The organism is Paenibacillus sp. GM2FR (assembly GCF_002803325.1).
GTDB lineage: Bacteria > Bacillota > Bacilli > Paenibacillales > Paenibacillaceae > Paenibacillus_AQ > Paenibacillus_AQ lautus.
Window position 1 is genome coordinate 691,232 of sequence record NZ_MKZM01000008.1, and the last position, 56,685, is coordinate 747,916.

Annotated in this window: 67 protein-coding genes, 1 riboswitch and 1 other annotated feature (2 of these 69 only partly in view); of the genes, 64 read left to right on the forward strand and 3 right to left on the reverse strand. The window is 49.6% G+C overall.

All coding sequences use genetic code 11. The annotated features are described in order from the left end of the window. The 16 genes from PAEVO_RS03315 to PAEVO_RS03390 form a co-directional block, all read left to right on the forward strand. On the forward strand, positions 1–170 hold the final stretch of the coding sequence (locus PAEVO_RS03315; RefSeq protein WP_100536265.1) for an NUDIX domain-containing protein. Its footprint begins 412 nt before the window's first position; 170 of the gene's 582 nt are visible here — the last part of the coding sequence; the start codon falls outside the window, past its left edge; it ends in the stop codon at positions 168–170. Between the two features lies 1 nt (position 171). Next, positions 172–1,389, forward strand: a complete 1,218-nt coding sequence (locus PAEVO_RS03320) for an endonuclease Q family protein (RefSeq protein WP_100536266.1) — start codon at positions 172–174, stop codon at positions 1,387–1,389. An 86-nt stretch (positions 1,390–1,475) separates the two neighbouring features. Beyond that, entirely contained in the window at positions 1,476–2,099 is a 624-nt protein-coding gene (gene spoIIM / locus PAEVO_RS03325) for a stage II sporulation protein M (protein ID WP_100536267.1), read from the forward strand. A gap of 109 nt (positions 2,100–2,208) precedes the next feature. Then, positions 2,209–2,673, forward strand: coding sequence for a ferric iron uptake transcriptional regulator (fur, locus tag PAEVO_RS03330; RefSeq protein ID WP_006209405.1), 465 nt, complete (start codon positions 2,209–2,211; stop codon positions 2,671–2,673). A 316-nt stretch (positions 2,674–2,989) separates the two neighbouring features. Further along, positions 2,990–3,253, forward strand: a complete 264-nt coding sequence (locus tag PAEVO_RS03335; RefSeq protein ID WP_243390617.1) for a YqzK family protein — start codon at positions 2,990–2,992, stop codon at positions 3,251–3,253. Positions 3,254–3,295: 42 nt separating this feature from the next. Next, a complete protein-coding gene (locus PAEVO_RS03340; protein WP_100536269.1) occupies positions 3,296–4,180 on the forward strand; it encodes a site-specific tyrosine recombinase in 885 nt (294 codons plus the stop codon). Positions 4,181–4,235: 55 nt separating this feature from the next. Beyond that, positions 4,236–5,060 carry a purine-nucleoside phosphorylase gene (locus PAEVO_RS03345; protein ID WP_100536270.1) on the forward strand — a complete coding sequence of 275 codons (825 nt, stop codon included), beginning with the start codon at positions 4,236–4,238 and terminating at the stop codon, positions 5,058–5,060. Between the two features lie 195 nt (positions 5,061–5,255). Next, entirely contained in the window at positions 5,256–6,449 is a 1,194-nt protein-coding gene (locus tag PAEVO_RS03350) for a D-alanyl-D-alanine carboxypeptidase family protein (RefSeq protein WP_100536271.1), read from the forward strand. 88 nt (positions 6,450–6,537) lie between these two features. After that, on the forward strand, positions 6,538–6,891 hold the full coding sequence (spoIIAA, locus tag PAEVO_RS03355; RefSeq protein ID WP_076320918.1) for an anti-sigma F factor antagonist: 354 nt from the start codon (positions 6,538–6,540) through the stop codon (positions 6,889–6,891). Then, on the forward strand, positions 6,888–7,346 hold the full coding sequence (gene spoIIAB / locus PAEVO_RS03360) for an anti-sigma F factor (protein WP_100536272.1): 459 nt from the start codon (positions 6,888–6,890) through the stop codon (positions 7,344–7,346). The genes spoIIAA and spoIIAB overlap by 4 nt, the downstream gene beginning before the upstream one ends. Before the next feature lie 11 nt (positions 7,347–7,357). Next, the gene (gene sigF, locus PAEVO_RS03365) at positions 7,358–8,113 is read left to right on the forward strand and encodes an RNA polymerase sporulation sigma factor SigF (RefSeq protein ID WP_006209412.1); all 756 of its coding nucleotides are present in this window, start codon (positions 7,358–7,360) and stop codon (positions 8,111–8,113) included. 182 nt (positions 8,114–8,295) lie between these two features. Then, positions 8,296–8,940, forward strand: a complete 645-nt coding sequence (locus PAEVO_RS03370; protein WP_100536273.1) for a stage V sporulation protein AA — start codon at positions 8,296–8,298, stop codon at positions 8,938–8,940. After that, entirely contained in the window at positions 8,937–9,365 is a 429-nt protein-coding gene (locus PAEVO_RS03375; RefSeq protein ID WP_100536274.1) for a stage V sporulation protein AB, read from the forward strand. The genes PAEVO_RS03370 and PAEVO_RS03375 overlap by 4 nt, the downstream gene beginning before the upstream one ends. Positions 9,366–9,388: 23 nt before the next feature. Next, entirely contained in the window at positions 9,389–11,023 is a 1,635-nt protein-coding gene (locus PAEVO_RS03380; RefSeq protein ID WP_100536275.1) for a spore germination protein, read from the forward strand. A gap of 118 nt (positions 11,024–11,141) precedes the next feature. Continuing rightward, positions 11,142–12,473, forward strand: coding sequence for a diaminopimelate decarboxylase (gene lysA / locus PAEVO_RS03385; protein WP_100536276.1), 1,332 nt, complete (start codon positions 11,142–11,144; stop codon positions 12,471–12,473). 207 nt (positions 12,474–12,680) lie between these two features. Then, positions 12,681–13,112, forward strand: a complete 432-nt coding sequence (locus PAEVO_RS03390; protein WP_009595227.1) for a peptidylprolyl isomerase — start codon at positions 12,681–12,683, stop codon at positions 13,110–13,112. Positions 13,113–13,178: 66 nt separating this feature from the next. Here the strand turns inward: PAEVO_RS03390 and PAEVO_RS03395 are convergent, their stop codons facing one another. Continuing rightward, positions 13,179–13,580 carry an acyl-CoA thioesterase gene (locus PAEVO_RS03395; RefSeq protein WP_100536277.1) on the reverse strand — a complete coding sequence of 134 codons (402 nt, stop codon included), beginning with the start codon at positions 13,578–13,580 and terminating at the stop codon, positions 13,179–13,181. A gap of 202 nt (positions 13,581–13,782) precedes the next feature. After that, positions 13,783–13,966: riboswitch (FMN riboswitch) on the forward strand. 268 nt (positions 13,967–14,234) lie between these two features. On the opposite strand from PAEVO_RS03395, the gene ribD reads away from it, so the two are divergent. From ribD to PAEVO_RS03485, 18 genes are all read left to right on the forward strand, one after another. After that, positions 14,235–15,335 carry a bifunctional diaminohydroxyphosphoribosylaminopyrimidine deaminase/5-amino-6-(5-phosphoribosylamino)uracil reductase RibD gene (ribD, locus tag PAEVO_RS03400; protein ID WP_100536278.1) on the forward strand — a complete coding sequence of 367 codons (1,101 nt, stop codon included), beginning with the start codon at positions 14,235–14,237 and terminating at the stop codon, positions 15,333–15,335. 23 nt (positions 15,336–15,358) lie between these two features. Then, on the forward strand, positions 15,359–16,027 hold the full coding sequence (gene ribE / locus PAEVO_RS03405) for a riboflavin synthase (RefSeq protein ID WP_100536279.1): 669 nt from the start codon (positions 15,359–15,361) through the stop codon (positions 16,025–16,027). A 45-nt stretch (positions 16,028–16,072) separates the two neighbouring features. Next, the gene (locus PAEVO_RS03410; protein ID WP_100536280.1) at positions 16,073–17,311 is read left to right on the forward strand and encodes a bifunctional 3,4-dihydroxy-2-butanone-4-phosphate synthase/GTP cyclohydrolase II; all 1,239 of its coding nucleotides are present in this window, start codon (positions 16,073–16,075) and stop codon (positions 17,309–17,311) included. Between the two features lie 260 nt (positions 17,312–17,571). Then, on the forward strand, positions 17,572–18,039 hold the full coding sequence (gene ribH / locus PAEVO_RS03415; protein WP_006209422.1) for a 6,7-dimethyl-8-ribityllumazine synthase: 468 nt from the start codon (positions 17,572–17,574) through the stop codon (positions 18,037–18,039). A 67-nt stretch (positions 18,040–18,106) separates the two neighbouring features. Further along, on the forward strand, positions 18,107–18,898 hold the full coding sequence (locus PAEVO_RS03420) for a segregation and condensation protein A (protein WP_100536281.1): 792 nt from the start codon (positions 18,107–18,109) through the stop codon (positions 18,896–18,898). Then, a complete protein-coding gene (gene scpB / locus PAEVO_RS03425) occupies positions 18,867–19,472 on the forward strand; it encodes an SMC-Scp complex subunit ScpB (protein WP_100536282.1) in 606 nt (201 codons plus the stop codon). Before PAEVO_RS03420 ends, scpB begins: the two co-directional genes overlap by 32 nt. A gap of 188 nt (positions 19,473–19,660) precedes the next feature. Next, positions 19,661–20,344, forward strand: coding sequence for a DUF2953 domain-containing protein (locus PAEVO_RS03430; protein WP_100536283.1), 684 nt, complete (start codon positions 19,661–19,663; stop codon positions 20,342–20,344). Continuing rightward, entirely contained in the window at positions 20,317–20,766 is a 450-nt protein-coding gene (ytfJ, locus tag PAEVO_RS03435; RefSeq protein ID WP_100536284.1) for a GerW family sporulation protein, read from the forward strand. Before PAEVO_RS03430 ends, ytfJ begins: the two co-directional genes overlap by 28 nt. A 156-nt stretch (positions 20,767–20,922) precedes the next feature. After that, entirely contained in the window at positions 20,923–22,110 is a 1,188-nt protein-coding gene (locus PAEVO_RS03440) for a D-alanyl-D-alanine carboxypeptidase family protein (RefSeq protein WP_100536285.1), read from the forward strand. A 62-nt stretch (positions 22,111–22,172) separates the two neighbouring features. Further along, entirely contained in the window at positions 22,173–22,805 is a 633-nt protein-coding gene (locus PAEVO_RS03445) for a nucleoside recognition domain-containing protein (protein WP_100536286.1), read from the forward strand. A gap of 6 nt (positions 22,806–22,811) precedes the next feature. Beyond that, positions 22,812–23,345: a spore maturation protein gene (locus PAEVO_RS03450; RefSeq protein ID WP_076320934.1), complete on the forward strand. Its 534-nt coding sequence runs from the start codon at positions 22,812–22,814 to the stop codon at positions 23,343–23,345. A 126-nt stretch (positions 23,346–23,471) separates the two neighbouring features. After that, on the forward strand, positions 23,472–23,810 hold the full coding sequence (locus tag PAEVO_RS03455) for an N-acetylmuramoyl-L-alanine amidase (protein WP_100536287.1): 339 nt from the start codon (positions 23,472–23,474) through the stop codon (positions 23,808–23,810). Between the two features lie 21 nt (positions 23,811–23,831). After that, positions 23,832–24,587: a pseudouridine synthase gene (locus tag PAEVO_RS03460; RefSeq protein ID WP_071223906.1), complete on the forward strand. Its 756-nt coding sequence runs from the start codon at positions 23,832–23,834 to the stop codon at positions 24,585–24,587. A gap of 125 nt (positions 24,588–24,712) precedes the next feature. Beyond that, positions 24,713–25,240, forward strand: a complete 528-nt coding sequence (locus PAEVO_RS03465) for a redoxin domain-containing protein (RefSeq protein ID WP_100536288.1) — start codon at positions 24,713–24,715, stop codon at positions 25,238–25,240. Continuing rightward, positions 25,237–26,940, forward strand: a complete 1,704-nt coding sequence (gene resB / locus PAEVO_RS03470; protein WP_100536289.1) for a cytochrome c biogenesis protein ResB — start codon at positions 25,237–25,239, stop codon at positions 26,938–26,940. Before PAEVO_RS03465 ends, resB begins: the two co-directional genes overlap by 4 nt. After that, entirely contained in the window at positions 26,927–28,180 is a 1,254-nt protein-coding gene (gene ccsB, locus PAEVO_RS03475) for a c-type cytochrome biogenesis protein CcsB (RefSeq protein WP_100536290.1), read from the forward strand. Before resB ends, ccsB begins: the two co-directional genes overlap by 14 nt. A gap of 101 nt (positions 28,181–28,281) precedes the next feature. After that, positions 28,282–28,998, forward strand: a complete 717-nt coding sequence (locus PAEVO_RS03480) for a response regulator transcription factor (protein ID WP_009595176.1) — start codon at positions 28,282–28,284, stop codon at positions 28,996–28,998. Between the two features lies 1 nt (position 28,999). Next, complete coding sequence (locus tag PAEVO_RS03485) at positions 29,000–30,433, forward strand: ATP-binding protein (protein ID WP_100536291.1); 1,434 nt, start codon at positions 29,000–29,002, stop codon at positions 30,431–30,433. 125 nt (positions 30,434–30,558) lie between these two features. Here PAEVO_RS03485 and serA read toward each other — a convergent pair whose 3' ends face one another. Beyond that, entirely contained in the window at positions 30,559–32,151 is a 1,593-nt protein-coding gene (serA, locus tag PAEVO_RS03490) for a phosphoglycerate dehydrogenase (RefSeq protein WP_100536292.1), read from the reverse strand. 191 nt (positions 32,152–32,342) lie between these two features. Beyond that, positions 32,343–32,573: a binding site (T-box leader), on the reverse strand. A 226-nt stretch (positions 32,574–32,799) separates the two neighbouring features. Between serA and PAEVO_RS03495 the strand changes: the two genes are divergently transcribed. The 3 genes from PAEVO_RS03495 to PAEVO_RS03505 are packed head-to-tail and all read left to right on the forward strand — an operon-like array spanning position 32,800 to position 34,611. Continuing rightward, positions 32,800–33,399 (forward strand): CPBP family intramembrane glutamic endopeptidase, encoded by a 600-nt coding sequence (locus PAEVO_RS03495; protein WP_100536293.1) that lies wholly within the window; start codon positions 32,800–32,802, stop codon positions 33,397–33,399. Further along, the gene (locus PAEVO_RS03500; RefSeq protein ID WP_100536294.1) at positions 33,386–33,796 is read left to right on the forward strand and encodes a hypothetical protein; all 411 of its coding nucleotides are present in this window, start codon (positions 33,386–33,388) and stop codon (positions 33,794–33,796) included. Before PAEVO_RS03495 ends, PAEVO_RS03500 begins: the two co-directional genes overlap by 14 nt. After that, positions 33,793–34,611: a metallophosphoesterase gene (locus PAEVO_RS03505; RefSeq protein ID WP_100536295.1), complete on the forward strand. Its 819-nt coding sequence runs from the start codon at positions 33,793–33,795 to the stop codon at positions 34,609–34,611. The genes PAEVO_RS03500 and PAEVO_RS03505 overlap by 4 nt, the downstream gene beginning before the upstream one ends. 52 nt (positions 34,612–34,663) lie before the next feature. On the opposite strand, the gene PAEVO_RS03510 is transcribed toward PAEVO_RS03505, so the two are convergent. Beyond that, on the reverse strand, positions 34,664–35,575 hold the full coding sequence (locus PAEVO_RS03510) for a polysaccharide deacetylase family protein (RefSeq protein WP_100536296.1): 912 nt from the start codon (positions 35,573–35,575) through the stop codon (positions 34,664–34,666). Positions 35,576–35,668: 93 nt separating this feature from the next. Between PAEVO_RS03510 and PAEVO_RS03515 the strand changes: the two genes are divergently transcribed. The 27 genes from PAEVO_RS03515 to PAEVO_RS03640 all read left to right on the forward strand — a co-directional run. Further along, the gene (locus PAEVO_RS03515; protein ID WP_100536297.1) at positions 35,669–36,043 is read left to right on the forward strand and encodes a hypothetical protein; all 375 of its coding nucleotides are present in this window, start codon (positions 35,669–35,671) and stop codon (positions 36,041–36,043) included. A gap of 202 nt (positions 36,044–36,245) precedes the next feature. Further along, entirely contained in the window at positions 36,246–36,857 is a 612-nt protein-coding gene (locus PAEVO_RS03520; RefSeq protein ID WP_071223917.1) for a genetic competence negative regulator, read from the forward strand. 57 nt (positions 36,858–36,914) lie between these two features. Then, positions 36,915–37,610 carry a glutamic-type intramembrane protease PrsW gene (prsW, locus tag PAEVO_RS03525; RefSeq protein ID WP_100536298.1) on the forward strand — a complete coding sequence of 232 codons (696 nt, stop codon included), beginning with the start codon at positions 36,915–36,917 and terminating at the stop codon, positions 37,608–37,610. 73 nt (positions 37,611–37,683) lie between these two features. Further along, positions 37,684–37,830 (forward strand): hypothetical protein, encoded by a 147-nt coding sequence (locus PAEVO_RS33655; RefSeq protein WP_009595221.1) that lies wholly within the window; start codon positions 37,684–37,686, stop codon positions 37,828–37,830. A gap of 89 nt (positions 37,831–37,919) precedes the next feature. Next, positions 37,920–39,269 (forward strand): germination protein YpeB, encoded by a 1,350-nt coding sequence (ypeB, locus tag PAEVO_RS03530; protein WP_100536299.1) that lies wholly within the window; start codon positions 37,920–37,922, stop codon positions 39,267–39,269. A 199-nt stretch (positions 39,270–39,468) separates the two neighbouring features. After that, positions 39,469–40,131: a flagellar brake protein gene (locus tag PAEVO_RS03535; protein ID WP_100536300.1), complete on the forward strand. Its 663-nt coding sequence runs from the start codon at positions 39,469–39,471 to the stop codon at positions 40,129–40,131. Positions 40,132–40,195: 64 nt separating this feature from the next. Beyond that, positions 40,196–40,483, forward strand: coding sequence for a DUF5359 family protein (locus PAEVO_RS03540; RefSeq protein WP_100536301.1), 288 nt, complete (start codon positions 40,196–40,198; stop codon positions 40,481–40,483). A 176-nt stretch (positions 40,484–40,659) separates the two neighbouring features. Beyond that, positions 40,660–41,340 carry a (d)CMP kinase gene (gene cmk, locus PAEVO_RS03545; protein WP_100536302.1) on the forward strand — a complete coding sequence of 227 codons (681 nt, stop codon included), beginning with the start codon at positions 40,660–40,662 and terminating at the stop codon, positions 41,338–41,340. Between the two features lie 21 nt (positions 41,341–41,361). Next, the gene (locus PAEVO_RS03550) at positions 41,362–41,952 is read left to right on the forward strand and encodes a lysophospholipid acyltransferase family protein (RefSeq protein ID WP_100536303.1); all 591 of its coding nucleotides are present in this window, start codon (positions 41,362–41,364) and stop codon (positions 41,950–41,952) included. A 120-nt stretch (positions 41,953–42,072) separates the two neighbouring features. Next, positions 42,073–43,290, forward strand: coding sequence for a 30S ribosomal protein S1 (gene rpsA / locus PAEVO_RS03555; RefSeq protein WP_100536304.1), 1,218 nt, complete (start codon positions 42,073–42,075; stop codon positions 43,288–43,290). 211 nt (positions 43,291–43,501) lie between these two features. After that, positions 43,502–44,824: a ribosome biogenesis GTPase Der gene (der, locus tag PAEVO_RS03560; RefSeq protein ID WP_071223925.1), complete on the forward strand. Its 1,323-nt coding sequence runs from the start codon at positions 43,502–43,504 to the stop codon at positions 44,822–44,824. Positions 44,825–44,835: 11 nt separating this feature from the next. Then, positions 44,836–45,462 (forward strand): glycerol-3-phosphate 1-O-acyltransferase PlsY, encoded by a 627-nt coding sequence (plsY, locus tag PAEVO_RS03565; RefSeq protein ID WP_100536305.1) that lies wholly within the window; start codon positions 44,836–44,838, stop codon positions 45,460–45,462. After that, positions 45,455–46,495, forward strand: coding sequence for an NAD(P)H-dependent glycerol-3-phosphate dehydrogenase (locus PAEVO_RS03570; protein WP_100536306.1), 1,041 nt, complete (start codon positions 45,455–45,457; stop codon positions 46,493–46,495). The genes plsY and PAEVO_RS03570 overlap by 8 nt, the downstream gene beginning before the upstream one ends. Before the next feature lie 63 nt (positions 46,496–46,558). Continuing rightward, a complete protein-coding gene (locus tag PAEVO_RS03575; RefSeq protein WP_006209456.1) occupies positions 46,559–46,834 on the forward strand; it encodes a stage VI sporulation protein F in 276 nt (91 codons plus the stop codon). A 151-nt stretch (positions 46,835–46,985) separates the two neighbouring features. Next, positions 46,986–47,156 carry a DUF2768 family protein gene (locus PAEVO_RS03580; protein WP_481856482.1) on the forward strand — a complete coding sequence of 57 codons (171 nt, stop codon included), beginning with the start codon at positions 46,986–46,988 and terminating at the stop codon, positions 47,154–47,156. A gap of 42 nt (positions 47,157–47,198) precedes the next feature. After that, positions 47,199–47,789, forward strand: a complete 591-nt coding sequence (locus PAEVO_RS03585) for a hypothetical protein (protein ID WP_100536307.1) — start codon at positions 47,199–47,201, stop codon at positions 47,787–47,789. A 61-nt stretch (positions 47,790–47,850) separates the two neighbouring features. Then, complete coding sequence (locus tag PAEVO_RS03590; protein ID WP_100536308.1) at positions 47,851–48,210, forward strand: 2Fe-2S iron-sulfur cluster-binding protein; 360 nt, start codon at positions 47,851–47,853, stop codon at positions 48,208–48,210. A 24-nt stretch (positions 48,211–48,234) separates the two neighbouring features. Continuing rightward, positions 48,235–48,987, forward strand: coding sequence for a hypothetical protein (locus PAEVO_RS03595; protein ID WP_100536309.1), 753 nt, complete (start codon positions 48,235–48,237; stop codon positions 48,985–48,987). 606 nt (positions 48,988–49,593) lie between these two features. Then, complete coding sequence (spoIVA, locus tag PAEVO_RS03600; RefSeq protein WP_071223935.1) at positions 49,594–51,072, forward strand: stage IV sporulation protein A; 1,479 nt, start codon at positions 49,594–49,596, stop codon at positions 51,070–51,072. A gap of 259 nt (positions 51,073–51,331) precedes the next feature. Continuing rightward, entirely contained in the window at positions 51,332–51,604 is a 273-nt protein-coding gene (locus PAEVO_RS03605; protein ID WP_006209463.1) for an HU family DNA-binding protein, read from the forward strand. An 84-nt stretch (positions 51,605–51,688) separates the two neighbouring features. Further along, positions 51,689–51,913, forward strand: a complete 225-nt coding sequence (mtrB, locus tag PAEVO_RS03610; protein WP_071223937.1) for a trp RNA-binding attenuation protein MtrB — start codon at positions 51,689–51,691, stop codon at positions 51,911–51,913. Between the two features lie 174 nt (positions 51,914–52,087). Next, positions 52,088–52,660, forward strand: a complete 573-nt coding sequence (locus PAEVO_RS03615; protein ID WP_100536310.1) for a DoxX family membrane protein — start codon at positions 52,088–52,090, stop codon at positions 52,658–52,660. A gap of 128 nt (positions 52,661–52,788) precedes the next feature. Continuing rightward, positions 52,789–53,751 carry a 1,4-dihydroxy-2-naphthoate polyprenyltransferase gene (locus PAEVO_RS03620; protein ID WP_100536311.1) on the forward strand — a complete coding sequence of 321 codons (963 nt, stop codon included), beginning with the start codon at positions 52,789–52,791 and terminating at the stop codon, positions 53,749–53,751. A 113-nt stretch (positions 53,752–53,864) separates the two neighbouring features. Further along, positions 53,865–54,407 (forward strand): hypothetical protein, encoded by a 543-nt coding sequence (locus PAEVO_RS03625; RefSeq protein WP_100536312.1) that lies wholly within the window; start codon positions 53,865–53,867, stop codon positions 54,405–54,407. Positions 54,408–54,519: 112 nt separating this feature from the next. Next, positions 54,520–55,380 (forward strand): heptaprenyl diphosphate synthase component 1, encoded by an 861-nt coding sequence (locus tag PAEVO_RS03630; RefSeq protein WP_100536313.1) that lies wholly within the window; start codon positions 54,520–54,522, stop codon positions 55,378–55,380. 36 nt (positions 55,381–55,416) lie between these two features. Then, positions 55,417–56,148 carry a demethylmenaquinone methyltransferase gene (locus PAEVO_RS03635; protein WP_165789699.1) on the forward strand — a complete coding sequence of 244 codons (732 nt, stop codon included), beginning with the start codon at positions 55,417–55,419 and terminating at the stop codon, positions 56,146–56,148. Continuing rightward, positions 56,141–56,685 carry the 5' portion of a UbiA-like polyprenyltransferase gene (locus PAEVO_RS03640; protein WP_100536315.1) on the forward strand. 328 nt of this gene lie beyond the right edge of the window, so only the first 545 of its 873 coding nucleotides appear in the window; the start codon lies at positions 56,141–56,143; its stop codon lies beyond the right edge, outside the window. The genes PAEVO_RS03635 and PAEVO_RS03640 overlap by 8 nt, the downstream gene beginning before the upstream one ends.

Genomic DNA, 56,685 nt, shown 5'->3' on the forward strand with positions numbered 1-56,685 from the left:
AGGATCTGGTCAGCGGCGAGATGAACCCGGATGAGGATGAATTTATAGAGATGATGGAAATCTCCCTGGAAGAGGCATATTCACTCATCCAAGAAGAGAGAATCAGCGATGCGAAGACCATTCTCGCCGTGTATGCTTGGAATATGTATAGCCTGACAGGAAAGATCTGATATGCTGCAGCCTGAAAAGAACATGTCAACCGGGGAGAAGCTTCAGTCCTATTACTGCGACATGCACATTCACATAGGGCGCACAAGCAGCGGACAAGCTGTGAAAATAAGCGCAAGTAACAATTTGACCTTTGAAAATATAGCCGTGGAGGCATCGGAGCGGAAAGGCATCCAAATGATTGGCATCATCGATTGCCACTCTCCTTCGGTACAGCACGATATTCTTCAGTGTTTGGACAGTGGGGTCATGCAGGAGATCGATGGAGGCGGAATTGCGTATCAGGATACGGTGATCCTGCTTGGAAGCGAGATTGAAATACGTGAAAGCGGCCGTGGCGCAGCCCATGTGCTGGCCTATTTCCCTGATCTGAACACCATCCAGGAATTTACTGGCTGGATGGCAAAATACATGAAGAACGTGCAGCTTAGTTCGCAGCGTATCTATGTCAGCCCCCGTGAGCTGCAGCAGGAGATTCTAGACCGCGGCGGGCTGCTGATACCTGCACACGTTTTTACGCCTCATAAGGGACTGTACGGCAGCATGGCAGACCGTATGAGCGAGGTGCTGGACTTGGACGGGATTGCAGGAATAGAGCTTGGGCTCAGTGCCGACTCCTCGATGGCAGGGCGGATAAGCGAACTGGACGCCTATTCCTTCCTGACCAATTCGGATGCGCATTCGCTTGGGAAAATCGGCAGGGAATACAACCGGATCGACATGGCGAAGCCTTCATTTTCTGAATTTCGCCAGGCCCTTGGAACAAGTAACGGTAGACGAATCAGCGCGAACTACGGGCTGAATCCCAGGCTCGGAAAATACCATCGTTCTTACTGCAGCGGCTGCGACAGCATACTGGAGGAGGGCAGCGATATACATGAATTGGTGCGATGTCCATTCTGCGGCAGTACCAAGCTGGTACAGGGCGTGTTTGATCGGATTCTGAACATCGCTGACCGCAAAGAGCCCGTGGTACCGCAAAGCCGGCCGGCTTATCACTATCAGGTTCCGCTAGAGTTCATCCCGGGCCTTGGCAAATCGTCGATGTCGAAGCTGCTGGGGGCTTTCGGGACCGAAATGAAAATCCTTCATCAGGCTACGGAAGCGGAGCTTGCCGCTGTTGCCGGAGAGGGGCTCGCTGCCAGCATTGTGATGGCCCGGAACGGGACATTGTCCTTATCGGATGGCGGCGGGGGCTCATACGGGAAGGTTCTCCGGTAAATCGATCAACTCTTTCAATCACAGGTCATACAAGGAGGGTGATGGTCATAGAGTAGAGTAGAGACACAGAAAGGAGACTCTATTCTATGCAATCATTCCGCCAAGCCTTCAAGGATCAGACCATGCTCTATGTGTTCGTGGGCGTCTTGTTTTTAGTTGGCGTGCTGTTTGGAGCGTTGATGGTCAATGCACTTTCATTGGAGCAGCAGCAGGAAATGGCCCGATATTTAAACCACTTTTTTGTAAACGTGCAGGACGGTGGAGAAACCATGAGTCAGTCTTCTTACTGGAGCATCGCAGCCCTTCATCTGAAATGGATCGGTTTGATATGGATTCTGGGATTGTCCGTCATCGGGCTTCCGGGAATATTGATATTGGACTTCTTAAAAGGAGTGCTTATTGGGTTTACGGTCGGTTACTTGGTCGGACAGTATTCCTGGAAAGGCCTGCTGTTCGCCCTGGTGTCGATTGCGCCGCAAAATTTGTTCATCATCCCCGTGCTCATGATGTGCAGCGTAGCCGCCATAACCTTCTCACTATACATTATCAGGGACCGATTTATTATGAATCGCGGCGGGAGCATGGTAAAGCCCTTTGCTTCGTATGCGATGCTGACCTTTTTCATGGTCCTGTTAACGCTCGGAGTCGCTTCATTTGAAACCTGGGTAACCCCGGCCATGATGCGCTGGGTCACGCCGATGTTGCTATAATCCGCGAATTTTTCCATAAAGCAAAACCGTTTGACTTTGTTTGTCAAATCCCCCTATAATGAAGGAAGTGAACAATAACGTGCAGTGATTTCCAAGGGGGAGGGAAACGATGGAAGCGCGGATCGACAAAATTAAGCAGCAGCTACAATCCCAAGGATACAAATTAACGCCCCAACGGGAAGCCACGGTAAGCGTATTGTTGGAAAATGAAGACGACCACCTTAGCGCAGAGGATGTATTTATGCTCGTGAAAGAGAAGGCTCCGGAGATCGGTCTGGCAACCGTGTACCGTACCCTAGAGCTGCTCAGTGAGCTTCATGTTGTCGAGAAGATAAATTTTGGCGATGGTGTCGCCCGTTATGACTTGCGGACGGATACTTCGAAGCATCACCATCATCATTTGATATGTACTCAATGTGGAAGCATGGATGAGATACGCGAGGATTGGCTCGGTCCATTGGAAGAGCGGTTAGAGCGAGAGTTCAACTTTACCGTTCATGACCATCGGCTTGATTTCCATGGCATATGCTACCGTTGCAAAGAGAAGGGCAAGAATGACCAGGACAAATCATAATTTCATACCATTCAACAAACCGCAGTGATGACCATCACGGCAAGCCCTCTACGGCGGTAAGCCGGGAGGGTTTTTTAGATGGTAACCAAAATATAAATGGAACATGCACGAATCCGTATCGTTCACGCAAGAACAATCTATCATTCTACACCATCAACGTACGTCGAGAAGACGTTTTTTTTATTCTATCCCAATAACCGCCAAGTCCAATGACTAAAGAACGGATCGGAGGAAAGCCGCCGTCATAATCCTGCAGCTTGTATCATAGGCTTTACGTGAAGTGATACCTGTAATACCCACTTTCACTTGGTGATCAATGCAAAGAGATGAAAGAGAGGCGCTGCCAGTGATTATATCGATCCGAAAAATAGGCTCACTAATCCGATTTATTACGATGTTTGCCGTTCTGACGATGTTTTTTTACTTCGTGCTGGGATGGGTGGGAGATTGGCTGACCCCAGTGGATCCTTACCGTGCGCCTTCCGGTCAAGCGGTTAAGGCTTTTCAGCCTGAAAGCACCATGGACTCCCGATATTCGCCGGCGGAACGTCTGCGATTGTACTACTGGTATGGGGAGTGATCGTGCTGGTAAAGGGCACATGGGAATAGGAGCAAAAAGATCATGAAACAATATTTGGACGAATATGTAACCTATCTGGAAGATGTGAAGGGACTGTCCCGAAGTACGATGGAATCGTACCGGGCCGACTTACAAGGATTTATTGCTTTTGCAGCGGAAAGAGACGTTATCCATCCGCAGGAAGTTACACGAACCATGCTTGGCTTATACATGGGAAGACTGCGGCAGCAGGGCAAGGCGGCATCGAGCCTGCTTCGCTGCACGGCTTCCTTGCGTTCCTTTTTTCAATATTTGGTGCGTCAGGCCGTTATAGGTCAAGATCCGACCCAGCTACTGGATAATCCGAAGCCGGAACGGAAGCCGCCCAAGTCGCTGACCATTGAGCAGGTGGACAAGCTGCTGTCGGCTCCGGATTCCGGCACCCCTCAGGGGGCCCGGGACAAAGCGATGCTGGAACTGCTGTATGCTTCAGGCATCAAGGTGTCGGAACTGGTGAACTTGAGCACTCATGACATCAATATGGAGATGCGTTTCCTGCGCTGTGCCGTTTCCGGAGGGAAGGAGCGAATTCTTCCGATTACCCAGATCGCAGCCGAGAACGTGGCATTTTATATGCAAGAGATGCGGGACAAGCTGATTCGAGATGCTGATGAGGATGCATTATTCCTGAATTCGCTCGGTACGCGCTTGACACGGCAGGGATTTTGGAAAATTATTAAAAAGTATGGCAAGCTGGCCGAAATCGATGAGGAAATCACGCCGCATACCCTTCGCCATTCGTTTGCCATTCATATGCTGCAGAACGGCGCCGACTTACGTTCGGTCCAGGAGATGCTGGGTCACTCGGCATTATCCACCACCGGCATGTATCAATCCACCAAGAAAAGCATGAAGGAAGTATATGATCATTATCACCCGAGATCTTAGTGGGGCCTACTCTACTAGGATCTACAACTTATTCTCAGTTAGGAGAGGTATGAACATGAGTTCAATTAATCAGCAGAGCATTAAGGAAGCAGCGGCATACATACGCGGGCAGAAGGGTGTCGAGCCCCAGGTCGGCCTGATATTGGGTTCAGGACTCGGCGTGCTGGCCGAATTGATTGAGAATCCGGTGTCCATCCCGTACACGGACATTCCTCATTTTCCCGTATCGACTGTAGAAGGCCATGAAGGAGAACTGCTGCTGGGTACGATTCACAATAGACCTGTCGTTCTGATGAAGGGACGATTCCATATGTATGAAGGTTATGGTCCGGAAGTGACTGCTTTCCCGGTGCGCGTCATGAAAGAGCTGGGTGTGAAGAGTCTGCTGGTTACCAATGCGGCGGGCGGTATCAACACGTCCTTCGAGCCGGGTGATCTCATGCTGATCTCCGATCATCTGAACATGACAGGCACCAACCCGTTAATCGGGCCAAATGATCCGGATCTTGGCGTCCGGTTCCCGGACATGTCCCAGGCATACAGCCGTCAGCTTCGCCAATTGGCAAAAGAAGTGGCCGTGGGTCAAGGCGTTGCGCTGAGAGAAGGGGTCTACGCAGGTTTGCTCGGACCAACCTATGAAACACCCGCCGAGATCGTCATGCTGCGTACGCTCGGTGCGGATGCGGTAGGCATGTCCACGGTGTCTGAGGTCATTGTGGCCAGACATGCCGGTCTTGATGTGCTGGGCATTTCTTGCATCAGCAACATGGCAGCCGGAATATTGGATCAACCGCTGTCCCATGACGAGGTTATGGAGACAGCCGAGAAGGTTCGGGAGAAATTCCTTGCGCTTGTCATGGCCATTATTCCAAAAATGTAATAACCTATTTTAGCAAAGGGCTGGGCTCCGGCGGATTTACATCCGTCGAGTCCAGCCCTTTTTGCTGTGTTCACTTCCGTTCAGGCGATAATATTTCCGTAAAATACTGGAATAATTTGTTTTCATCCTGACGACAATGAATAACAGACCCGTTGTTTTTCGGGATGCCATTACGAATGTCAGGAGGGGATGGAAGTGAAAAAAGCGTTAATCGCTGGATTTCTGGTTCTATGTGTAGGGTTGTCCAGCGCAGCTGTACCAAGTTATGCAGAAGAAAGTAGCAAACCCGGGGAAGGATCATCACAAGAGGAACTGGCACCAGGTGCTCGTTCTGCTATATTGCTGGATGCGGATACCGGAACCATTATTTACGAGAAAAACAGCCATGATAAGCTGCCTCCGGCGAGCATCACCAAGATCATGACGATGCTGCTTACGATGGAGGCCATCGATGAAGGACAATTGCAGTGGACGGATAAGGTGCGTACCAGCGAATATGCGGCCTCTATGGGCGGATCCCAGATCTTTCTTGAGCCCGGTGAAGAAATGACGGTGGATGAGATGCTCAAAGGCATTGCCATGGCATCAGGCAATGATGCTTCCGTCGCGGTGGCGGAGAAAATTGCCGGCTCAGAGGAAGCCTTTGTCAAGCTGATGAATGAGAAAGCAGCCGAGCTGGGAATGAAGGATACGCATTTTGTGAACTGCAACGGACTACCCGCAGAGAATCATTACACTTCGGCCCACGACATTGCGGTCATGAGCCGGGAGCTGCTGAAATATGACCAGATCACCAAATATACGGGGGCCTATCAGGATTATTTGCGTAAAGATTCAGAAAAACCGTTCTGGCTGGTCAATACGAACAAACTGGTTCGATTCTACACTGGTGCTGACGGATTGAAAACCGGATACACGTCAGAGGCCAAATTCTGTTTATCGGCAACGGCCAAACGGGACGGACTGCGCGCTGTTGCTGTTGTGATGGGAGCTCCGGATACGAAGACGCGGAATAATGAAGTATCTCGCATGTTTGACTATGCCTTTTCCCAGTATTCGATGCATTCCATCTATAAACCGGGTGAAGTGTTAGGTATCGTGAAGGTCCAGAAGGGAACCGTGCCCGAGATCTCGATTCAAGCGGATAAAGATTACAGCGTGCTGGTTAAGAAGGGCGTAAAGAGTCCGGATATCCGTCATGAAATTCAGATGGACCCGAATTTGAAGGCGCCGGTAGCCGCAGGACAAGTTGTCGGCAAGCTAACGGTCTATCAAGGTGATCGCGTGGTCAAGGAGTTCGAGCTGACCTCTCCTGTCGAGGTGAAGAAGGCCGGGTTCTGGAAGCTGTTCAAACGGACAACCGGCAAGTTGTTTCATGTAGATTCATAGGAGTTTTCTTCTAGTTTTGTCGGGATGCAGGAATGTCTTTTTCAAATGTAGAAATCTTTGTTCATGTCAGGGAGGAGAGTGAGCAAACATGAATCTGCATGTTGATATGGAGCATCACAGGCATGTACTGATCGTCCGTCTGTCCGGGGAACTGGATCATCATACGGCCGATCATGTCCGGATGCAGCTGGATGAAGCTATTCAGAGACGTCAAACAGAGCACTTGGTGCTGAGCTTAAAGGACTTGGACTTTATGGACAGCTCAGGACTTGGGGTCATCCTGGGACGCTATAAATTCATCAAGCAAAAGGGCGGAAAGATGGCGGTATGCGATGTCAAGCCGCAGGTTTACCGCTTGCTTGAAATGTCGGGGCTGTTCAAGATCATGCCGATATATGAGAACGAGGGCACGGCACTCTCGGGTTTGGAGGTAGTGTCATGAGTGAAGGGAAAGCACAGCATAATTTTATGACTCTGCAGTTTGCCGCAAGGTCGGAAAACGAATCCTTTGCCCGTGTCGCCGTGGCTGCGTTCATCTCCCAGATGGATCCCAACATGGATGAGCTGAGTGACCTGAAAACGGTAGTCTCCGAAGCGGTTACAAACAGCATTATCCACGGTTACGATAGTGATCCGGAAGGGGTTGTCAAGATTGAAGCCCTAATAGACGGGGATATGATCACGCTGTGCATTGAAGATTCCGGCCATGGGATCGAAGATTTGGAAATGGCCAAACAGCCGCTTTATACATCCAAGCCAGAGCTGGAGCGATCCGGCATGGGATTCACCATCATGGAAAATTTCATGGACGAATTTGAAGTGGTCAGCGAACCAGGCAGCGGTACGTCGATCAAAATGAAAAAGAGGATCGAATCTAAGAAAGCTTTATATAATTAGGGGTTGGACAAATGGATGCCGATGTGAAGAAAACTTCGCAGACTTATTTGGACGACGCGGAGGTCAAACGACTCATTGCACTTAGCCAAAGCGGGGATAATGTCGCCCGGGACACGCTCGTCAACTGTAATATTCGTCTTGTCTGGTCTGTCGTTCAGCGGTTTATGAACCGGGGGTATGAGCCTGATGATCTGTTTCAGATCGGCTGTATCGGTCTCCTCAAATCCGTGGACAAGTTCGATCTCAGTTATGACGTAAAGTTCTCGACCTATGCCGTACCGATGATCATTGGAGAAATTCAGCGCTTCTTAAGGGACGACGGGACCCTGAAGGTCAGCCGATCGCTTAAGGAAATGGCCAACAAAGTCAGGAAGAAGCGGGACGAGCTGTCCAAGCAGCTTGATCGTCTTCCAACGGTGAAAGAGGTTGCCGAAGAGCTTGGGGTAACCCCCGAAGAAGTGGTGTTTGCCCAGGAGGCGAACAAACCGCCAACCTCGATTCATGAGACCGTATTTGAAAATGACGGGGATCCCATAACGCTTATGGATCAGATAGCTGATGAGTCGCAGGAACGATGGTTCGACAAGCTGGCCTTGAATGAAGCGATAGGAGGCTTGACCGAACGGGAGCGGCTCATTGTCTATCTGCGGTATTACCGGGATCAGACGCAGTCGGAAGTTGCCAGCCGGCTGGGCATATCCCAGGTACAGGTATCGCGACTTGAGAAAAAAATATTGCAGAGCATACGGAACGAGATCGCGCAGTAGCGGGCCTCAGCCGTTATTCTAAAGCCTGATCAAACTGACGCCGCCCTTAGGGGACGGCGTTTTTTTCATTTTTCAGCAAACCCCTTGGTGGTTTGGCGGATAAAGAAAGTATGGTAAATCCGAGTAGAAAGGAGAGAGATTTCCCATACTAACGGTAATTTAGCAGTAAAGGAGTGTTTCGGATGAAGGTTAATCCCACTCCGACGGTGTTTCTGCAGCTAAGGAGCCGCATACGGTTACCAAAGAACCAATCCGTCAAACTAGGTGATGTTGCCTTCATTGTCTGCGAACCCGAATGGGAGAAACGGCTTAGAGCCCTGCCGCTTACGCAGCCGAAGGATATCGATGGCAACCGCCTTGTCATGGATCTGATTCAAATCATCCCGAAGATTCAAGTCTTGATTCCTGGCGCTCATATTGAACCAATGGGAAACCATCATACCCTGGTGGAGCTTGTCGGTCCGGAAAGCAAGCGGTCAAAATTGTGGTTCCCGCTCATTTGGCTGCTCTTGTTTTTCGGTTCGGCACTGACCATTATGAACTTCCATGCCGACGTCAACATGCTCGAGGTACAGATCCGAATCGTCGAAATGGTGACGGGGAAGAGGGACGAGCATCCCTATTTGTTCCAGATTGCTTACTCGCTGGGGCTCGGATTTGGAATGACGGTGTTCTTCAATCATTTGTTCAAGAAAAAATGGAATGAAGAACCGACCCCGCTTGAGGTGGAAATGTACCTCTATCAGGAAAATCTGGATCAGTTCGTGGTCGCCGAAGAATATCGGAAAATGAACGCCGGAGCCGATACGGCAGGTAAGGAACCATGATGCTGTCCATTCTGCAAGGGATATTCACCTGTGTTCTTGGCGTTGCCGGGGGCATCGCCGTCGGCGGCGGAGTCATCGCGCTCATCATCGTGCTGGACATCATCCCGAGATTGTCCCAACTGACGGCAACTTACAGCCGGGTCCATTGGTATGAAGGGGCTTTAATAGCGGGATCTTTCATCGGCACGGTGGCCGATTTCTGGAGATGGTCGGTTCCATTGGGACCGGTTGTGAGTACCGTGATTGGATTGATGTGCGGGATTTTCATCGGCATGCTGGCAGCCGCATTGACGGAAGTGCTGAATGTATTGCCGATTCTGGCTAAGCGGCTCCGGTTGACGGGGTATTTGTTTGGTCTTCTAATGGCCATGGTGGCAGGCAAGGTAGCGGGCTCTCTGTTCGACTGGTTTGTTTACAGCAAGTGATAGTTATGGCTAGGAGGTAGGTTATGGACGAGAAAACAACACATAGCGGCGAACTGGAAACCGATATTCCGATCATTCCCCCGTCGGAGATCAAAGCGTTGGAGGAACAAGAGCTGAAGGAGAAGAGGGAGGCCGAAACCTCCAACAGCACTGAGGAATCCGTCATCTACTGGCAGCAAACGGACCATGTTCCCGCGAAGCTGAGTGATCTGAAAAAAGTGCTTAAGGAAGTTATCGGTCTTGGGGTTTCTTTTGATGTGGTATTCCGTGAAATGAACTTTGCCGGCAGAAATGCGGGGCTTCTCTTCTTAAACGGCTTCACGAATGATGCCATCGTGACGGATATATTGACAAGGCTGACGTACCTGACACCGCAGGATGTGAGCAACCAGGCACTTACCGAGATGATGACCCGCTATATTCCCCATGTCCAAGTGGAGCGGGATACAAGACTCAGCAAAGTGATTAACGAAGTGCTCTCCGGGATATGTGCGCTGTTTATTGAGGATGCACATTCCGCCATCTTGTTGGATACCCGTAAATATCCTGTGCGCGGGCTCGAAGAGCCTGCGGTGGAACGCGTCGTTCGCGGCGCAAGGGATGGTTTTACGGAGACACTCGTTACCAACGTGAACCTGGTGCGAAGACGGGTTCGTGATCCGGGACTGCACGTCGAGGTCATGAAGGTCGGAAGGCGGACGAGAACGGATGTGTGCCTGCTTTTCATTGATGACATCGTGGACCGAACTCAGGTTGAGGCGATTCGCAGGAAAATACAGGAAGTGGATTTAGAGGGGCTTCCTATCGGAGATAAGCAGCTCGAAGAAGCGATTGTGAACAAAGGTTGGCACCCTTTTCCGCTGGTCAGATATTCGGAACGGCCGGATGTAGTATCCTCGCATCTGCTCGAAGGCCGAATTGTTGTCATGGTAGATACTTCACCGAGCGTAATGATTATGCCAACCACGTTTTTGGATCTCTGTATGCATGCCGAGGAGAATCGCCAGACCCCGTTTATGGGGACTTATCTCCGCTGGATACGTTTTATAGGCATTTTTGCATCCATGTTCCTGCTCCCGCTGTGGATGCTGCTGGTTGTTCATCCTGAGCTGAAGCCGCCGGGTCTCGATATCATCGGTCCGCAGGAGAACGCTAAAATTCCGATTATCCTGCAGTTTATGATCGTTGAATTCGGTGTGGATTTGCTCCGTTTGGCTGCCGTGCATACGCCGACACCGCTAGCGTCGGCGATGGGGTTGATCGCTGCGATCTTGATCGGCGACATCGCGGTTAAGACCGGATTGTTTGTCAACGAGGTTGTCCTGTATATGGCGGTTGCGTCCATCGGGATGTACGCTACTCCGAGTTATGAGCTGGGACTTGCAAACCGGATGGTCAGGCTGCTCCTTCTGCTTGCAACAGCCCTGTTCGCGGTGAAGGGCTTTGTCATCGGGACGACGCTTCTGATTCTGCTCCTGACGACCCATCGTTCCTATAACTCGTCTTATTTGTGGCCGTTTATACCATTTAGTGCAAAAGCGATGGGTGAAATTTTATTCCGTAAACCGCTGCTCATGTCAAGAAGACGCCCGTCTATCAACAAAACGCGTGACAACACGAAAATGGGTTCTGAAATGAATCCGAGAGGCGAGCATTAACAATAACACAAATGTTGTGTTGAAAAATCCATTTTGATTACCTTCCGTTGTCTGCTATACTGTGAACAATTATTCGATTACCCTATTTTTGAATCAATGGATCGGAGGAATTGTAAGCATGTTTTTACACGGTACAAGCAAGATTAACGATCAGGGGCATTTGGAAATCGGCGGGTGTGACACATCCGATTTGAAAGCTCAATATGGAACACCTCTATATATTGTAGACGAGCAGTCGGTTCGTAATCGCTGCCGGGAATACATCGAGGCCTTCAAGGCGTCCGGCTTGAAGTTCCAAGTCGCGTATGCAAGTAAGGCGTTTTGCGTGATGGCCATGTGCCAATTGGCTGGCCAGGAAGGGATGTCGCTTGACGTCGTTTCCGACGGAGAGCTGTACACCGCACTTGAGGCCGGATTCCCGGCGGAACGGATTCATTTCCACGGAAATAATAAAACGCCGGAAGAGATTGAGATGGCGCTGGATGCGGAAATCGGCTGTTTTGTTGTCGATAACGTAGTTGAACTTCATATGCTGCAAGCGATTGCTGCCGAGAAGAACCGGAAGGTCAACATTTTGCTTCGCGTGACACCGGGTGTTGAGGCTCATACGCATGAGTATATCTCAACAGGCCAAACGGATTCGAAATTTGGCTTCGATATCGGCAACGGCTCAGCTTATGAAGCGGTGAAGCTTGCCGAAGCTCAAGCGAATATTCATCTGATGGGCATTCATTCCCATATCGGCTCCCAGATTTTTGAGGTGGAAGGCTTTCAGATGGCCGTTCAGCGCGTAGCTGAATTCGCGGCTTCCGTTAAAGAAGGCTTGGGGGTTGTCTTCAATGTTGTGAACCTGGGCGGTGGTTTCGGTATCCGTTACGTGGATGGAGATACGCCGCTTCAAGTATCCCAGTATGTAAAAGCGATCACGGATGCCGTGAAGACCCACTTTGCGGGCCTTGGTTCCGAACTTCCTGAAATATGGGTGGAACCGGGCCGGAGCATTGTTGGTGACGCAGGCACCACCCTTTACACGGTAGGAACAAGCAAGGATATTCCCGGAGTACGTAAATACGTTGCCGTAGACGGCGGAATGACGGATAACCCGCGTCCGGCGCTGTACGAGTCGAAATATGAAGCGTTGCTCGCGAACCGGGCTAATGAGAAGCCGGAAGAAACGGTATCCATTGCCGGCAAGTGCTGTGAGAGCGGAGATATGCTGATCTGGGACCTGGAGCTTCCGAAGGTAGCAACAGGCGATTTGCTGGCCGTATCCTGCACAGGGGCATACAACTATTCCATGGCTAGCAACTACAACCGGATCCGTAAACCTGCGGTCGTATTCGTGAAGGACGGACAAAGCAATCTGGTCGTACGCCGTGAGTCGCTTGCGGACATCGTCAGCCATGATGTCGTGCCGGCAAGTGTAACGAAAGAAACTGTAACGAGCTAAACGGATGTTTTACGCCTCTAATATCCAAGAGGGCCCGCCACTGCCTCCGGCAGCGGTCAGGGCTCTTTGGCTTGCCCAGGACTTGATATGGAATGTGTGAACGGGGGACAAGATCGCTTTGCTTCGGGGCTCAATTCATAGTAAACTATACAATGCATTGTAAAAAAATCGATTGAAGCGTTCTAATAACGGAAGGAGATAACACATATGGCTAAAAAAGCGAAGATCACATTAGAGAACGGCAAAGAGGTTGTGCTTGACCTGTTTGAGAATGATGCACCGAACACGGTAGCTAATTTTGAGAAATTGGCAAACTCCGGTTTTTATAACGGTCTTGTGTTCCACCGCGTAATCCCTGGGTTCGTGGCGCAAGGCGGTTGCCCACAGGGAACGGGAACCGGCGGTCCTGGCTATACAATTAACTGCGAGATCAACCCTAACAAGCATGAGCGTGGAAGCTTGGCCATGGCGCATGCCGGCCGCAACACGGGCGGAAGCCAGTTCTATGTTTGCTACGAGCCGCAGCCGCATTTGGACGGACAACATACGGTGTTCGGTAAAGTTGTAGAGGGCATGGAGTACGTGGATGCATTCAAAGGCCGCGACAAAATGGAAAAAGTAGAAGTATACGAAGCATAACAATCAGCTTCTGTTCAGGACAGGCTCACCCTTAAGGGTGAGCCTGTTTGATTATTCGGGGAGGGATTACGCAGGGTCAGGGAATAAATGGCGGAGCTCTTCCGGAACAGGCCTGCTTTTACGAGTAAGTACATCCATTGCCACACTGGTAACGGCAGCATCCGCGCAAAGCTCTCCCTGTTCGTTGTAAATCGTCTGAATCAGCACATAACTCGAACGACCGATAGATTTCGGTTCGGTCACGACGGTTAGCCTTTCGCCTTGGCCGCACTCCTTGCGGTAATTGATATTGATATTGACGGTAACGGTCTGGATCCCGAGCCGTTTCAACATATCATATTGAAGGTCTCCTGCTTCGTACCATTCCTCACGGCCCCACTCCAGATATTCCAGGTATTTGGCGTTATTTACATGTCCGTTGACGTCGATTTCCGTAGGACGGACGACAATGTCCAGCGAAGTTTTCATCGTAGCGCGCTCCTTTTTTAACTTTATCTTGCTCCCGTGTTTGCCCAACTTAAACTGTTCTCCCTTGGAGGAGAATTCTCCTTCTACTTCCAATACACATATTGGTATTAAGTTATAAACTTTAAAAAAGTTAGTTGTTTTTTCTTGCAATTTTCAAAAGGTGGTGATAAGATTCTTCATAAGATCAAACAATTTCATATGTTTAATCCTTCGGGGCAGGGTGAAATTCCCTACCGGCGGTGATGAACGCAGTGATTAAGCTTTAGAAAGCAGATGGCTGCGTCTTAGTCCGTGACCCGGATATGCGTGTGTTGTTGCACACCGTATGCGGTGGACCTGGTGAAATTCCGGGACCGACAGTATAGTCTGGATGGGAGAAGGAGTGAAAGACACATAAGCAATATGTGCTATTTGTGTCTATGCGCACAACGTGATATGCGTTATGTGCAGGTTTTCACATGCGGTTCAAGCCTGTACTTGCGATGATTGGATGTCGCCGGTAACGGATTTGAGTTGTTTGTTATAAGCAAAACCTGCATTCATGACGGTTATTTAGCGTGTCGATTATTAACTTCCATCAAGCTCTGTTAAGGATTCCCCCGAATCTTTGGCAGGGCTTTTTTATGTGAACGTTGGGAAAGGAGCATGTTTAGCATGGATATCGTCAACGATGAATTCTATATGTCACTTGCGCTGGACCTTGCTGAACGTGCTCAGGGTCAAACCGGGATTAATCCGGTTGTCGGCTGTGTCATAGTTAAGGATGGCGCGCTTGCAGGGGTAGGAACGCATTTGGAGCGTGGAACACCGCATGCTGAGGTTCATGCCCTGAATATGGCTGGCAGCAAAGCGGCGGGCAGTACGGTGTACGTGACACTGGAACCCTGCAGTCACTACGGTACAACGCCGCCTTGCAGCGAGAGGCTGATTGCCGAGGGTGTTCAGCGAGTGGTTGTTGCTTGCGAGGACCCCAATCCTCTGGTTGCGGGCAAAGGGATTCAAATGCTGCGTGCAGCGGGAATCCGGGTTGAGACCGGTGTCCTTAAGGAGCGTGCTCTTCGCTTGAACGAAACCTTCATTAAGTTCATTACGACGGGTCAGCCCTTCGTAACGTTAAAGACGGCCAGCACGCTGGACGGCAAAATCGCTTCGAAAACCGGCGATAGCAAGTGGATATCCAATGAAGAATCAAGAGCACTTGTGCATACGCTGCGTCATCGCCATCAAGGCATCATGGTAGGCGTGTCTACAGTTATCGCTGATAATCCGAGTCTGACGACGAGACTTGGCGTGGAAGGGCTGGATCCGGTTAGGATCATTGTGGATTCCAGCTTGCGAATCCCGCTCGACAGCCAGGTCGTGACAGACGGATTGGCGCCGACGTGGATTTTGACGACGGAGCAGGCGGATGAGACGAAGCGGACCGGGCTGGAAGAGCTGGGAGCCCAGGTTATCCCCTGCGGGCCAGGACCGCGTGTGGATCTGAAGGCTGCGATGGCGAAGCTGGGACAGATGGGGATTGCCTCCATTTTGCTGGAAGGTGGCGGCACGCTGAATGGCTCGATGTTGGAACAGAAGCTGGTGGATCGGCTCATCCAGTTTATCGCCCCTAAGATTATCGGAGGGTATGATGCGCCTGGAAATTACATGTTCAGTGGATACGAACAGATGGATCAAGCGATTATGCTGACAGGACTTGAGACGGAAAGACTGGGCGACAATATTTACGTCTCCGGGATTCCGGTCTGGAAATAAGGAGAAAGAAAGGAGGGAAGCCTGTGTTTACTGGATTGGTTGAGGAGATCGGCGAGATGAGGCGTATCGGACGGAAAGGCGAAGCCATGCTGCTCAGTATTTCCGCTAGCCGGATCATGGATGATTTAAAGCTGGGGGACAGCGTATCCGTTAACGGCGTCTGTTTGACAGCTACATCCATTGACAAAGGTATATTTACGGTAGACGTGATGCCGGAAACCTATAGAAATACCAATCTTAAGGAGCTGCAGCCAGGCGGAAAGGTAAATCTGGAACGGGCGATGGCGGCCGGAGGTAGATTTGGAGGCCATATCGTTCAGGGGCATGTGGATGGCGTGGGCGTCATACGGAGCGTACAGGCAGATCAGAATGCCGTGGTATACGAGATCGCGCCTGCGAATGGGGACGTATTCAAATATATCATTCCGAAAGGCTCCGTCACACTGGATGGAATCAGCTTGACCGTTGTCAAAACAACAGATTCCTCCTTTACGGTATCCATCATCCCCCACACGCTGGCGGAGACGGTGCTGGCTTATAAAAAAGCAGGCGATACGATTAATATCGAATGCGACATTTTAGGGAAATATGTAGATCACCTGCTGCATTACGGCTCACAAGGAGCAGGGAATCAAGGCGGGACAAAACCGGGAATCAGCAGGGATTATCTTGCGGAGCATGGATTTGCCTAAACCGGGTGCTTTATATGGTCTCCATGAGAAGAAGGAGGAGTAGCGATGGATGAGCGCTTTTCATTTCATACAATCGAAGAGGCGTTAACCGATTTGAAGGAAGGCAAGGTCGTCATTGTCGTAGATGATGAAGACCGTGAGAATGAGGGCGATTTTATCGCATTAGCAGATAAGGCAACCCCGGAGGTCATTAATTTTATGATCACCGAAGGCCGAGGTTTGGTATGTTTGCCCATGACGCAGACCAGAGCTCAGGAGCTCGACCTCAAACCGATGGTTGCCCAAAATACGGATTATCATGGAACGGCCTTTACGGTTTCCATTGATCATAAGGACACCACAACAGGCATATCTGCCTATGAACGGTCCATAACCGTCAAAGGTATACTGGATTCGAGTGCATCTGGCTCAGATTTCCGAAGACCCGGTCATATGTTCCCGCTGATCGCAAAAGATGGAGGCGTCCTGCGCCGGGCAGGACATACGGAAGCGGCTGTCGATCTTGCTAGATTGAGCGGCTCCTATCCGGCCGGCGTCATCTGTGAAGTGATCAAGGAAGACGGCACAATGGCCAGGCTGCCGGATCTCGTGGAGATTGCGAAGAAGCATGATCTGAAGCTGATTAGCATCAAGGATCTGATTCATTACCGCAATGACAAAGAAAAGCTTGTCCAGCGAGAGGTAGCTGTGCGGATGCCGACCGACTTTGGCGTGTTTCAGGCCGTTGCCTACACCAACGACGTGGACAATAAAGAGCATGTAGCCGTGGTAAAAGGGGAGATCGATGGAAATGAGCCTGTGCTCGTGCGCGTGCATTCCGAGTGCCTGACAGGAGACGTGTTTCACTCCCATCGCTGCGATTGCGGTCCCCAATTCGAGGCGGCACTCCGCCAAATCGATGAAGCGGGTAGAGGCGTTCTTCTCTACATGCGCCAGGAGGGGCGGGGCATCGGCTTAATCAACAAACTGAAAGCCTACAAGCTCCAGGAAGAGGGACTCGACACCGTGGACGCCAACCTGAAGCTCGGTTTTGCGGCGGATCTGCGTGATTACGGCATCGGAGCCCAGATCCTGAAGGATCTGGGGATCAGAAAGATCCGATTGCTGACAAACAATCCGCGCAAAATCAAAGGCCTTGAAGGTTATGGTCTTGAGGTTGTGGAGCGCGTTCCGATCCAGATGCCGGAGAACGAGGATAACACGGGCTACCTGCATACCAAGCAAGCCAAGCTCGGTCATATGCTGAAATTCAGCGATATCGAGCAAAACGAGAGCACCAACTAATCACCCAATAATAAAAGGTCAATCATGTGGTGAGGTTTGCCTCATGGAATGACCCAGCAAAGAGGACGGAATGCTGCTGGAGAAGCGGTAGCGGTCGCCTTTAACTCCTGATTTCTTTCCTCCAGAAAATAGATCATGAAATCAGGAGTAACAGCGATCGGAAGAACGGTTTGATTCGGCAGCGACTGAAATGCACAGCAATTACTATGATCACTGCAAGACCTTATATAAACTCCAAACCGAAAGGAAGTCATCCAACAATGGCAACAATATTTGAAGGTAAATTAGTATCCGAGGGTCTAAAGTACGGTATCGTCGTAGGTCGGTTCAACGAATTCATCACGAGCAAGCTGCTGAGCGGCGCACTGGACGCATTGAAGCGTCACGGCGCACAGGAGAACGAAGTCGATGTCGCATGGGTGCCGGGTGCGTTTGAAATCCCGCTCATTGCCCAAAAAATGGCAGAAAGCGGCAAATACGATGCCATCATCACCTTGGGAACCGTCATTCGCGGCTCCACCACGCATTATGATTATGTGTGCAACGAAGTGGCCAAGGGGGTATCCGCAATTAACCTGAAGACCGGTGTACCAACGATTTTCGGTGTCGTTACGACGGAGAATATCGAACAAGCCGTGGAACGTGCAGGAACGAAGGCCGGCAATAAAGGCTGGGATTCTGCCATGGCAGCCATCGAAATGGCGAACTTGACGAAAAGCCTAAAATAGTGCTTATTTAATGTAGTGCTCTTTTTTTGGAGCACTGCATTTTATTTTTTTGGCGGGAGGATTCACCGTGACCGTATTATATAAGCTGGAAACGTTTGAAGGACCGCTCGATCTGCTGCTGCATTTGATTGATAAAGCGGAAATCGACATCCAGGATATTCCCGTCAGCGAGATTACCGAACAATACATGGCCTATTTGCACAACATGCAGGAGCTGGAGCTGGAAATTACGAGCGAATTTCTGGTCATGGCTGCAACGCTGCTGTCTATAAAGAGCAAGTTATTGCTTCCGAAGCCTCCGGTTATCGAGATGGACGAGTTTGATTTTTATGAAGAGGATGACATGGATCCGAGAGCAGAGCTCATTGCCAAGCTGATCGAATACCGCAAGTACAAAGGCATCGCCCGCCATTTGCATGAGAAGGAATGGGAACGCAGTCTGATTTATTCCAAGGAAGCCGAAGATCTCACGCCTTACATGCCGGAAGTGGAAGAGAACCCGGTGCAGGGATTACATATTTCGGATTTGATCGCTGCTTTTCAAAAAGCGTTAAACAAAGCAGTCAAACGCACATCGTATGCCCGCATTCAGCGGGATGAAATATCGGTAAAGGACCGGATCCGTCAGGTCATGGATGCCCTGGAGGAGGTTGGGCCGGGAGGCAGGATCCTGTTCTCCAAGCTGCTTCACGAAGAGATGGTACGGCATGAAATCGTAGTCACCTTCCTGGCCATTTTGGAGCTGATGAAAATGAAGCAAATTTTGTGCTACCAAGAGAAGTTGTTTGAAGATATCGTCATGGAGTGGAGAGGGGAAGGACGCATTGATGGATTATCCGAAGCTGAAATCGATTATTGAGGGGCTTCTGTTCCTGTCGGGAGAAGAGGGCTTGTCGGTTAGGCAAATTGCTGAGATTACCGAGCAGTCGGATGGCCTGGTTGGCGAAGCGCTTGAAGATATGAAGGAAGAATGGGAGCGCCATGAGCGGGGGATTCAGATCGTACAGATTGCGGGGAGTTACAAAATCGCGACGCTGGCCGAGCACGCTCCGTATTTCGAGCGCCTGGCGTATTCGCCTTCTCGCTCATCCTTGTCGCAAGCCGCACTCGAAACACTCTCCATCGTTGCCTATCGGCAACCGATTACGCGCGTAGAGATTGAAGACATCCGCGGCGTCAAGTCCGAACGGGCTATTCATACGCTGGTAAGCAAAGGATTGATCGAGGAAGTCGGACGCGCCGAGGCGATTGGCAGACCGATTTTGTATGGAACGACCAAGTCCTTCCTGGAATATTTCGGGCTTGCCAACATCAAGGATTTGCCGGAGCCGTCGCAATTTGAGGATAACGATAATTTAGAAGAGGAAACGCAGCTGTTGTTTGATAAGCTTGACGGTCGTCAGCTTACGTTCGATGATGTAGAGGAAAGTTAGCCATTATACACACGAAAGATTGGAATAGAATCCTGGGCGTGGAGGAATCCACCGTCCGGGATTTTTTTATGCCGCTTGCGAAAGTTTGAAATCAAGGACTTAGAACAGTTTCGCATCATTTGGAGGTGCTTTTGCCATACTAAGCCAAGCGGATAACATTTTACTAAGTACGTCTTGGGGGTTACTTCGTGAGGGTATGGATCTTTCTGGCGGTCGGTTTGGTCGTTCTCCTCATCATATTGCTGGTCGTTGTGTTGTGCTCCAAGGTAACGATTAAGCTGGATGTGGTTCTAAAAAAAGATGAATATAAAGCATTAGCGGAAATCAAAATGATCTTCGGCTTGATTAAGCGCAAATATGCAGTCCCTTTTCACCTGGCGAACGGTGGGATCGAGTTTAAGAAGGAAACCGTTCCTGGAGACGGAGAACAGGGAAATACACACGATTCAAAAGAGGAAAAGGCTTCGAGCAGAACGATCAAATTTAAGGATTACGGGCGAGCTGTGCTTTCAACAAAAGGTTTCAAAAAATGGGTGAGGCAGACGATGGCGGCCGTTCATCTCATGGATGTGCGCTGGTCCACCCGAATTGCTTTGGAGCATGCGGCTGATACGGCGGTAGCGACCGGGCTGCTGCATGGCATAAAGCATACGCTTCTTGGATGGATATCGTATCGCCTGATCATGGAAGAGCTGCCTCGAATCGATGTAGTGCCGATCTTTAACGGTCCACCGCAAATTTCCACAGAGCTTAACTGCATAGCGAAAATCTCCTGCGGAAAAGCTATGTATGCTGGACTGGTACTTATAGTTCGCGTGTTAAAGGTGAAAGGAGGAATTAGATCATGGCAGAACACCCTATTCAAGGCTTGATGCAAACGGCTATGGAAAACATCAAGGGAATGGTGGACGTTAATACGATTGTAGGCGACCCGGTGAATACGCCTGACGGCAGCGTTATCCTGCCAATCAGTAAAGTGGCTTTTGGTTTTGCAGCCGGCGGTAGCGACTACAACGTAGAGGCTGGAGCCACACACCAAGCGACCACTAACGGGACGCACAACGATCATAGTGCCCTTCCTTTTGGTGGCGGCAGCGGCGGTGGCGTGTCCATTCGACCGATTGCTTTCCTGGTCGTGGGTAAAGAAGGCGTGCACATCGTGCCGCTGGACAATCAAACCCATCTGTTTGAACGGATTATTGATGCGACCCCGTATTTACTCGATCAAATCCAGTCGATGTTTCAATCAGGCAGCAATGACGCGAACAGCACCACGCCTCCGCCTGCGTACTGATTGGAGCAAGCAAATCCCTTTCGTTCACGACGGAAGGGATTTTTGCTGTTAGGATTATTGAAATTATGGGCTTTCAGCGTTTCTCTTACGAAATGGACATACCTTTAGCGCGGACGACATATACTTGTACAAGATTTCTGAACACCGGAGGATAAGATGATGAAAATGAAATGGTCGAACTGCAAGTTCAAGTCTTTGTTATCCATGTTGATTGCCATAAGCTGCTTGCTGGTTACGGCTGTCCCCGTGCATGCAGATCATGAGAATGGCCCCACCAATCATGCGCAGGCAGCTGCACTGATTGACGTCACTTCCGGTAGGGTGCTGTACAGCAAAAACGGGGACGAGCGTTTAAGAATCGCAAGCCTGACCAAGATCATGACAGCTATCGTGGCCATTGAACACGGCAAGCTGGACGATCGCGTCAAGATCTCCAAAAATGCCTTTGCCAAGGAAGGCTCCTCGCTCTTCCTGAAGCTTGGCGAGGAGATGACGCTTGAGAATCTGCTGTACGGTTTAATGCTGCGATCCGGCAACGACGCCGCGACGGCCATTGCCGAACATGTCGGGGGGACGGAAGAAGGCTTTGTGTTGCTGATGAACGAGAAGGCGGCCGGGCTCGGCTTGACGAACTCGCATTTTATGAATCCCCATGGTCTGGATCATGATGAACATTACTCTTCCGCTAATGATGTAGCCAAACTGACGGCATATGCCCTCAAGAACCCTGTCTTTAGCGAGATTGTTAAAACCCCGACCAAGAAAGCGCCCAATCCGAATGAAGCGTGGGACTACAAATGGGATAACAAAAACAAGATGCTTCGTTTCTATGAGGGGGCGGACGGCGTCAAAACCGGTTACACCAAAAAAGCATTCCGCTGCCTGGTGAGCTCCGCCACCCGAAACGGTCAGCAGATTGCGGCGGTCACGCTGAATGACGGCAACGATTGGAATGATCATTCCAAGATGCTGGATTACGGATTTGCCCAATTTCCACTGAAAAAGGTAATGGAGAAAGGGCAGAAGATCCAGGGCTATCCACTGGTCACGGGCGGTTCTTTTACGTATGCGTTTGCGCATGATGAGGAAGCACGCCTGGTGAAGAGACTGGTCCTGCATAAAGCGACTACACCCGACTTGTCTTTCGGACTGCGGGGTCATATTGAACTTCTGCTCGATAATGTCAGCATCGGCAAAGTTCCGGTCTATGCGGAAGGAAGCAAGCTTCCTGAAGCCCCTGAGATCTTGCAGAAGTCCAGAAGCACATCAGGACCCATCGGTTCGTTGTCGCTGTGGCAGTCTGCAGGAGAAGTGCTTAGGCATCTGTTCAGGGCCAAATCATAACTAGCCTTCGCTTAAGAGATCGTGGATTCTCACGCAGCGGGGCAGCAAACGGGGGCGAAGAGATGATCAATTTGATTTGGATGGGGATGATACTGATCGGTGTTTGCTTTGCGGCAGTGAACGGGAACATCGAAAGTGTTACAAAAGCCGCATTTGACGGAGCTCAGACGGGAGTGACTGTCTCCTTCGGTCTCATCAGTATACTGGTGTTCTGGCTTGGCATGATGCGCCTGGCAGAGGATGCGGGCCTGCTGAAGAAGGTTGCCAAGCTGCTGGGCCCGGTTGTCCGCTTCCTGTTCCCGGATGTACCGAAGAATCATCCTGCTATGGGGTATATATTGTCCAACATGAGCGCCAATTTGTTCGGTTTGGGCAATGCGGCGACTCCGATGGGAATCAAAGCGATGCAGGAGCTTCAGAAGTTAAACCCGGACAAGGAAATAGCTTCTCCGGCGATGTGTACGCTGCTTGCACTCAACACGGCCAGCATTACGCTAATACCGACAACGCTAATTGCAATCAGGCTGAATTATGAGTCCGCCAATCCTTCGGAAATCGTCGGGACCACGCTGTTGGCTACTGCGATTGCAACGGCGGCCGCCATCATGGCTGACCGATGGTATCGAAGACGGACGATACGCCGCCAGAAGCCGCCGGGAATCGGTACAAGCCTGAACCCGGATGTGAAGGGGTGATGAGGGTTGCTATCATGGATTAATCTCGTATCCGCTTGGTCTATTCCCATTATTATCGCATTCATTCCGCTTTATGCTTATACGCGCAAAGTACCCGTATACGAATCGTTTGTGGATGGAGCCAAGGACGGCTTCTCCACAGCGATTGGGATTATCCCGCACTTGGTCGGCATGATGGTTGCCATTAGCGTATTCAGGTCTTCCGGCGCGCTGGAATTTTTTGTGGGTTGGACGGGCCCCTTTCTGCAATCGCTAGGGGTACCGAGCGAGATTTTGCCATTGGGAATTCTTAGGCCGCTGACGGGTACCGGCTCGCTCGCTTACACAACGGAGCTGATCCGCGCATACGGTCCGGATTCCATGATTGGCCGAATCGCTTCGACCATACAGGGAAGCACGGACACGACCTTATATGTACTGACCGTCTATTTTGGCGCCGTGGGTATCCGCAATGGCCGCTATGCGCTGAAGGTCGGGCTGTTCTCCGATTTGATCGGTTTTATTGCGGCGATTGCCGTCTGCCTGCTGGTGTTCGGTTAATTGTGATCGTTTGAACGGTCTGAGTAAGACGGAGCGTTTTTTCTATGTAACAGGACGTATGCCCATACCCTTGATTCCACCTTGTCATATACTGCTGCAATTACAAATTGTAGTAGGGGTGATGAAATGGAAATCGAGGGTTTTGTTATTCATCATACCGTGTGCGAGCGGGAACCGCGGAACTGGGATTTTAAAATCCATTCGGACGGCTCGGTCTCTTCTTCATCCGTGCTGGTTCAGCCGGGACAGATTCACATCTGTCTGGAGGGCGACTTCAACATCGGCTACGAGTCCATGTCGCTGGATCAGAAAACACAGCTGTTTACCGCCAGCAAAATCATTTTGGAGCTATCCAGACTCCATGATATTTCCCCGTTATACTTGTTTCCTCACTCCGACTCCTGCCCTGGGGCACATTTTCCATGGAACGCGCTTGTGATTTATCCTGTCGATGGTTATCATTAGGAATGAGGTGACCTAACGAACATGGAGAGATTACAGAAAATTATGGCACAGGCCGGAGTCGCTTCCCGCCGCAAGTGCGAGGAATTGATTCTTGAAGGCAAGGTGCAGGTAAACGGAGAGACCGTTACCGAACTCGGCACGAAGGCCGATCCAGCCCAGGATATCATTACGGTTTCAGGCAAACCGATTAAGAATGAGAAAAAGGTATACATTATGCTGAATAAGCCGAAGGGTGTCATTACAAGCGCTTCTGATCCCGAAGGCCGAAAAATTGTATCGGATTATCTCAAGGGCATCAAAGAGCGGGTATATCCGATTGGACGTTTGGACTACGATACGGAAGGACTCCTGCTGCTGACCAATGACGGCGAGTTTGCCAATCTGCTCAGCCACCCTAAATATCATGTGCCCAAAACGTATTTGGCTACCGTGAAAGGGGTGCCCCATGGCACCGAACTGGACAAGCTTCGTCAAGGGATTATGCTGGAAGACGGAATGACGTCTCCTGCCGAGGTGGAGTATAAGGATGTGGATCCGGATAATAAACAATCCGTCATATCGATTACCATTCATGAGGGACGCAACCGTCAAGTCAGAAGGATGTTCGAAGCGATTTCCCATCCGGTAACGCGATTGAAGAGGATATCCTATGGGGATCTGCTGCTGCAAAATTTAAAACGGGGCTTGTACCGCCATTTGACAGCAGATGAAATCAACCAGCTTTTGCAGATGGCGAAAGCCGCTAAGCCGGGCGGGAAACCGAAGAGAAAACGTTAAACCCGACACATAATATTCAAAATGGCGAGCGGCGTTTATGACAAATTTCGTTATAATTGTTCATAGGATGTTCACACCCGTAGTATACGATATGATGAATGTCATAGAAAGGAAGCTGCTGCTTTATGGGCAAATCAAAGAAAAGCGTACAGATTGTGATTCTGCTTGCCATTATCCTGGTCGGAGTGTACGCCGTTGCAACCGTTGTATTCGGCTCTGATGAGGTTCCCAAAGTGGGTCAAAAGGCAGCGGATTTTGAACTTCTAGGCATGGATGGCGGCGTACATACCATGAGTGAATACGAGGGTAAGGCCAGGGTTATTAATTTCTGGGGCACCTACTGTCCGCCATGCGTGCGGGAAATGCCGGCTCTTCAAGCTCAGTGGGAGAAATGGAACAGTCAAGGCGTTGAGATCATCGGAATTAATGTGGGAGAGAACAAAATGACCGTTGAGAATTTTGTTGCTCAAACCGGCGTGAAGTTCCCCATACTGATGGATCCTAAACGGAATGCTGTTGCCAGCTTCGGGGTTGGCCCCATGCCAACCACCTTTTTTGTTACGGCCTCTGGCAAGATTGACCATATTCGTATAGGCGAACTGGATTTGAACACCCTTGATAAACAAATTGAACAGTTGGTGAATGCGAAATGAGTCAAGGTTCCAAGCCTTTGATCCAGAACACGAAGTGTGATTGTGGACACCAGAATCCAACGGGGACGGTCCTCTGCGAGGCTTGCGGCAAGCCGCTGACCGAAGAAGCGGAGGCCCAACCGATTCTGGAAATGCGGTATGACGGCGTTGCTCGCCGATCACAGAAAGAAAATCCCGGTATTATCGATCGGGTATGGAATTTCTTTTCTTCGGTTAAGGTAGCAATATATCTGATAGTGCTTACGCTGATCGGCTCCTCGCTAGGCACCATCTTTCCGCAGGAAAGCACATTCCTTAACATTGACCCCTCAGTCTATTACAAAGAGGAGTACGGACAGCTGGGGCATATCTATTACTTGCTCGGGCTGTCTCATACATACACGTCATGGTGGTTCGTACTGCTGCTTGTTATGATCGGCGCATCTCTTGTCATTTGCAGTCTTGACCGGGTCCTGCCGCTGTACAAAGCACTCAGCAGGCAGCGGGTTCCGAAGCACATGTCCTTCCTTACCCGCCAGAAGGTGGTATACCAAGGGCATATTGATGAGGACGGTGCCGACTGGGTTGAACGGGTGAAGCCGATTATTAAGAAGAAGGGCTACCGCGTACGAACGGATGGCGGGACCCTACTGGCAGAGAAGCAGCGGTTCAGCCGCTGGGGCCCCTATGTTCTGCATATCGGCCTGATTATTTTCCTGCTTGCTGTTCTTGGACGGAATCTTCCTGGACTGCATATGGACGAGCACATGGCCTTCCCTCAGGATGAGCCTGTGCATATCAAGAACACGAGTTATTATTTATTGAACGACGGCTTTAAGGTGGAGTTTTATACCGAGGACGATATGCCTGAGGAATTTAAAGGCAAGAATAAAGTACTGCCGAAGGAATTCCAAACCCAGGCGATTCTGTATATGTGCGAGGCCAATTGTGACGATCTCGATAAAGAGCCTCAGCTCGTGGAATTGACACGCCATAACATTGAGGTGAATCATCCACTCAATTACAAAGGGTTAAAAGCTTATCAATTCGATTATGATCTGACCCCGATTCTCCGTACGGTTTCGCCGGTGCTGATAGACAGTAAGAGCGGGAAGGAATACGGCAAAATCACATTGTCGATCGACGATCCTCAAAGAGAGTATCAGGCGGGAGAATATACGTTAACGCTTACACAATCCTTTACCGATTTTGGACTTGGCGATAACGGCAAACCGGTAAACCTGTCACCTAACCCGAATGCGCCTGCATTCTTATTTCTGATTAAGGGACCTGAATTGCCGAAGGAAGGCATTCAATACTTCTACTTCCCTAAACAGATTGATAAGGAACGCTTTAATCAGGAAGCGATCAATGCACAGCTGGCGGGTGGGGAAGCGCTCGTACAACTGGATGTGCTGAGCATGGACGATGTGGACTTTTCGGAATCTACGACTTATCTGAATATTCGTGTGGATAAAGCCATGCCGTTCATTTGGATTGGTTGTTTTATCGGTATGATCGGCCTGGTCATGGGCTTTTATTTCACCCATCGCCGGATTTGGCTGCGTATTGATAACGGAACGCTGACACTTGGCGCGCATACGAACAAGAACTGGTTTGGACTTCGCAAGGAGATCTCCGCGATCCTCAAGCAAATGAATATCGAAGTCGATGAAAAGTCATTGGAGAATAACAGGGGGACTAAGCATGAATCTAATTGATTTTAGCGGCGACGCATTTATCGTGGCCTTTACCTTATACTGCGTGGCATTTATCATGTATGCACTAGCCGTCATGGGACGCCGGTTCCGCAAACGCGACCCGGAAGCCCATTTGGCGAAGTGGGGCAAAATCGCATTTGTTACGACAACGATCGGTTTGATCGGACACTTGCTGTACTTCTTTACAAGATGGGCGGGCTCGGGACACGTGCCGGTCAGCAACATGTATGAGTTTATGTCCTTCTTGTCGATGGCAATCATGATTGCCTTCCTCGTACTTTATTTTATCTACAAAAAATCGCTGCTCGGATTGTTTGCGCTGCCGCTGGCAGTCCTGATCATGGCCTATGCCGCCGTGTTCCCGCAGCAGGTGCAGCCGCTGATTCCTTCGCTCCAGTCATATTGGCTGGGTATCCACGTTACGATGGCGGCGCTGGGTGATGCGTTTTTTGCGGTCGGTTTTATTGCCGGCCTGATGCACCTGCTCCGTACCGTTAACTTTAGCGGAACGGACAAGGGCTCACGCAAGGAACAGCGCTGGCTTGAGCTCGTCATGTTTGCCATCGTGGTGCTGATCGGATTTATATTGTCGGTATACAGCTTCCGTGCAGGTGGATATCAAGCTGAATTTAACCAGACTTTGGTTGACCCGAAGACAGAAAATAGTACAATAGTAAAAGTGGAATATAACATGCCACCGCTTGTCGCACCATATAAGAGCGAGACGGAGAGCATGCAATCCTTCTTGGGCATGAAATCTCCACTCATGGAAGCCCCGTCCTGGATGCACGGCGTGAATGCGGGACGTAAGCTGAATACGGTGATATGGTCGCTGATCACGGGGTTGATCCTGTACGGTTTGCTCCGCCTGATCCTGCGCAAACCGCTGGCAAAATTCATTCAGCCTGCACTTAATAGATTGGATCCGGACGATCTGGATGAAATCAGTTATCGAGCCATTGCGATTGGATTCCCGGTATTTACACTGGGAGGTCTCATATTCGCCATGATTTGGGCAGAAATTGCATGGGGCCGATTCTGGGGCTGGGATCCAAAGGAAGTATGGGCGCTTATTACATGGTTGTTCTACAGCGTGTACCTTCATCTCCGGCTGTCGCGCGGCTGGCAGGGTAAATACTCATCCTGGCTGTCCGTTATCGGCTTTATCGTGGTCATGTTTACGCTGGTCGGCGTCAACTTGATTATCGCGGGCTTGCATTCCTATGCGGGAACCGATTAATTGTCAATAGAATAGCAGTGAATGATCAATCAGAAGGGCCCTTTCTTATTCAAGAGGGCCGCTTCTGATTTTCCCTATAAAAATGAAGGAGTTGGCCGCCAATGTCAGAGCACGGAAATCGTATTCTTGTTGTTGATGATGAAGAACGGATTCGCCGATTGTTAAAAATGTATTTGGAGAAGGAAGGGTATGAAATCGAAGAGGCGGAGGATGGTGAAACCGCTCTTCGCAAAGCAAGCTCGGAAGATTACGGGCTCGTTATTTTGGATGTGATGCTGCCCGGGATGGATGGAGTCGAAGTATGCACGCGTCTCCGTCAGGTGAAGTCGACGCCTATTCTCATGCTGACGGCCAAGGGTGAGGAGATCAATCGCGTACAGGGATTTGAAGTGGGCGCCGACGATTATGTGGTGAAGCCGTTCAGTCCGCGCGAGGTGATTTATCGCGTGAAGGCGATTTTGCGCCGATCATCCGCTACGGCTTATTTGAGCAAGGAACCGAACCCAAGCAACAGCATTGTTTTCCCGCATTTGATCATTGAACATGATGCTCACCGCGTGACGGCCGGAGGGCATGAAATCAGCTTGACACCGAAGGAGTATGAGCTTCTGCACTACCTGGCTTCGTCCCCGGACAAAGTATTCTCCCGCGAAGAACTGCTTAAGGACGTATGGAATTATGAGTTTTTCGGCGATCTTCGCACAGTCGATACCCATGTAAAGCGGCTGCGCGAGAAGTTAAATAAGGTATCTGCTGAATCCGCAGCGATGATTACGACAGTATGGGGAGTAGGCTACAAGCTGGAGGTACCAAAGTAACGTGAGTTTCTGGAGATCACTCGTCGGCAAGCTGTGGATTACGATAACCTGTTTAGTCGCGTGCGTGCTGCTGACGCTCGGATTATTTTTGCTCCCCTATATCGATACCACGTTTGCGAATTCGGATGCCATCAAACGTTTATTTACTTATGTGGCCATTATCGGTTTTTCGATGACCACCTTTTTCGGGTTGTTTCTGTTAACGAAGATTACCCAGCCCATGCAGCAGCTCATTGAGGCAGCCAACGATATTCGTAAAGGGAAGTATGGCACCCGTTTAAATCTTGTGACCAGTGATGAGATTGGCGAGCTGGCCAATACGTTCAACCATATGGCAGCAGAGCTGGAAACGAATATCCGCAATTTGAACCATGAGAAGGAGCATCTGTCCAGTGTGCTGAGAAGTATGAGCGACGCGGTGATTACGTTTGATAATCATGGTCAGGTCATTCTGGTGAACCCGCCAGGGCAGGAAATCATGAAAACCTGGAAAGGTCTGCAGTGGGATGATGAGCTGCAGGGCGGAGGCTGGGCGGCCGATGTCATGCCGAAACCGCTCAGCGAGCTTTATTATGCCACCGTGAACGAAGGAAAGGACCAAAGCGCTGACCTGCATGTGAAGCAGGGGATATGGTCCGCCCATATGGCTCCCTTATATTCGGATGATGTGATCCGCGGCGCCGTTGTTGTGTTAAGAGATATTACCGAGCAAGTTACGCTGGAGAAGATGCGTACGGATTTCATCGCCAACGTGTCGCACGAAATCCGTACACCGCTGTCCATGATGCAGGGCTACAGTGAAGCGCTGCTTGACGGGATGGCGGCTTCACCGGAAGAGAGCAGGGAGCTGATACAGGTGATTCATGAGGAATCCCTCCGTATGGGCCGGCTGGTGAAGGATCTGCTTGATTTAACCCGTATGGAGGCGGGGCATGCCGAGATGTCCCTGCGGGAGATGGATGCAGGCGGATTGTGTGAAAGGGTATTCCGGAAGTTCGCCGTACGCGCCAAGGAGAGAGATATTGATCTTCAGCTCAACAAACTTCACTCGAATCTTCTGCTCGAAGCGGCGGATGAAGACAAGCTTGAACAGGTGCTGACCAATCTGCTGGACAACGCTTTTCGTCATACGCCTTCAGGCAAGCAGATCCGAATCATTGCAGATCGGATTACCGTATCGAACACAGAGGCTCTCCAGGTAAAGATTAGCGACCAAGGCGTCGGTATTCCGCCTGAAGATCTGCCATTTGTTTTTGAGCGATTCTACAAAGCCGATAAAGCGCGTGTGCGGGGGGAGACGGTGGGAACCGGCATAGGCCTTGCCATCGTGAAAAATATCGTGACAGCGCATCATGGCACGATTAACGCAACAAGTGAAGTAGGCGAAGGAACGGTGTTTACGATGATCATTCCAACTAAATCGGCAGAATCTTAGGGAATGTCTCCACAAAAGACAAAACACGCTCGCAAGGAGCGTGTTTTTTTGTTGAAATTAAGGGGTTAATCTTGTTCTACGTGGAACAATGATTAACCCCTTATACCTTGATTTCTCGCCTGAATTTAGCCCAGCGCGATTTGCTGCGCGGTGTTCAGTTCTGACAGCCCGGTAAGCTTGATCAGAACGTCTTTAGGAACGTCTTTGTCCACCGTCAGAAGCATGATGGCTTCACCGCCGATGACTTTACGTCCAACCTGCATGGAGGCGATGTTGACATCGTTCTCGCCGAGCAGGGTTCCGACACGACCGATAATGCCCGGTTTGTCGTTATGGGAGATCAGAATCAGATGACCTTCCGGAGAGATGTCGACCGGGAATTTATCCAGACGGACAATTCGTTCGCCGTAACCCAGCAGGAGTGTACCTGCGACAATTCGCTCCAAACCGTTTTGCGTCTTAAGTGTAACGGTAACGAGGTTGGTGAAGTCTTTGGTTTTTGGTGTCTGGGAAACAACGACGTGCAGATCACGGCTCTTCGCCAAATGCATGGAGTTTACAATATTCACTTCGCTTCCGAGGTGGCGCTCCAGCACACCCTTCACGATGTATCGGGTCAGGGCTTGCGTATCGACTTCAGCCAGCTCGCCTGCATAGTCGACGTGAATCTCCTTCACCGCATGTGCGGTGATCTGAGCGGCCACACTGCCCAATTTCTCGCCGAGCGAGAAGTATGGGTGCAGTTTGTTCATCACGCTAGCCGCTACAAGCGGGAAGTTGACCGCATTCTTAAACGGCTCGTTGCGCAGGATATGAAGCACTTGTTCCGACACGTCGATTGCAACGTTCTCCTGAGCCTCAACGGTAGATGCGCCCAAATGCGGGGTCACGATAACCTTGGGATGGTTCAGGAACGGATGATCGCTTTCAGGCGGCTCATGTTCGAATACGTCAAATGCAGCTCCGGCAACAATGCCTTCATCGATCGCTTCCACGAGGGCGCGTTCGTCAATAATGCCGCCACGGGCGCAGTTCACGATGCGCATGCCGCGCTTCATTACTTCGAATTGCGGTCTTGCGATCATATGGCGCGTTTCCGGCGTAAGCGGAGTATGGACCGTAATGAAGTCTGCATTGCGGATAATGTTATCCACCGAGGAAAGCGTTACGCCCAGTTTGTCCGCACGCTCTTCCGTCAGGAACGGATCGAAGGCAAGAATGTTCATGCCGAAAGCCTTGGCGCGTTTAGCCACCTCGCTGCCGATTCGTCCCATTCCCATAACGCCCAGCGTTTTGTTGCGCAGCTCAACGCCGAGGAAGGATTTGCGGTCCCAGGATCCGCCCACAGTTTTGGCATAGGCCTGAGGGATGTGTCGGGCGAGGGCAATCATCATGGCAAACGTATGCTCTGCTGTTGTAATCGTGTTACCGTCAGGCGCATTAATAACAACGATCCCGCGCTTCGTAGCAGCTTCAAGATCAATGTTGTCAACGCCAACGCCTGCACGGCCAACAACCTTGAGATTGGTTCCTGCATTCATAATGCGTTCTGTCACACGTGTCTGACTCCGTACGAGGAGTCCGTCGTATTCACCGATGATGGCAGTGAGCTCATCTTCATTAAGCCCGGTTTTTTTGTCTACCTGCACGTCGGCGGCATCCATTAACTGCTGGATCCCCAAATCACTGATCGGATCCGATACCAATACTTTAAACATGGTTTCTCTTCCTCCTTAAAATCCTCTATAAAATGCGGTACTGCAATATTGAATAAGGATTACGCTGGGGCGTATTCCGTTATACACCAAAGATTCCAATAAAGCTGCAAGAGGTCTATACAGGTTTGACGCGGTGTCGTGGCAAAGAGACAGGAACATAAAAAACTCCCAATCCGCATACTACCTCCGTAGTAAGGGACGAGAGTTATTCGTGGTGCCACCCTTATTCGCTGCCAACTTGCGGCAGCCTCAAGCGGTCTGTTCAGACCATGATTGGTAACGGATATCATCCGATTTGCGCCTACTTCAAGTTTCAGCGAAATATCTCAGGAACGCTCAAGAATACTTTTACGCCACCGATTTACACCACCCATCGGCTCTCTGAGGACGTTACAGCTTCTCTTTTCCATCATCGGTTTTCACAGATTAATTTTTTCATAATGTATCATGGCTCTAACATTGTGTCAATAGGTGTTTATTCTGTCCATAGGCCTTATAGTAGGGGAAGAAACAAGGGTTAGCCTTGAATGTCATGCCGTTAATTTGCTATGATGCATATGCCCGCCTATGATTGAATCATTCTGATATTACTGTGGTTGTACACGAAGATAATCTTAAAAATCAAGATGAAAGACAGGCCCATCTTCTATGAAAAAATTTAAAATACGCGTAAAAAGAATCGAAGCCCATCAATTAAACGATCGGCTGCTGCTTATTAATCTGTATCTTACCCAAGGATTGACACTCATTGCAGGTTTGATCTGGATCCTGTTTCAGCAGAGGAATCCGTTTGGGCTCTTTGTCATTCCGAAGAATATCGAGTTTGTTTATTGGGGGCTCGGACTTGCTGCAGCAATGCTGATCGTGGATTTTGTATTATCCCGGTTTGTGTCAGAGGATAGTATGGACGATGGCGGAATCAATGAAATGTTGTTCCGGAAAAGGCCGGTTTGGCATATTTTTGTTATAGCTCTGATCGTATCCATCTGCGAGGAGTTATTGTTTCGAGGAGCCATCCAGCATGCGTTCGGACCATATTGGACAAGTATCTTGTTCGCACTTATTCATGTCAGATATTTAAAACATTGGCTTCCAACTGGGTGGGTTTTCTTAAGCAGTTACGGTCTTGGCTACGTCTATATTCAAACGGGTACCATTTGGGCGCCCATCCTGTGTCATTTTCTGATTGATTTCATATCAGGAATGTTGATTCGGTTTCGGAGGAAAGAGGAACATGAACGAACTTAGCAGAATGCAGCGACATCAGAGCCGAAATAAAAGCCGCAAGAACAAGTCAACGGCTCAATCAGAAAAAAGAACGGCAGCGAAGTCGCAACAAGCAGATGAAACGAGGAATCGATCTAAATCGCCGCCCTCCATAAGCTCCGTGGAGCAAAAGCACCAGAGCAGCAGTACAGCGGATGGATTGAGCCGTTCCAGATCGACCCGGTCCCGCCAGCGTCAAGCAGAGGAGGAAGTGTCCGCTCCTAAACGAACGAATACATATTCCTCTTATCGCGTAAGAATGAGCAAATGGTTTGTGAACTCATTGATCGTTATTTTCATATTGTTAATGATAGGTCTCCTGTGGTGGGGACTTATCGGAGCGCCTCCATTAAAGGAATTGTTAAAGGAGTTATTATGAGTGTGTTGATGTGGATAGCAGGTGCTGCGGCACTCGGTGCAGGCGCTATCGGCTGGATGAGGGCTGAAGCCAAGGGTTATCGAGTGCGTGAAGAAGAAGTGGTATCCGAACGTATCCCTCACTCGTTTGACGGCTTTCGGATATTGTTCATCACCGATATACATCGCAGACAATTGTCAGAAGTGAAGCTATTATCCAATCTATCATCGGTGGACTGCGTACTGCTTGGTGGAGATATTACGGAAAGAGGGGTACCCCTTCAGCGAATGAGGCATAACATGTCGGTGCTGGTCCGTATCGCACCCGTGTATGCCGTCTTGGGGAATCATGATCTGCATGCAGGCAAGGACGCTGTCCGTAAAGTATTGCGGGAGAGCGGCGTCATGCTGCTGAATGACAAAACCGTTACGTTAAAGCGGAGTAACGAGCTTATTGCTCTCAGCGGAGTAAGGCAGCCGGCCAGCCGGAAGCACCCGTACACAAGATTTCGGGGACATGCAGCCGAAGACCAGTATCACATCATCCTAGTGCATGATCCGATATGGGTCAAAGGTAAGGAAGCAGTGCATGGGGATCTTGTGCTGGCAGGACATACCCATGGGGGACAGATTGTGCTGCCCATTGCCGGAGCCGTTCGTCTGGCGCGCTTTTACAAGAAGTTTAAATCCGGATGGTATACGCTGCCGAGAAAGAAGGGCGAAACCAAACCTTCTTCCAGGATGCTGATCAGCCGGGGATTCGGTACCTCCCATATCCCGCTGCGCTTGCAATGTCCCGCAGAATATCATGTGCTTACATTACGCAAAAAACCTTAATTCGATCGTCAGCTGGCGACGGCAGAATTAAGGTTTTTTGTGTTTTTTCGAATTATCTTATTTTAGGTTCGATTAATTGCGGATCCACGAAGCCATACCCTTTGGCTTCAAGCTTGGTCAGCAAGGTATCAAGGGCCTCAACGGTCCAGGGAAGCTCATGCATCAGAATGTTGCTGCCAGGGTGAAGCTGTTCCAGCACATTGCTGACTACGGCATCGGGTTTGTTTTTGTTTTTGCTTTCCCAATCCAGCGAACCGTTGGACCAGGTCATGAACAGCAGGTCATGATCAAGGGCAACTTCCTTGACGGTATCTCCGCCTGAGCCAAATGGAGGACGAAAAAACTTCGGTTCCGATCCGGTCGCTTCTTTGACGATTTGCTGTACATCCCCGATCTGTTCCTTCACCTTCTGTTTGCTTTCTTTTTTCAGGTCGATATGATCCCAGGAATGATTCCCAATGATTTGACCGCGGTCATGGATCAGTTTTAACAGCTCTGGATGCTCCTTCGCACGGTATCCATTGACGAAGAAAATCGCTTTGGCATCATGTTTGTCCAGCGTATCGATCATTTGGTTGATCATGGTTTTATCCTTTGGGCCGTCATCAAACGTGAGCAGCACGACTTTTTCGGGTACGGAATCATCATTGGGAACGATGCGATACACCTTATTCATGTGATATTTCGGTTCAGATGGTGCCTCGTTGTCAGGACTCTTGACAGCTTTATCTGATGGGTCCGCGGATTTATCCACGTCAGGCTCAGCTTCAGGCTTGTCCGTTTCGGCTGCCTTGTCGGTGCCTTCTTTCGGAGTGGACACCTGTCCGGAGGTTTCATTTTGCTGCGCTGCCCTGTCATTACCGACTTCCGTGGCCGTGCTTTGCTTCTGAGCCGCGCCGTTGCTGCCACATGCGCTGAGCATAAGGCAGAAAGCCAGCAGAAGTACTGTTCGTGTTCTAACCATGATTCCATCTCACTTTCCTGTATTTATGTAGCATGAGTTCTTGGCGGTGCGAGAACAATAATCTCGAGTTTATCATAGAAGGAGGTATCATTTGTGAAGACTTCGTCATTTCTATATGGTGTCATTATCGGCGCCGTTGCATGCCGGATGATTTCCCGTAATAACAGCAAGTTCTTCTCCTCAATGATGAAAGATGCGAATCTAGGCCGATTCGCGGATACCGCGATGAGTAAAATTCAGGGCACCAAGAGCCAGCAATATTCTGGCTTCAGCCAAGAAAGCGTGTCTCCCAGTTCAGGCCGACATGATTCCACTCATTCCAATGGAACTGCAGGGGTACAGACATCGACTCATTCGAAGGCTGCCAACCTGAAACAACTCAAGGATTTCATCCGAAACAACCCTGATGTTAAAAACGAAGTCGAACAGATTTTGAAAGAGACCCATACCGTCATACCGGGTTTGTAAACGGCATGAACCATTTTGAATCATTCTCGGGGAGCGGCCACACGATTCCCTGTGAATGATTCTTTTTTCTTTAGCTACATATTTACGTGCATTTGTGGTTATTAAATGATAAAATCAATTATATAAAACCATTTTTATCACGTCATAATCCAGACATCATAATTTGTTATAAACTTTTGTTTTACGTAAGGAGGATCCTGTCATGAAAATAGAGCGTTTGAGTCAAGATAAGATACGGATTTTCCTCACGTTTGACGATCTGAGTGAGCGTGGGATCCAGAAGGAAGAGATGTGGCAGGAAATACCGAAAGTTTATGACCTGTTTACGGAGATGATGGATCAGGCATACAGTGAACTCGGATTTGATGCCACCGGACCTCTTGCCGTTGAGGTGTTTGCACTGCCTGCCCAGGGCATGGTGGTTATTGTGACGAGAGGGAAATACGATCATCATTTCGGCGGCTTATCCGAAGAAGATATGCCGGACGAGATTTATGAAATGGAAGTAACGCTGGATCAAAGTGATACGATCGTCTATGTTTTTCAGGATTTTGAAGTGCTCATTGAAGCATCGCATATGTTGAAGGACCTTGTAGGCGGAGCGGGTAAGCTCTATCACTATATGGATAAATGGTTTTTGTACTTCGATCCTGAGGAATTGGATAGCGAGAAGCTGCCGGCGGTTATTGCGATGCTGGCTGAATTCGGTGAATCCTCCTCAGTAACGGAGGCGATGCTGGAGGAATACGGGAAGAAAGTCATGCCTCAGCAAGCAGTTGAGGTTATCTGTACACACTTCCAGCGTCAGCATTAATGAAGGTGGGCGTGCGTGCCGGACTTCAGGCCCGCAACTAACGGAAGGGGAATTTTAGTGCTGGTGTTCTCGGTAATTGCGTCAGCTTTGGCGCCGGGACTCGCATTGCTCACGTATTTTTACCTGAAAGATAGGTATGATCAAGAGCCCCTGCACATGGTGATCAAGGTGTTCATGTTAGGGGTTCTGATCGTTTTCCCGGTTATGATTTTGCAGCGGGGAATGATACTATGGCTTGGCGACAATCCGGTAGTCAACTCATTGTTCGTTTCGGCGGGCGTTGAGGAATTTCTGAAATGGTTCGTAATGTATCACATCATTTTTAACCATACGGAATTTGACGAGCCTTATGACGGCATCCTTTATGCAGTGGCGATATCGCTGGGATTTGCTACGGTAGAGAATTTGCTTTACGCCTGGTACAGCCAGGCAGCCTTTGGTCCGATGTTCTTACGAGCACTGCTGCCCGTTTCGGGACACGCAATGTTTGGCGTGATCATGGGATACTACATGGGACATGCGAGGTTCACGGAAGGGAAACGAAGAAGATTCTTCCTCGGTCTATCCTTGTTCCTGCCTTGGATGTGGCATGGTCTGTACGACCTGATTCTGAACCTGCTGACCCACACATGGGTATGGTTCATCGTACCGCTTATGGTGCTGCTGTGGTATGGCGGCATGGGCAAAATCTCTAGAGCTAACAACCGTTCTCCTTTTCGTTTCATTAAGCGGGAGGAAGAGGTTAACACTTAACAAATCAGGGCACACTTCATTCTATAGACCTCGGCTGACAGCCAGGGAATCATAGAAAGGGAGGTGTCTTTTTTTGCGTGTAAAAGTGAAAATTCTTTGCAAAGATTGCGGTGAACGTTTTGTGCTGCGGGGAAAAAAGGAGCAGGGCCGGATTGAAACCGGATTTAAGCAGTGTCTGTGCAACAATCGCGATCACTTCGATATTGAGGAAGATTTCTAAGGGATGAAGGAATTATACAGAGATGCATAAGACTTCTTTCTTCTAGTCAAACTAACGGCAGTGAGTAGAAGAAAGGAGACTATCGCATCATGTACAAACGATTAAGCGCTATTCTGTTTCCTGTGGCCACAATTTTATTGATCGGGGCTCTGGTATGGGGTTATCAAGAGAATAAAGAGAAAAACGCCATATTGATTAATGCCGAGAACCAATACCAACGGGCATTCCATGACTTGTCATACAATATGGACAGGATTCATGCCGAGCTCGGCAACACACTTGCGGTAAGCTCAACCTCCCAAGGGATGCACCGGAAGGGCTTGATGAATGTATGGCGCCTAACCAGCGAGGCTCAAAATGAGATCAGCCAGCTGCCGCTTACGCTCCTTCCCTTCAACAAGACCGAAGAGTTCCTTTCCCGAATTTCTAATTTTGCCTACAAAACAGGTGTACGTGATTTAACGAAGGAGCCGCTCAGTGAGGGTGAAGTCAAAACGTTGAAATCCCTGTACGCCAACTCCGGCGAAATTACAAAGGACTTGCAGCATGTGCAGAACAAGGTTATCGCAAACAGCTTGCGCTGGATGGATGTAGAGACGGCCCTGGCAACGAATAAAGTCGAAGACAATTCCATTATTGACGGCTTCAAGACGGTGGACAAAAAGGTGGAGTCCTACCCTGAGCTTGATTGGGGACCATCGGTAAGCAGCATTTATGACCGCCGTTCCGTGAAGCAATTGGCAGGCATGCCGATATCGGAAGAGGATGTAAAACGCAAAGCACTGAAGTTCTCGGATGTGGGCAATAATGCCAAAGTACAAGTGACGAAGAACGGAAGCGGCACCGAGTGGGTATCTTATACAGCGAAGGTACAACATCCGAATGGGCATATGCTCAGCATGGACTTTACCGAAAAAGGCGGCCAGCTGATTTCCTATACGGATGAGCGGAATGTTGGCGCCAAGCAAGCGTCCGTTCAGGCTGCAATCGACAAAGCCCAGCAATTCCTGACGAAAAAAGGCTACTCCGACATGACGGTTGTTTCAGCTGACCAATATGACAACCTGGCCAACTTTTCCTTTGTCCGTGAAGAGGACGGTGTGCTGATTTATCCTGAGAAAATCACCGTTCGTTCTGCTATGGACAATGGGGATGTCATTGGATTCCAGGCCAGCGACTTTGTGTATGAGCATCAGATCAAGCGAGAAATCCCGCAGCCCAAAATTAGTCTTGCCGAAGCGGAAAAGGTCTTGAATCCTGAGTTCAAGGTGCTCTATCACCGTAAAGCCTTAATCAAAAACGACCGTTCCGAGGATGTCCTGTGTTATGAGTTTGGCGGGCGAATCAACGGTGCTCAGTATCGGATTTACATTAATTCGGATACCGGCCTTGAGGAGACGGTTGAGGTTGTAAAGGATGCGCAGGCAGGAATCAAATAATCGAAGATTGCGTGATTCAAGCCGGTTCAGGAGCTTTCCTGAATCGGCTTTTTGCATGGGATGAAGGAGCCGAAGCAACCGGGACCGTTCCATGTTTCCCAAGAATAGGACATGAATCGACCATGATTTGAAGATTTTGTCCTATGGGCTGTGGCATCCCATGATATAATGGGAAATAATGATTATGATGAATTAGTGGGTGAGCGCATTGTATCCAAAGATTAACGATGTCCTCTATATCCAATTGGATACGGGGGATGAGAAGGAAGCCAATATTGTATATAAATCCCGCATTTCCGACATGGATGACGAATCGATGTATATGGAGGTTCCGCTGCAGGAAGGGACGGGCAGGCTGAAAAAGCTGTACATCGGGGACGAGCTGTCCGCTTACTTTTTGACGGAAGGCGGAGTCAAGAATTTCTTCAATTCCTACGTCCTGAGTCACCATGAGGATATTATCCGTCTGGTTCGCATCAAGAAGCCGGAGCAGGATCAAATTACGAAGGTGCAGAGAAGAAGCTTTCTCAGGGTGCAAGCCGAGCTCGAGGTAGCAGTCATGACCAATGACGGCACCCAGTTTTTAGCCAAAACCGATGATGTCGGCGGCGGCGGCGTATCCTTTCATCTGCAGCCGGATCAAACGATTGCGGAAGGAAGTATATTGACTTGCTGGATACTCATCCCGTTTAAGAACGGATCCGTGGAGCACGTCCCGTTTGAAGGCGAGGTTGTAAGGGTGAAGCAGCTGCCTACCAATCGAAGCATCGTTATGCTGAAGTTTAATCAGATCGCAGATATGGAACGGCAAAAGCTGATTCGTTTTTGTTTTGAGAGACAGTTTGATTTTCGCAATCGTTAATGCATAAAAAGGACAGGCCTGTGGCACACTATCCGAAAATTTTGTCCCGGAGGGACTGCCTGCCATGTCAGAAATAGTAAACGATCAAGATCAGCTGCTCGAAAAAACAAGACTGGAAGTTAAGCATGAGGAGAAGGGACAAGCCCTGCATGACCGCTATGGAAAAGTGCTCCTTAAGCTGCTGATCTGGCTTGTGCTTGCCCTGGTGATTTTCCAGCTGCTATTGCATTATGAGCCCAGCCGGCCCTATATTTCGCCCATTCAGCAGATGGAGGGTGTTCCCGTTAACGAGCCAAATGTAAACGATTGGATGGGGGAAAACACCCCTTCTCTTTTGCATCACTCTAGCTAGTGTGGTATAATTTTCACGTCGCAGGCGGGCGCCTGCTTTTTTCTTGAAATATAAGATTGTGCCATTGTTTCATTCGCGCTGTCTTGTATATTTTCACTAGAGAAACGGTGATTCCGTCCGTAAGGGATGGTAAGCCCTTTCGATTTCGAGGTATATGTTTGAGGAGGAATGCCCCGTTGGTTACGCAGGGGACAGGTTATCGCGACAGAATTAATATTGCCATCGACGGTCCGGCAGGCGCGGGAAAAAGCACCGTAGCGCGTATGGTAGCCAGCAGGCTGCAGTACATCTACGTGGATACCGGAGCCATGTACAGGGCAGTCACCTGGTTCATGCTGAACCAAGGGATTTCTCCAGAAAATCCCGAAAAAGTGCTTCAACATGCACAAAACATGGTGATTGAATTAAAACCGCATGAAAATGGTCAAATGGTCTGGCTGAACGGGGAAGATGTTACACCCTATATTCGTTCACATCAGGTTAGTGCAGTGGTATCCCAATATGCACGAATCGAGGGTTTGCGAATAAAGCTTGTCCGTTTACAGCAGCAAATGGCACAGGACAAGGGCGTTGTCATGGATGGACGTGACATCGGCACGACGGTGTTGCCGGATGCTGAGGTGAAGATTTTCATGACGGCCAGTGTCAAGGAACGTGCTCTCCGCCGCTTCAATGAGTTGAGTGATGAAGGCATATCGCTGGAACAACTGGAAAGAGATATCGCAGAACGTGACAGGCTTGACCAGGAACGTGAAGTGTCGCCGCTCCGATGCGCAGAGGATGCCATCATACTGGATACGACACATATGGATATCAACCAGGTTGTGGAAGCAATTCTTTCATATTGCGAAACTTAAGTGGGATGGGGAGAAATGGGCATGATTTATGTTTTTTGCAGAGCGGTGGTCCGCGGTTTGTTCGCTATTCTCTACAGATTCGAATCTGTCGGCGTACATAACATACCTTCAGAAGGCGGCGTGCTAATCTGTAGCAATCATATTAGCATTCGAGATCCGATATCTGTGGGCATTCACGTCAAGCGCCAGGTTAAGTTCATGGCCAAAGCGGAACTGTTCAACATTCCGGTGTTCGGATGGCTGGTTCGTCAGCTTGGAGCATTTCCGGTCAAGCGCGGCGGAGTAAGTAAAGATTCGATCAAAACCGCCCTCACGATATTGCGTACCGGTGAGATCATGGGTATCTTTCCTGAGGGCACGCGCAATTCTGATTCAACCGCGGCAAAACGGGGTGCGGCAAGCTTCGCTCTCCGCAGCGGGGCGACGGTCATACCGGCTGCCATCATTGGAGATTACAAGCTTTTTCGCAAAGTGAAGATCATCTATGGTGCACCTGTGGACCTATCCCGGTTTGAAGGTGACAAGTCACCGGAAGCTCTGGATGCGGCAACCGAATTGATCATGGCAAAAATTCACGAAATGCGCGCAAGCGGCCAGCCAACCGTGAACTGATTTATTCGCTCCATGCATAAAAAGCATGGGAAGATTGGAAAGATACTACAGCAATTATGTTTTGAACTTCGCCAATGCGAGTTTAAATAAATGGGGTTTGAATTGAGGAGGTTATTTGACATGTCGGAAGAAACAAGAAATCAAGAGGCTGCTGAAAACCAAGAGCAGATGGACCAAATCGTATCCTTGAAAAAAGGGGACACCGTGAAAGGGACGATCGTCAAACTGGAGGACAACCAAGCTTACGTAAGCATTGGATATAAATATGACGGCGTAATTCCTGTTCGCGAACTGTCTTCTGTACAGCTTGATAATGCATCCGATGCGGTTCAGGTTGGCCAAGAGGTAGAATGCAAAGTCGTTAGCATTAACGACGACAAGGAAAGCCTGGTTCTTTCCAAGCGCGCGATCGACACTGAGAATTCATGGGAAGAGCTTGAGAAGCATTTTGCGGATCAAGACGTATTCGAAGTAACGGTGGCTGACGTGGTGAAAGGCGGACTCGTAGCCGATGTTGGTGCACGCGGATTTATTCCTGCATCCATGGTAGAGCGTCATTTCGTTGAAGACTTCAGCGACTATAAAGGCCGCACGCTTCGCGTGAAAGTAAAGGAACTGGACCGCGAGAACAACAAAGTAATTCTTTCCCAGAAGGATGTTCTGGAAGAAGAGTTCGAAGCAAACAAACTTAAAGTGATGTCCGAGCTTCAAGACGGCCAAGTGCTGGAAGGTACAGTACAACGCCTTACGCAATTCGGAGCATTTGTTGATGTTGGCGGCGTAGACGGATTGGTTCACGTATCCGAGATCGCTTGGAGCCATGTCGACAAGCCTGCCGATGTATTGTCCGAAGGCGATCAAGTGCGTGTGAAGGTACTGAAAGTGGATCCTGAAAAGGGCAAAATCAGCCTCAGTATCAAAGCAGCCGCTCCGGGTCCTTGGGAAACAGCTGGCGAGCAATTCAACACTGGCGACATCGTAACAGGCGTTGTTAAACGTTTGGTTACGTTCGGGGCATTTGTTGAACTGGCACCAGGTGTTGAAGGTTTGGTTCATATCTCCCAAATCTCCCACAAGCATATCGGTACACCGCAAGAAGTATTGAAAGAAGGCCAAGAAGTTCAGGTTAAAGTGCTTGATATCAACACTTCCGAGCAACGTATCAGCCTGAGCATCAAAGAAACGGAAGAAGCGCCAGCTCAAGCTCCGCGAGCTGAAAAACCGTCCAAAGGTCCTAAAATCGACCTGAAAGACAACCCGAACGTTTCTTTGAACAATCAAGGCATGAGCGTTACGCTTGGAGAGCGTTTCGGCGATAAGCTGAGCAAATTCAAGTAAGCCCGGGAACAGTTTTGTTCGGTCTATTGACCTATCATAACGAAGTCGGCGAACCCAGAAATCTGGGTTCGCCATTTGTTTTTTTAGGGGACGAACGTTTACGGATGTTGTAACATGGGGTAGAGCATAATAGAAATGCAGATGAAAGGTTAGCCAATTGTAACGTTTTTTGCTATGATGATAATCGTAAGAATTGACAGGAGGAGTGACTATGGCAAGACCCGTAGTGGCTATCGTCGGACGGCCAAACGTCGGTAAATCCACCATATTTAACCGATTGATTGGCGACAGATTAGCCATCGTTGAAGATAAACCGGGTATTACCCGTGACCGGATTTACGGTAGTGCCGAATGGAACGGTAAAGCGTTCAGTGTCATCGATACCGGAGGTATCGAAATCGATGGCGATGACATGATATTGAAATCGATACGCATGCAAGCCGAGCTTGCAATTGAAGAAGCGGATGTCATCGTATTTATGTGCGATGCGAAGACAGGGGTTACCCAATCGGACGAGGAAGTTGCACAGATTCTGTTCCGATCAGGTAAACCAGTCATACTCAGCGTAAACAAAGTGGATAATTTGAAGCGCGTGGATGATATCTATGAGTTCTATTCCCTCGGATTTGGCGATCCTGTCGGGATATCGGGAAGTCACGGCACAGGGATCGGCGACCTGCTGGATGTTGTGGTCGAGAACCTGCCGGAACTGGAAGACGACGGATATGACGAGGATGTTATTCGAGTTGCCCTGATTGGCAGACCGAATGTGGGCAAGTCCTCTCTCGTTAATGCCATTTTGGGAGAAGAGCGCGTCATTGTCAGTGACGTTGCCGGTACTACGCGCGATGCTATTGACACGCCGTTCGAGAAGGATGGGCAGCGGTATGTGCTTATCGATACGGCGGGCATGCGCAAACGTGGGAAAGTCTATGAGACCACGGAGAAATACAGCGTTATGCGGGCCATGCGTGCCATCGAGCGCGCGGATGTCGTTCTCGTACTGATCAACGGGGAAGAAGGCATCATCGAGCAGGACAAGCATATTGCCGGTTATGCCTATGAGGCCGGTAAAGCGTCTTTGTTCGTCGTGAACAAATGGGATATGGTCGAGAAGGATGACAAAACGATGCAGCAGTTCGAGAAAAAGATCCGCGATCATTTCTTGTTCATGACCTATGCGCCGGTTGTTTTCCTGTCGGCCAAAACAAAGCAGCGTTTGCAGAAGCTGCTCCCTGTCGTTAAGCATGTGGCTGATCAGCATTCACTGCGCGTGCAGACGCATCTCCTTAACGATGTCATATCCGATGCGATTGCCATCAATCCGCCTCCAACGGATAAGGGAAGAAGATTGCGTATTAACTACTCAACACAGGTTGCGGTTAAGCCGCCGACCATGGTCGTATTTGTCAACGATCCGGAATTGATGCACTTCTCATATGAGCGTTACCTTGAGAACAAGATTCGGGCCGCGTTTGACTTTGAAGGTACACCCATCAGGATATTTACTCGAAGAAAGTCTGATGAGAGTTAGGGGAGAATAGCTTGATTTTGGAGATCGTAGCGATAGTTGTGTGTTATTTACTCGGTTCGGTAAGCTTCAGCGTGCTGCTTGCCAAAATCCTAAAAGGGATTGATATTCGTCAGCATGGCAGCGGCAACGCCGGGGCAACCAATACCCTTCGCGTCCTGGGAAAGGGACCTGCCATACTTGTATTGGCTTTGGATGTAATTAAGGGCATCGCTGCGGTTTGGATCGGACGATGGCTCGGGGGAGACAATGCGTGGCTGCCGGGATTGTGCGGTATTGCGGCCATTATCGGTCATAATTGGCCTCTTTACTTCCGCTTTCGAGGCGGCAAAGGGATTGCAACAGCCATTGGGGTGCTTGCTACGCTTTGCTTTATACCAGCGTTTATAGCAGGCATTATTGCCATTCTATCCATTGTTTTTACCCGTTATGTATCTTTGGGTTCCCTTATTTTTGTAGTGCTTACCCCTGTTTTTCTATTGATCGCTGATTATTCGTGGCCAATCTTTTGGACGAGCTTGATCATATGCATATTCGCCTTCTGGCGGCATCGCTCGAACATCGTGAAGCTTGTGCAGGGGCGTGAAAACAAGCTGGGTTCTGGAAAAGGAAAGGACAAAGGAGGGAAGCGCGTTGTCTGACAAAGTCGCTGTTCTGGTGGCAGGCAGTTGGGGAACCGCTTTGGCAAGTGTTCTCGCTTCAAATGACCTGGAGGTTGTCGTCTGGACAAGAACGGAGGAACAGACTCGTGAAATCAACGAGTCGCATACCAATAACCGTTATTTACCCGGGGTGGAGTTATCACCGAATATTCGCGCTACAACCGATATGAAAGAGGCCGTCTCATCGGCTGTTGCTGTAGTTATCGTTGCACCTTCGTCCGCGATGCGGGAAGTGACGGGGCAGCTGAAGCAGTTTTGGACCGAGGACATGCTGGTGATTCATGCGACCAAAGGATTCGAGACTGAATCCTTGAAGCGGATGTCCACCGTCATATCCGAGGAGCTTGGCTGTGAGGAAGGCCGCGTGGTGGTATTATCAGGACCAAGCCATGCGGAGGAAGTGGTCAGACGCTGCCCTACAACGGTCGTAGTGGCGTCTTTGAATGCCGAGGCGGTTGTAGCCGCTCAAGATTTGTTCATGAACACGTATTTCAGAGTGTACACGAATCGGGATATGATCGGTGTTGAGCTGGCCGGGGCTCTAAAGAATATAATCGCTTTGGGCGCCGGGATGTCCGACGGGCTGGGCTTCGGTGACAACGCCAAGGCAGCGCTTATCACGAGAGGTTTGGCAGAAATTTTGCGAATCGGCATGGAAATGGGCGCGAATCCAATGACGTTTGCCGGGCTTGCAGGGATCGGTGACCTCGTGGTTACCGCCACCAGCCAGCACAGCCGAAACTGGCGGGCTGGTTCGATGCTTGGTCAGGGTAAGAAGTTAGATGAGGTTCTGGGTTCCATGGGTATGGTTGTGGAAGGAATACGCACGACCCAAGCCGCACATGCCATCTCCGAGAAATACGGCGTACAGATGCCGATTGCCGACCAGCTGTATCACGTGTTGTTTAAAGACCGGAATCCCCGCATCGCCGTGGAAGCCTTGATGGGTCGGGATCCCAAGACCGAGATGGAAATGATGCCGCTTGAAACATGGGAGCAATGGCACACCTAGCTTATTCACCATTCCGATGATTGACTCATATATTGATGTGAGGATGTCGGAGGAGGGGTGGAAATGAGCAAAAGCTTTCACAAGGATGTACTGAATGCGATTAACAAGAAAAGCGGCAAGAAAATTTCTTCAGGGGCTGTCAATAAGCTGGCTAGCACGGTTAAGCCGTCTACAATGCAAAATGAAGCCCAGCTCCGCCAGCTGATCAAGCAGGTATCTTCGATGGCGAACATACCTGTTAGTGAGGACACGATCCAAGAGATTGTCGGCGCGGTGAAGAAGAGTGGCATGAATCCAAGCAATATGGAAGCCTTGATGAAAATGATGATGAACAAATAAGATACGATGATGATGTTGAACAAAAGACGCTCCGGATTGGATAGCGGCTTTTGTTCTTTTTTTCGACATACCTGGGGTGAGGCGCTATCATTTTCGTGATATAATAGGTTGAAATTGATGAGAGAATGGAGAGTTTCGTGACATGGATCCGATGCAAAAGATGTGGCTGTCCTTAGTCGCATTATTGATTATGGCACTGTCCGTCATAGTGGTTACGCTTGCGCGAAGTAAGACCAAGGGTTTTCTGCGCGGCGCGCTGTCGTTCGTGGCCTTTATGATGATGATTTTCGGTTTTATTATTGGACTGGCCTCCATCATATAACGTAGGAAGTCAATCCGGGACGATACGGTAAAGGGGTGCAGCATGACGCTGAATGATCTGCCGGAATTGGAGAGTGTGTTAGCTACCGCCATTCATAAGCTGAATCAGGTACCTATTGCTTGGCTGCTGGGTGGAAGCTGCAGCTTGCTTCTGCAGGATGTAACATTGGACAAGCCGCCGAGAGATATCGATATATATACCGATGCAGGGGGCGTACAGTCATTGCATGAGTCGCTGGCTTTTATGGCCGTGGATGCTCCCCGATTAGACCAAGAGGGGATATATTCTTCGATTCTGAGCCACTATGAAATAGAGAAAGTTCCGATTGAACTGGTAGGCGGATTTGAAGTGAATTCAAACGGGTCCTCCTACTGTGTTGAGATCGATCCATTGCTGTATCCTGCAGCACCAGAGAGTCATATACAGGGCGTCACGGTACGACTGATGCCGTTATCCCATGAACTGGTGTTTAATGTGCTTCGGGATCGACCCGATCGGTACAATGCCATTGCAGAGGCGATCCTGAGGGACATGGACCAACATATGCCGCTGCTTCAGCAGCTGTTAAGCCGGAACCGTTTGAGCGTGGAACATCGGACGGTGTTGAACCGATTAATCGGACTACAGCCATAACTGGCGAATAGGGCCGGCAGCATGGAAGAATGTGTACATAAGAAAAGGAGCGCGTTTACCGTTGGACTACGAGGTGTTATTTCTGCCGGATCAAAAGAAGGTCAAGGTTCGTCCGAACACGAATGTACTGGATGCCTCCCGCCGGGCCGGCGTGCGTATTCCTACCCGTTGCGGAGGCAAAGCCGGTTGTTTGATGTGCAAAATCATAGTTCCGAGCGAGGAACGAGATCATTGCTCTGCTCCGGAGCCCAAGGAAATCAGGAAGCTGGGGACATCGATGATGGAACAAGGCTACCGGCTATCCTGCCAGACGAGAATCACGAATCATATCAAGGTAATGATTCCCGAGGACCCGCTCAAAGCTGCGATACGCAAACAGCTCGAAGCAGCGAGAAACCGGGAGTCCGATGACTTTATTTAAAGCGAAGGATGATGTTAGTTGAGTATGATCACTTGGATGACCCAAGCGGCAGGCCGTTCGAAGCGGATGTCTACCGTCTTAATCCTGGTGCTGTTTCCGATGTTGCTGACAGGTTGTCTTTATCCTGACGAGAAATTGCAGGAGAACAAGGTTTCATATAGGGAAAGTGTCAAACGGATACAATCGGCTGTAGATGATTTTTATAAAGAACAGGGAATCTTGCCGATGATTACGGCAGGTCCGGAAATTCCGCGGTATGAGAAATACCGGGTCGATTTGGATCAGCTGAAGAACCGGGGATACATCGACCAAATTCCGGATACGGCATTTGAGAAGGGCGGCAGTGGCTATTTTCTCATTATTAATGAGGAAACCGAGCCAACCGTGAAGGTTATGGACTTGACCACGGCCCAGAAGGTGAATGACGTTCAGAGAGCCGTGAATTTGTACAAAATGGCGCATGACAACGCTCTTCCTGCAGGGGAAGCCCTGTACCCGGGATATACGGCAGTGGACCTGTCCAAGACCGATGCCAAATCCCTTTCATTACTGAGTGTATACTCGGGTCAGGAGATGACCTTCATGATGGATGAAGAGGGAACGGTATACGCCGATTATGCATTCGATATTATGCAGGCTATCCAGAAGAACGGTTCCGATCCTCAAGAAGGTGAGGATTTACGGGTGTTCCTGGAGAAGGAATCCTATTATGTCCCCGTAAAATCCGTACCTTATATATGGAAGGATGGGCAGCCCGTTGCTCAGCCGCTATCCTAAACCTATACCCGCCGTGATCGGCGGGTATTTTTGTTGAACCTACATGGTTACCGATAACTGGTGAGGATAGGGGATTCGGAAGCCATGAAGCGGACCTGTATTTTTTTCTTGAGACCCTTCTTCGATAGATTTTTTAAAAATGGTTGAATCTATTTGGAATATCTATTAAAGTGCGCGCATATTCATAATCTGAAAGAGTAGTGCGGGCAAGAGCCGGTTGCCCACATCATGAGGCATACGAAAACGTCTGAAGGCGCACAGCATGAAGACAAACCGCGCCCTTAGCGGTAGTTGTTTTTAACGGTATTCGAGGGCAGTGTCTAGTTGGTTTAGGCCTATTCGATATCCTTAAAAAAAACTGGACGGACTTTAAGGGGCAACCGTCATATTTTTGAACCCGGTACATATGATGTTACTAGTCCAAATGCATGTACGAGTTACGCCGCTTTGCCGTTTCCATCAAAACTCATGGAATACCGGCGGCGGGATGCTGGCGACATTGTAAAGGCTGCTCATCTGTTGCAATGGCTTTGGCTATGAGTGGAACACGAAGCGGATGCTCTTAAAGCATTTTTCCTTCGGAGTAATTTGAGGAGGGGATCTCTTTTGGAAAAAGTGGACATTTTTAAGGACATTGCCGAACGGACCGGAGGGGACATTTACTTAGGTGTTGTCGGTGCCGTCCGTACGGGAAAATCAACCTTCATCAAGCGGTTTATGGAGACGGTTGTTCTCCCGAACATTACGAACGAGGCGGATCGAGTAAGAGCTGTCGATGAGCTGCCTCAAAGTGCTGCTGGGAAAACAATCATGACAACCGAGCCGAAATTCGTGCCGAACAACGCGGTACAGATCAAAGTTACGGAAGGTCTTGAGGTCAACGTCAGATTGGTGGATTGTGTAGGTTATGCCGTTGAAGGCGCTAAGGGCTACGAGGATGAGAATGGCCCGAGAATGATCTCGACGCCATGGTTCGAAGAACCGATTCCGTTCCAGGAAGCGGCTGAAATCGGAACGCGCAAAGTTATTCAGGAGCACTCCACGCTTGGCGTCGTCGTCACGACAGACGGAAGCATTGCGGAAATTCCGCGGAGCTCTTATGTTGAGGCTGAGGAGCGCGTTATCGAGGAACTGAAGGAAGTCGGCAAGCCATTCGTGGTGGTCATTAACTCGACGCGTCCACGCAGTGAAGAAGCGCTTCAGCTGCGCAATGAGCTGGCAGAGAAATACGACATTCCGGTGATGACACTGAGTGCGGCCACGATGACCGAAGATGATGTAACCGGTGTTCTTCGTGAAGTATTGTATGAGTTCCCCGTGCATGAAGTGAACGTTAATCTTCCTAGCTGGGTTATGGTGCTTAACGAGAACCACTGGCTGCGCAGCAACTATGAGAACTCGGTCAGAGATACCGTGAAAGATATCCGCCGTCTGCGTGACGTGGACCGGGTGGTCAGCCAGTTCATGGAGTATGACTTCATCAACCATGCCGGACTTAGCGGCATGAATATGGGGCAGGGCGTTGCCGAGATCGATCTCTTTGCACCTGACGAACTGTATGACCGGATCCTGATGGAGGTTGTGGGTGTCGAGATTCGCGGTAAAGATCATTTGCTGCAGCTAATGCAGGAGTTCTCTCATGCCAAACGGGAATACGACCGCTTCGCTGAAGCGCTTGAAATGGTTAAAACGACAGGTTACGGTATTGCTGCTCCTTCCCTGGCTGAGATGGCGTTGGATGAGCCTGAGCTTATCCGTCAAGGCACCCGCTTCGGGGTAAGATTGAAAGCGACCGCGCCTTCCATCCATATGATTCGGGTCGACGTGGAATCCGAGTTCTCGCCGATTATCGGCACAGAGAAGCAAAGCGAAGAGCTTGTGCGCTACCTGATGCAGGATTTCGAGAACGATCCGATCAAGATTTGGGAATCCGATATATTCGGACGCTCGCTGCACTCGATCGTCCGTGAAGGAATTCAAGGCAAAATCGCAATGATGCCTGACAATGCGAGATATAAATTGCAAGAAACTTTGGGTCGGATCATCAACGAAGGTTCCGGCGGTTTGATCGCGATCATTCTTTAAGTGAGTATAGCTAAGGTGTTGAATACGCAGTCGCTAACGGGTCTAAAGTCCCGATTAGCGGCTGTTTTTCGTGTTTTCTTTGGTAGTGCAGAGCAAAACGCTTGAAATTATGAGATGGCTGTATTACTATAAATTTGTTCCGCGTCATGCATTCTAAACGCGAGATAGGGGTAAAATACCCGATTGCACGTATAATTTGCGGTAAAACGGAAACAGTGAATAGCAAGTGGAGCACATTCCTTGTTAGGGAGGTGAAAGAATGAATAAATCGGATCTGATTACACAAGTAGCTGAATCTACTGAGCTTTCCAAGAAGGATGCAACTAAAGCGGTTGATGCCGTTTTCGATGCAATCTCCGAAGCGTTGCAAAGTGGAGACAAAGTACAGCTGGTCGGCTTTGGCAACTTCGAGGTTCGCGAGCGTTCCGCACGGAAAGGCCGCAACCCGCAAACAGGTGAAGAAATCGAAATCCCTGCGAGCAAAATTCCTGCATTTAAACCTGGTAAAGCGCTCAAAGACGGAATCAAATAAAGATTTCTACATATTACCTAAGAGCACAGGTCGTGAATTCGTTCACGGCCTTTTCTTTTAGCTTACGGTGAGGAGGTCTGAACAATGGAGAACGTTCAAAACGGGGATTATTTTATCGTCAAGGCGCTGGACCATGGCGTGCAGGTGATCGGCCTTACCCGCGGTCAGGACACCCGGTTTCATCATACCGAGAAGCTGGATAAAGGCGAGGTCATCATCGCCCAATTCACGGATCATACGTCTGCGGTTAAAATACGCGGCAAAGCTGAGGTCATGACCAAGCATGGGAAGATTGAATCCGGCATTTGAATAGGATTACCATCTTGGCAAAGCCCCACCAAATTGGTGGGGCTTTTTTATGTTTGATGTTTCTTTACATGGATTATGTGTTAACCCATTGTTAAAGGTACCCTTGTTGGATTCGCGAACGTTGTATATACTAGCGGGAATGAATAAAAATACGAGAGGATGTTTGAAAAAATCATGGCAAAACAACTCAGAGAGGGACAATATGTGGTAGTCCCTGAAAATCCGGTATCCATGTTTCTGTTCAGCAGTACCCGCTCCGGCTGGATTTGGCTGCTTGTGAGGCTGTATCTCGGTTATGCCTGGTTAACGTCGGGGCTGAAAAAGCTGACGGCGGAAGCCTGGACGGGAAGCGAAGCCGGAGCGGCCATTCAGGGCTTCGTCGGGGGAGCGCTGGCTAAGGCAGAAGAGGGGAAGGACGTCACCGGATGGTATGCTTCTTTTCTCGAAGGGTTTGTGCTTCCCAACGCCAAGCTGTTTTCGTATATGGTGGCCTTCGGCGAGGTCTTGGTCGGACTCGGGCTGATCTTGGGTCTGCTGACGGGGATTGCCGCGTTTTTCGGCGGATTAATGAATGCCAGCTTTTTATTCGCAGGCACGGTAAGCTCCAATCCATTATTGTTTATATTGGCCACATGGCTGGTCATGGCCTGGAAAGTGGCGGGCTGGTATGGTCTGGACCGCTGGGCGCTGCCGCTGCTCGGTACGCCTTGGAGTCGCAGGCGCAAGGATCAGAACATCCCGGAATAAATTGGTTCTCGCTCCAGAAGTAACATTCGTCACTTTTGCAAACGCGTTTGTCAAGTACAATTCCAACAGACCGCGGCCATGAAATCCTTTAATCTGAAATCAGATCAATTGGATAAAGGATGATGGTCATGGGAATCCGAGCTTTTTTTAAACTGGTGGAAATTCAGACGAAGGTAGCCAGCATGATTCCGTTCCTGTTCGGAACTTTGTATGCATTGTTTCGTTTTCAGCAGTTCGACGGGTATCATTTTGCCCTGATGCTCGCGTCGTTGCTCTCGTTTGATATGGCAACAACGGCGATCAATAACTATTACGATTACAAAAAAGCGATTAAAAAGAACGGGTTCGGTTACGAGCAGCACAATGCCATTGTACGTTATAACCTTAAGGAGCCTGCGGTTGTGTCCGTCATCATCGTGCTGCTCTTGACAGCCGTTGGTGCAGGGATCGCGCTTTTCCTGTCTACGGGCTGGTTGATCCTGCTGCTGGGCGGATTGTCTTTTGCCGTAGGGATATTATACTCGTTTGGACCGATTCCGATCTCGCGGATGCCGCTGGGCGAGCTGTTCTCCGGATTGTTTATGGGATTTGTCATTATATTTATTTCGGCTTGGATCCACGCGGAGGACAGCCATCTGGCGGTTCTGGACCTGCACGGCAGCGTTCTGTCCCTTCAGGTGAACCTTCCTGAGGTACTGCTGCTGCTGGTGGTATCGCTGCCGGCCATACTTGGGATTGCCAACATCATGCTGGCCAATAACATCTGCGACATGGATGAGGATATGGAGAACAAGCGGTATACGCTGCCCGTATATATAGGATTCAGGCCTTCTCTAAAGCTGTTCCGAATTCTGTATTGCCTTGCTTATCTGGACCTGGCGGCCCTTCTCCTGATGAAGGTGCACCCCGTGTTAGTTCTTCTGGTGTTCGTCACGCTTGCTCCGGTTTATAAAAAAAGCGCCGTATTCACAGCCCATCCATCCAAAGAGAAAACATTTGCAATCGCGGTGCAAAATTTCGTGTTCATGAATCTGGCGAGGATCGCCGCGCTGGGGGTGGCAGTGGCGTGGACTTCTCAATCGTTCTTCTAAACCGAATAAGGCTCGTTTTACCTGAAGCAGGCATAGCCTGCTTTTTTTCTTTATACAATGAGGTATGGACTAATGAGGTGCGGAAGAAACTAGGAATAGAGGAGGTTTAGGACATGAAGCACTGGCGATCCGTACGAGCCGTACTCCTGCCCGCGGCGATTGCATGTATCATGCTCGCACTGTTATTGGGGCTTCAATCGCAAGCCCGTTATAAGGTCGGCGCTGTGACAGCGGCGATACCCTATCACAGCCGGGAATTAAGCGATGCCGGATTAGTGGACTCCCTAATGAATCTTCCTCTTCACTTGAAAATAAGCCGGGCAGATTATGATGAAGGCGCGCTAACGCTGGATATCAAATTGAGCGATCCCTCGGAGACGGCCGCCGAGGTTTATGAGGATATCGCCAGCATTATGTCCTTTACGTTCGAAGGAACGGATAATGTGCAGCAGCTGTATCTAAGAGTGGTAGCCATCGATCGTTGGGGAGGGAAGCGGTATATGCTGCTGGCTTCGAATATGAATAAGGATGCCTGGGACTCACGCTATGCGGAAGCTCTGACCCAGCTCGAGAACGGCGATGTTCCGCCATCCATTGCAGCCGCTCTTAACCTAACATTTACGAATCTTTGGCTTAAGCAGTTCAGCAGCCCCTGAAAGGGGTAAAATAGTAGATGACAGGGCATGTACGCGCCTTGAACATGTGTTATAATAGATTGGATTGTGGGCTCAATTGGACAAAAGAACATCAAGTGCACGGAGGCTGAGAATGAAACCGTATCGCGTACCAGAACTGGCAGAGAAATATTTAAATTATGATATGATTCAGAACCACACGGAACTTCCGAATTTTCCGGATGCCCGTGTTCATTTGCTATACATATTTTTAAAGGATTCGGGACGAAATCTTGCCGGACATGAAGAATTGTACGCACTGGTTACCTCACTGGTTCAGGTGGGACTCGATACGCATGAGAGCATCGACGTTACGGAGGGCAATCAAGGAGAGGCGATGATGCGATCCCGGCAGTTAAAAGTGCTCGCAGGGGATTATTTCAGCAGCCGTTTTTATCAACTCCTTGCCTTAAAGGGCGAAATTGCTGTCATCTCGCTTCTTAGCAAGGCTGTTAGCGAAGTTAACGTGATGAAGATGAGATTATACGGCAAAATGAAACAAACGCTGCTGCCTTCTGAAGAATATCTACGGCTAACGGTACAGCTGAATATGCAGCTGTTTCTTTCTTTTACTCCGCTGCTTGAGAAGTCCGTACAAGAAACATGGGAGAAGCTGCTCAAGGAAATTACGGAATGTGAGACGCTTGTTCAGGAGATGGAACGCTGTGCTACGCCTGAAATCGGCAGATGCGGATACGTGTACTGGCATCTGATCGAGTCGGGGAGCGACGAGGAACGGAAAATGCTGGTAGGCAAGAAGACGGATATGAAGGACTGGAGGAAGCTGATCCTGAAGCACAAGGTTTCGGAGAAGCTGCTGGACAAGCTGCGCGAGTCCGTTCATGCCGTACAGCTGCTGCTGGCAAGCCGTGTAGGAGAAAGCCCGTACGCTTGTATGCTGGACCCGTTCCTGAAACGGCTAAGCACGTACCGGTCCGTCGTAAGTGAAGGGTAGGGGGATGCTGTGGATAATCAAACAACCAAGTTAGACATGAGCAAGCATGACGGCAAAAATCCGAAAGAGCAATACGTACATTCCGTCTTTGAAAGCATTTCGGGAAAATATGATATTATGAATGACATTCTCAGCTTTCGAAGACATAAAGCCTGGCGCAAGTTTACGATGAAGAAGATGAATATGCGTCGCGGCGATACGGCCATCGATCTGTGCTGCGGTACTTGCGACTGGACGATCAGTATGGCACAGGCAAGTGAATCCGGACACATAGTTGGACTCGATTTCAGTGAGGGGATGCTGAATGTCGGCCGGGGGAAGGTTGCCAAACAGGGGCTGGACCAACAGATAGATCTGGTTCAGGGGAATGCCATGAGCCTGCCGTTCGAAGACAATCAGTTCGATTACGCGACGATCGGTTTCGGTCTTCGCAATGTGCCGGATTACATGCAGGTTCTGCATGAGATGAAACGCGTGGTTAAGCCTGGCGGGATGGTTGTATGTTTGGAACTGTCCAAGCCGACTTGGCAGCCGTTCAAAGGCATTTATTATTTCTACTTTCAACAAGTGCTGCCTCGGATGGGGAAACTGGTAGCCAAGCGTTACGAGCAGTATAAGTGGCTGCCGGAATCGCTGGCTTTGTTCCCAGGACGAGAGGAGCTTGCCGAAGCTTTCCGTCAGACCGGACTTAAACAGGTTCAGGCCTATCCCTTGACTGGTGGCATAGCAGCCTTACATATTGGGATCAAGGAGAATCTGGATGTTTAAGAAAATAGGAACTTATCTTGAAATGATTAAAGTGGAGCATACACTGTTTGCTCTACCTTTCGCTTTTATGGGGGCGATTCTAGGATCGGCCGTTGTGTTTGACCGTTTACCATCCTGGGGAGATATCGGCTGGATCTTTCTTGCCATGTTCGGTGCACGCAGCGCTGCCTTCGGATTGAATCGGCTCACGGACCAGCATATCGATGCCAAGAACCCCCGCACCGCAAATCGGGCCATTCCGGCAGGACTGCTGAAACCGCTGGAAGTTATCTTATTCATTATTCTGTCTTTCGCGGTATTTTTCTGGGCCACTTACATGCTGGATCCGTTTGCTTTCCGTTTGCTGCCTATCGCTATTTTTATGCTTATTATTTATTCATATACCAAACGGTTTACTTGGCTTTGTCATCTGGTGCTCGGGCTTACAACAGCATTGGCTCCGCTTGGCGGATGGGTTGCGGTAACCGGTCAAATCGACTGGAAGGCCATTGTGTTCTATATCGCGCTTGCGTTTTGGACAGCCGGATTTGATATTGT

Excerpts from the sequence above, each read along its gene's own strand:
- PAEVO_RS03320 (WP_100536266.1), top strand. The coding sequence starts at position 172 with ATGCTGCAGCCTGAAAAGAACATGTCAACCGGGGAGAAGCTTCAGTCC.
- spoIIM (WP_100536267.1), top strand. The coding sequence starts at position 1,476 with ATGCAATCATTCCGCCAAGCCTTCAAGGATCAGACCATGCTCTATGTG.
- fur (WP_006209405.1), top strand. The coding sequence starts at position 2,209 with ATGGAAGCGCGGATCGACAAAATTAAGCAGCAGCTACAATCCCAAGGA.
- PAEVO_RS03335 (WP_243390617.1), top strand. The coding sequence starts at position 2,990 with ATGCAAAGAGATGAAAGAGAGGCGCTGCCAGTGATTATATCGATCCGA.
- PAEVO_RS03340 (WP_100536269.1), top strand. The coding sequence starts at position 3,296 with ATGAAACAATATTTGGACGAATATGTAACCTATCTGGAAGATGTGAAG.
- PAEVO_RS03345 (WP_100536270.1), top strand. The coding sequence starts at position 4,236 with ATGAGTTCAATTAATCAGCAGAGCATTAAGGAAGCAGCGGCATACATA.
- spoIIAA (WP_076320918.1), top strand. The coding sequence starts at position 6,538 with ATGAATCTGCATGTTGATATGGAGCATCACAGGCATGTACTGATCGTC.
- spoIIAB (WP_100536272.1), top strand. The coding sequence starts at position 6,888 with ATGAGTGAAGGGAAAGCACAGCATAATTTTATGACTCTGCAGTTTGCC.
- sigF (WP_006209412.1), top strand. The coding sequence starts at position 7,358 with ATGGATGCCGATGTGAAGAAAACTTCGCAGACTTATTTGGACGACGCG.
- PAEVO_RS03370 (WP_100536273.1), top strand. The coding sequence starts at position 8,296 with ATGAAGGTTAATCCCACTCCGACGGTGTTTCTGCAGCTAAGGAGCCGC.
- PAEVO_RS03375 (WP_100536274.1), top strand. The coding sequence starts at position 8,937 with ATGATGCTGTCCATTCTGCAAGGGATATTCACCTGTGTTCTTGGCGTT.
- PAEVO_RS03380 (WP_100536275.1), top strand. The coding sequence starts at position 9,389 with ATGGACGAGAAAACAACACATAGCGGCGAACTGGAAACCGATATTCCG.
- lysA (WP_100536276.1), top strand. The coding sequence starts at position 11,142 with ATGTTTTTACACGGTACAAGCAAGATTAACGATCAGGGGCATTTGGAA.
- PAEVO_RS03390 (WP_009595227.1), top strand. The coding sequence starts at position 12,681 with ATGGCTAAAAAAGCGAAGATCACATTAGAGAACGGCAAAGAGGTTGTG.
- PAEVO_RS03395 (WP_100536277.1), bottom strand. The coding sequence starts at position 13,580 with ATGAAAACTTCGCTGGACATTGTCGTCCGTCCTACGGAAATCGACGTC.
- ribD (WP_100536278.1), top strand. The coding sequence starts at position 14,235 with ATGGATATCGTCAACGATGAATTCTATATGTCACTTGCGCTGGACCTT.
- PAEVO_RS03410 (WP_100536280.1), top strand. The coding sequence starts at position 16,073 with ATGGATGAGCGCTTTTCATTTCATACAATCGAAGAGGCGTTAACCGAT.
- ribH (WP_006209422.1), top strand. The coding sequence starts at position 17,572 with ATGGCAACAATATTTGAAGGTAAATTAGTATCCGAGGGTCTAAAGTAC.
- scpB (WP_100536282.1), top strand. The coding sequence starts at position 18,867 with ATGGATTATCCGAAGCTGAAATCGATTATTGAGGGGCTTCTGTTCCTG.
- ytfJ (WP_100536284.1), top strand. The coding sequence starts at position 20,317 with ATGGCAGAACACCCTATTCAAGGCTTGATGCAAACGGCTATGGAAAAC.
- PAEVO_RS03440 (WP_100536285.1), top strand. The coding sequence starts at position 20,923 with ATGATGAAAATGAAATGGTCGAACTGCAAGTTCAAGTCTTTGTTATCC.
- PAEVO_RS03445 (WP_100536286.1), top strand. The coding sequence starts at position 22,173 with ATGATCAATTTGATTTGGATGGGGATGATACTGATCGGTGTTTGCTTT.
- PAEVO_RS03455 (WP_100536287.1), top strand. The coding sequence starts at position 23,472 with ATGGAAATCGAGGGTTTTGTTATTCATCATACCGTGTGCGAGCGGGAA.
- PAEVO_RS03460 (WP_071223906.1), top strand. The coding sequence starts at position 23,832 with ATGGAGAGATTACAGAAAATTATGGCACAGGCCGGAGTCGCTTCCCGC.
- PAEVO_RS03465 (WP_100536288.1), top strand. The coding sequence starts at position 24,713 with ATGGGCAAATCAAAGAAAAGCGTACAGATTGTGATTCTGCTTGCCATT.
- resB (WP_100536289.1), top strand. The coding sequence starts at position 25,237 with ATGAGTCAAGGTTCCAAGCCTTTGATCCAGAACACGAAGTGTGATTGT.
- ccsB (WP_100536290.1), top strand. The coding sequence starts at position 26,927 with ATGAATCTAATTGATTTTAGCGGCGACGCATTTATCGTGGCCTTTACC.
- PAEVO_RS03480 (WP_009595176.1), top strand. The coding sequence starts at position 28,282 with ATGTCAGAGCACGGAAATCGTATTCTTGTTGTTGATGATGAAGAACGG.
- serA (WP_100536292.1), bottom strand. The coding sequence starts at position 32,151 with ATGTTTAAAGTATTGGTATCGGATCCGATCAGTGATTTGGGGATCCAG.
- PAEVO_RS03495 (WP_100536293.1), top strand. The coding sequence starts at position 32,800 with ATGAAAAAATTTAAAATACGCGTAAAAAGAATCGAAGCCCATCAATTA.
- PAEVO_RS03500 (WP_100536294.1), top strand. The coding sequence starts at position 33,386 with ATGAACGAACTTAGCAGAATGCAGCGACATCAGAGCCGAAATAAAAGC.
- PAEVO_RS03505 (WP_100536295.1), top strand. The coding sequence starts at position 33,793 with ATGAGTGTGTTGATGTGGATAGCAGGTGCTGCGGCACTCGGTGCAGGC.
- PAEVO_RS03510 (WP_100536296.1), bottom strand. The coding sequence starts at position 35,575 with ATGGTTAGAACACGAACAGTACTTCTGCTGGCTTTCTGCCTTATGCTC.
- PAEVO_RS03520 (WP_071223917.1), top strand. The coding sequence starts at position 36,246 with ATGAAAATAGAGCGTTTGAGTCAAGATAAGATACGGATTTTCCTCACG.
- ypeB (WP_100536299.1), top strand. The coding sequence starts at position 37,920 with ATGTACAAACGATTAAGCGCTATTCTGTTTCCTGTGGCCACAATTTTA.
- PAEVO_RS03540 (WP_100536301.1), top strand. The coding sequence starts at position 40,196 with ATGTCAGAAATAGTAAACGATCAAGATCAGCTGCTCGAAAAAACAAGA.
- PAEVO_RS03550 (WP_100536303.1), top strand. The coding sequence starts at position 41,362 with ATGATTTATGTTTTTTGCAGAGCGGTGGTCCGCGGTTTGTTCGCTATT.
- rpsA (WP_100536304.1), top strand. The coding sequence starts at position 42,073 with ATGTCGGAAGAAACAAGAAATCAAGAGGCTGCTGAAAACCAAGAGCAG.
- der (WP_071223925.1), top strand. The coding sequence starts at position 43,502 with ATGGCAAGACCCGTAGTGGCTATCGTCGGACGGCCAAACGTCGGTAAA.
- PAEVO_RS03575 (WP_006209456.1), top strand. The coding sequence starts at position 46,559 with ATGAGCAAAAGCTTTCACAAGGATGTACTGAATGCGATTAACAAGAAA.
- PAEVO_RS03580 (WP_481856482.1), top strand. The coding sequence starts at position 46,986 with ATGCAAAAGATGTGGCTGTCCTTAGTCGCATTATTGATTATGGCACTG.
- PAEVO_RS03585 (WP_100536307.1), top strand. The coding sequence starts at position 47,199 with ATGACGCTGAATGATCTGCCGGAATTGGAGAGTGTGTTAGCTACCGCC.
- PAEVO_RS03595 (WP_100536309.1), top strand. The coding sequence starts at position 48,235 with ATGATCACTTGGATGACCCAAGCGGCAGGCCGTTCGAAGCGGATGTCT.
- PAEVO_RS03605 (WP_006209463.1), top strand. The coding sequence starts at position 51,332 with ATGAATAAATCGGATCTGATTACACAAGTAGCTGAATCTACTGAGCTT.
- mtrB (WP_071223937.1), top strand. The coding sequence starts at position 51,689 with ATGGAGAACGTTCAAAACGGGGATTATTTTATCGTCAAGGCGCTGGAC.
- PAEVO_RS03615 (WP_100536310.1), top strand. The coding sequence starts at position 52,088 with ATGGCAAAACAACTCAGAGAGGGACAATATGTGGTAGTCCCTGAAAAT.
- PAEVO_RS03620 (WP_100536311.1), top strand. The coding sequence starts at position 52,789 with ATGGGAATCCGAGCTTTTTTTAAACTGGTGGAAATTCAGACGAAGGTA.
- PAEVO_RS03625 (WP_100536312.1), top strand. The coding sequence starts at position 53,865 with ATGAAGCACTGGCGATCCGTACGAGCCGTACTCCTGCCCGCGGCGATT.
- PAEVO_RS03630 (WP_100536313.1), top strand. The coding sequence starts at position 54,520 with ATGAAACCGTATCGCGTACCAGAACTGGCAGAGAAATATTTAAATTAT.
- PAEVO_RS03635 (WP_165789699.1), top strand. The coding sequence starts at position 55,417 with ATGAGCAAGCATGACGGCAAAAATCCGAAAGAGCAATACGTACATTCC.